This is a genomic window from Nitrosopumilus sp. (assembly GCF_025699125.1).
GTDB lineage: Archaea > Thermoproteota > Nitrososphaeria > Nitrososphaerales > Nitrosopumilaceae > Nitrosopumilus.
This window is the reverse complement of record NZ_JAILWC010000004.1, coordinates 1-55,299: the sequence shown is the minus strand read 5'-3', so window position 1 is coordinate 55,299 and position 55,299 is coordinate 1. Positions and strand designations below refer to the sequence as shown.

Below are 55,299 nucleotides of genomic sequence, written 5' to 3'. Positions count from 1 at the left end.
TGTCTATATGGGATATCGATTAACTCTATATCCACATCTGTTCTTTGGTACATTGGTTTTTTCTCCATTGCTGCTTTTTGTAACGCAAAAATACTTTCAACTTTCATTCTGTAAATCAACGATGATGATAATGCTGCCATTCCTGCTACTTTTAGATCCTTTTTGCCTGTTTTTTCAAGAATTTTTATTAATAAATTTAAAATTTGAATAAGATCAATTTCCCATACATCTTTTTTTGCAACAGATGATGGACTAAATAAGATGTTTACAGGTTCTTGAGAAATGCTGTTTGGAGTTTGCGCTTCGCTCACGTAGTAGTTTTCTTACTTATTCAATAATATCTTAGGGCTCTATTTTTTTCTCACTTCCAGTCAACTCTTATATTGTTCAGAAAAAAAACCCCTTTGTGAAATCAGCTAGAATTACAGGCCCAAACGAGCCTCTTGCAGTATCTGAATCTGATACTCCAAAGCCTCACGGAAGTCAAGTTCTTCTAAAGGTAAAATCTGTAGGTGTATGTCACAGTGATTTGCACTTGTGGGAAGGTGGGTATGATCTAGGTGATGGACAATTTATGAAAGTTACAGATAGAGGTGTAAAATATCCTGTAACTCCTGGGCATGAAATTGTTGGAACTGTTGAAGATCTAGGAGACGATGTGTCTGGGATTTCCAAAGGAGATGACGTTCTAGTTTTTCCATGGATTGGATGTGGGGAATGCCCTGCATGTAAAGTTGGAAATGAAAACCTATGTGATGCTCCACGATCAATGGGTGTTTTTCAAGATGGTGGTTATTCTGATTATGCTTTGATTCCAAATTTTAAATATTTAGCTAAGCTTGATGGCGTTGATCCTGATTCTGCAACTTCACTTGCATGTTCTGGACTTACTGCATACAATGCTGTTAAAAAAGCAAATGAAAATTCCCCTGAATTTCTACTAATTATCGGTGCTGGTGGTCTAGGGTTAATGGCAATACAAATTGCAAAAGCCATAACAAAAGCAAAAATTATCTGCATTGATAATGATGATAAAAAATTTGATACTGCAAAAAAGATGGGAGCTGACTTTGTTGTTAATACTAACGTATCAGGTTCTCTTTCTAGCGGAACCGGAAGTCCAGTTGATAAAATAATTTCAATTTGTAATGGAAAGGGAGCTGACAGTGTTATTGATTTTGTTAATGCTCCACAAACTGTTAGAACCGCATTAGGTGTTATTAGAAAAAGAGGAAATATAGTTTTAGTTGGCTTGTTTGGTGGTTCCCTTGAGGTATCTCTTGTCACAATCCCTCTCAAATCTATTGTTATTCAGGGAGCTTATACTGGAAATTACACTGATATGGTAGAACTGCTTGATCTTGCAAGAAAGGGAATAATCAATCCCATGATTTCAAAAAGATACAAACTTGATGAAGCGAATACTGCTTTAGAGGATCTAAAGGCAAGGAAAATTGTTGGTCGTGCTGTAATTAACCCCTAGTTTGAAAGAATACTACAAAATCTTATAAAATAAAAAAATTGGATATGGATATTGAATACTAAAATAAATTGTGAAATTGCCCTTACTCATCTAAAGAATAAACAGTTCATAACAGCGCATAACCTGTTCCTTGATCAAGCAGAATCCTTAAAAAAATCCGAGTATTTGAAATCCGCTTTATTGTTTATGTTAGCAGCTGAATGCAAAAAAAGGCAGGGGAAAGAATCTGAAAATGAAATCCAAGAAGCTGGAAATTTGTTTGTAAAATATTCAAAATTAGAAAATTCTCCAAATATGCGAGGCGCGTTACTTTGTGCTTCAAAATGTTTTTTGTTACAGGGGGAATTTGACAAAGCAAAGGATGCATATCAAAAAGCAAAAGTTATGATTCCAACAAAAATTCATGTTACGAGACCTATTGTTATCATCGATGATAGTAAAGCAATTTCAATGAAATTACAAAACTATGTTGAAAAATTAGGTTACAATGAAATTCATATTTTTGAAAATGGAAAAGATGCAATCAAAGGATGCAAAAAACTTTATTCTGAAAATAAATCTCCTATAGTTCTTCTTGATATGGGATTGCCTGATCTTGAAGGTGATGTTGTTGCATCAAAATTACTCAAGGAAAATCTACATTTGCAAATTATAGTCATTACTGCAGATGAAAAAAACACATCTAGAGTAAACAAGACAATTAGTTCAGGAGTATCTGCATTTATTCAAAAACCATTCACTCTCGATGAACTCAAAAAATCTATAGATATTACAGAATCAGAATACTCTCTACTACAATAACAACAATGACATATTTAGAATATTTACGTCCTTGATATCTACTTCATTAATTCTATAATCAATTAATTCGTCTGAAAACTTTTCAACAATTTTTTGCGCTGGATTTGATTTTTCTGAATTCAATTGCATGATGACTAACATATTCCATTCGCCATTCATATTGGCAACAAGGAGATAATTATCTAATTTTGTGATAAAATCTTTGATGGAGTCCTTTACTGCTTCAAGGGATTTTGAAGGTTTGATTTTCATTAAAACTACTTGATATTCATTAATTCCTGATACGTCTGTTAGAACCGCTTTGTATCCCTTAATTATTCCACTTTTTTCGAGTCTCTCTATTCTTTTTCGAATTGTTCTATCTGAAACATCATGACCCGACTTTTTTAATTCTGATGCAATTTCTTTTGACGGTGTTCTTGCATTACTGTTTAAAATCTCTATAATTTTTTGATCAACTTTATCTAGATTTGACCATGCATCTTCACTCATACCGAGCAAAAGTTCTAATGCCTTTTGAATTTTTGGTTGATTCTTTATTACACATCTTATTTTTAGGAATAGTTTAGCCTTCCAAAATCCAACCTGCTTTTAATATCTCTTGATCTTCATCTTCCCCAACTTTTGTTGCAAATCTCCAAATGATGGGGGAATCTACATCCATACCATCTTTAATTTTTACAAGTGCTTCCATTTCTGAATTTAGATTTTTATCTGCATTTCCATGTTCTTTGCAAAACTTGCATTTTTGATCAAGTGTGATTGGTTCTGATTCAATTAATGGATATGCTCTGCAGGCAAGTGGTCTATTCTCATAAATTTTGCATGGGAATCCTCCATGCGGTGATTTATTTCCACTTGCAGTATCTAGGAATGGGCAAGTATTTCCATTTTTTTCAACTCCCATAAGTTGATATGCTAAAATTTTTGTAGGTGAAGAATTTCTTTCTTCTGAAATTCCAATTCTTGGCAAAATTTTGATATCTACTTTATTAATTTCTGATATTTTTTCAATCTTTTCTTTTTCCTCGGGAAGTATTAACACTCCAATTTTTCCAAATTCTTTACTTGGATAATATTCTCTCTCAATACAACACTGCGAGCATTCTTCAACACATTTGAATTCCACATATTTTCTTCATCACATTGGATAAAATCTCTTGCGTATTGTCCCCCTGTCATTGTAACCAAAAACCCTACCAGTTATATGCTCAAATTGTTAATGTATGGCATGGGTAAGCGACAAGTAAAAAACGAAAGTGCATTAAAAGAAATTCGCCTTCCTGAAGAAGGTGAGCAATTTGGCCGTGTGATGAAAATGCTTGGCGGTGAAAACGTCATGGTAAAGTGTGCTGATAATTTGATTCGAAGAGGACGCATTAGAGGAAAATTAAAGAGAAGAGTTTGGATTCGTGACAATGATATTGTGATAATCGCACCTTGGGATTTTAAAGATGCTGAGCGCGGTGACATTGTTTGGAGATTTACCCTGCCACAAGTTGAGTGGTTAAAAGATAATAATCATATCCCAAAAGATTTCTAATTTTGTTATATTGTTTTAGTTTGTTTAGTTAATATAGCGAATACTTTACTTCAGTATCAAATGGAACAAGGCACCGTAAAGTGGTTTAACCGTACTAAGGGCTTTGGTTTTATCGAAAGAGAAGGTGGAGACGATCTGTTTGTTCACAAATCAGATGTTGACGGATTCATCAACGAAGGCGATAAAGTCGAGTTTGAAGTAGGCGAAGGTCAAAAAGGACCAGCAGCCCAAAAAGTTAAAAAAACAGCATAGGCAACAACTTTTTCAATTTAAGAGTTCAACAATGTTTTCTTAAATCAGTCTATCTTTTTATTATTTTTAATTTCATATTTTTTTAGAAAAATTTGTGGTCCCAAGCGAAGGAATTGAACCTTCGACAACCCGGTTTCTGTATGCCTGATATGCTGTTATTCGGTCAGCCATCTAAAGCCAACAACTACAGCCGGAAGCTCTACCAGGCTGAGCTAGCTTGGGACAAGAAAAACGAGGATCTCTCGTATTAAAAAACTATCGTAGGTTATTTCATTTATGATCGTTGAGTTGATTATAAGGATAAATAGTCTGAAATATCCTTGATTACTGAATGTCTAAACTAGAACTATCTTATTCTGGTTATGTCTGTGCTCCTTATTTGCATACTCATGAATCTGTAGAACTTAAAGAAACATGGATAAAATCAAAAAATATTGAAAAATTGTTTTTTGTTACAGGGACATTCTCTACTGAAAGTAAACCCTATTTTTCAGATTCTACTAATCATTATCTTCTTGCTAAATTCAAAGATAGTTCACATATCTCAAAAGATCTTCTTCAACACAATCAAGACAAGACCTCATTTGTATTCAATATACACGATGATTTATTCCAAAGAGAAGTACAAGGAGAAACAAATTTTGTAACTATCTATTATTTAGAATATGGAGAGGATGGTGAAGACTTCCAGGAAATTGCAAACCTTCTACTAAAAAGAGAGAAAATTGAGAAAGCAGGATTTGGAAACATGAATCTATTTTGCTTAACGCCATCAAAATTCACTTTTCCGTATTCTGAACATGTTGTAGTAATTGAAGTTGCAAGTGAAAAGAGCCATCAGAGTGTTAAGAAATACTGTGAACAGACAAGACGGGATGTAAACCGAAAAGGCATGACAATGACTAATTTACTGAGCTTATCTCTTCTTGATCAATTGAAGTAGAAAAGTTAAATATTCGACCAAAAACTGTTTTTCATGAGTAAACCATCCGATCTTGGTTCATTGAAAATAGGATCTTATATTCTATTACCGCATACTGACCAACCAAGTGGTGAACCATGTAGAATTGTTGAATATGATACATCAAAACCAGGAAAACACGGTGCAGCTAAAGCCCGAATTGTAGGTGAAGGAATTTTTGATGGCCAAAAAAGACCTCTTGTAGGTCCAGTCAGCATGCAAATTCATGTTCCCATGATTAACAAAAAAGTTGGACAAATAATTTCAATTAACGGTGACACCGTTCAAGTAATGGATTCTGAAACATTTGAGACCATTGATATTTCGTTAATTGATGATGAAGTCAAAGGCAAATTAGAAAATGGACAAAATGTTGAATATTGGGTTGTTATGGATAAAACTAAAATCATGCGCATCAAATCTTAGTGTGGATGCTGATGATGAGCGGAAAAGCCGTCTGAATGTTGATGAGGATTATGAGTAATGAAGCATCCTTTTTCAACAAATCTCAAAAATTTGTTGAATGAATTATTTTTTAGATTATGAAATTAGCTTCTCTTTTTTCAGGTGGAAAAGACAGTACTTTTGCAATTCATCTTGCTCAAAAACAAGGACATACAGTTTCATGTCTTTTGAGTATTTTTACAAAATCTGACGAAAGTCATTTGTTACATCATCCAACTCTACAATGGACAAAATTACAATCAGAAACCATGAAAATTCCACAATTAACTATGGCATCTGATTCTGATGATACTGATAACGAATTACTTTTGCTAGAAAAACTATTGCAAAAAGCAATAGACGAATACAAAATTGAAGGTTTAGTTCACGGTGGAATTAAAAGTAATTTTCAAAAAGAAAAATTTGAAACTCTTTGCACGAAATTAAATCTGATTTCATTTACTCCTTTATGGGATACAGAACCGGAAAATTATATGAATGATTTAGTTGATTCAAATTTTGAATTCATTATCACTTCTGTATCATCTGATGGATTAGATGACGCATGGCTTGGTAAATCTATTTCAAAATCTGATGTTGATACTTTGAGAAATCTATCTGAGAAATTCGGATTCAACTTGAACTTTGAAGGGGGAGAAGCAGAAACATTTGTTGTTAATTGCCCTCTTTTTTCAAATCCGATCATTATTTATGAATCAAAAAAAGAATGGGATGGTTATAGAGGAAGGTTTGAAATAGTGGCTGCAGGATTGAATTACAATGCTTGATGGACTAAAGAATAGTTTAAGCGATGCAATAAAAAAAATTGTAAAATCTTCAGGAATTGATGAAGAACTAATCAAAGAACTCTCAAAAGATGTTCAAAGAGCATTATTACAATCTGATGTAAATGTGCGATTAGTTTTAGAAATTACAAAACATCTAGAAGAGAGGGCACTAAATGAGACTCCTCCCCCTGGTCTTTCTCGAAAGGATCATATTATAAAAATTCTCTACGATGAACTCTCAAAATTACTTGGTAAAGAATCTGAATTTGATTTTAAGGCCGGTAGGCAAAACAAGATAATCCTGCTTGGAATTCAAGGAAGTGGAAAAACTACCGTCGCATCAAAACTAGCAAAATTTTTGACAAGACAAGGGTACAAAGTAGGTGTAATAGGTGCTGATACCTACAGACCAGGTGCGTTGGTTCAACTTAGAACAATGTGTGAGAAATCTAATGTGGAAGTTTATGGTGAAGAAAACAATAAAGATTCTCCAAGTATTGTTAAAAATGGATTAAAACATTTTGAGGGACAACCATTAGATGTTGTTCTGATTGATACTGCTGGTCGTCACAAAGAAGAGCAAGATTTACTTGAAGAGATGGCACGAATAAACAAAGCCGCAGAACCTGATTTGGCATTACTTGTGATTGATGGTACCATAGGGCAACAATGCTTTAACCAGGCAGAAGCATTTCACAAAACTGTTCCAGTAGGTGGCGTAATCATTACAAAATTGGACAGTTCTGCTAAAGGCGGAGGTGCACTTGCTGCATCTGCAGCTACTGGTGCACAAATAATGTACATTGGTACTGGTGAAAGAATAGATGATTTAGAAAAATTCTCTCCAACAAGATTTGTTGGCAGGTTACTTGGAATGGGTGACATTCAAGCTGTTTTGGATTTAGCTAAACGATTAGAAAATGAGGGAGATGATGTTAGGATGAAAAGAATCTCCAGTGGAAAAATGAATATGGAGGATTTCTTTTATCAATTAGAAGAAGTCACAAAAGTCGGTTCACTAAAAGGACTACTTGATAGCATGCCTGGTTTTTCTGGGATGGTAAAAAATGATCAATTAGATCAAATGGAAGATAGGGTATCAAAATGGAGATACATTATTCAAAGTATGACTAAAGACGAAAAAGCAGATCCTGATTTAATTAATTCATCTCGAATCAAAAGAATTGCACGTGGCTCAGGATGGCCAGAAGGTGAAGTTAAAGAACTACTAAAAAATTACAAAAATTCTAAAAGTATGATGAAAGCATCCAAAGGACGCCAAATGCAGGGTACTCTTAGAAAAATGGGATTAGGGTAGCCTTTCAAATAAATTTTCTAGAATGTCTGAATATCAAAAAATTATTCCTATCGCAAATAAAATCTTAAAAAAATACTCTTTATGTGATAATTGTTTGGGAAGATTATTCTCAAAACAATTACATCTATCATCTAACAAACTTCTTGGTAAAAAACTATCAAGCAATCAAAATCTTTCAAAGTGTTATATTTGTAAAAATCTATTTGAAAATTTAAATTATTTTCTAAGATTGATGCTTGATGCATCAGTAAATTATTCTTATCATACTTTTAGTGTGGGAGTCATGATAAAACCCTCGATTGTGGATAGAGATGATTCAATTCGTTCACAATACAAACTAAAAGGAATTGATAGTATAAAGACTGACATTACGCGAGAACTTGGAAAATCTTTTTCGAGAAAAACAAAAAAAACTTTTGACACCCAGAATCCTGAGATTATTTTTACAGTAAATCTAAAAGATAATTCCATTCAATTACGTTCTAAATCCATTACTTTTTCAGGAAGATATGTAAAAACTATGAGGGACATTTCTCAGAAACAAAGATCATGCGAAAATTGTTCTGGAAAAGGGTGTAGAATGTGTGATTTTCATGGAATTTCTGAATTTCAAAGCGTTGAGGGTTTTATCTCAAAACTTCTCTTTGAAAAAATTGGTTGCACTACTGCAAAATTTACTTGGATTGGAGGTGAAGACAAATCTAGTTTAGTTTTAGGAACTGGACGACCATTTTTTGTTAAACTTAAAAATCCTATCAAAAGAAATTTACGATTAACATCATTCGGTACTGATGGGTTGAGAATATCTAAAATCAAACTTGTAAACGAGTCTCCTAAAAACCCTCTAAAGTTTAATTCATTAATACAACTAAAAATTTCTACGGCATCTTATCTTGACCCAAAAAATCTTCGAAAATTAAAGGATCTTGGAAAACATCCTGTGGTAGTTTATGATAAATCTGGAAAACGTTCAGAAAAACAAATATTCTCTGTAAAATATAAGAAAAATTCTAAAAATACTTTTACTCTTATTATGAAGACTGAGGGTGGTTTACCCGTTAGGAGATTTATCGATGGTGATGATGTATCTCCTGGAATTTCTCAAATTCTAAATACGACGTGTAAGTGTCATGAATTTGATTTTATTGATATTGAAGTACAATGATAACTGTTAACTATTACAAAAACAGCCATTTTTAATTAACCTATCACATCTATTGTATGGTAAGTAGTCTAAAACAGCTAGATAGTACAAATTCTCATCTCATGATCTTACATCATTGCATGACTAGTTAAACCAATTCCATACTTTCATCTGTAAAATTCAGATTCGTTTGCTTTTGATTAATTATGTTTGAATTAGAGAAATTATGCTTTGTAAAAACTAAAAATAGTCTGCCCAACCTCTCTGCATTAAAATTATTGCAGAAGATTCAGTCAAACAAACTGCTTTACCATCAGAACTCTTCATGAAGAGTTCCAATCCAACATTACATATGACATCACTTGGATCAGTACCTATGTTCATCTGTTTAAGTGGGGATTTGAATTCTTTTGGAGCAATTCCATAATCAAATGGTAAAAACAAACTCTTTGCACTAGGTCCAGTAATTTTCACACGGTATTCACCAAAGTCTCGAAATATTCCGCTTGTTGGAACTGTCTCCGTGAATTTGGTAGAGTCTACAAGAGGTATCACTTTATGATAAACAGTATTCCCCTTTGGTGCAATGACATCTAATGTGATTTCATATAATTGAACGGGATTTTTTATTTCTCCTGAAATCACAATTTTCTCATCTATACTATAGAATTTTTTATCGGTCACTCCGAACATTTGATTTATCAACACATGCTTCTTAGGATCAGATGTGCCAATCACGTCGACTCCGACAACCTTTACCTCTTCAGCAGATCCATGCAACACCACAGTAAGCGTTGTAATGCCATTATTTTTTATCAATTCATAATTTGTTATCTGTTTGTCATCTACAAATACTGCTTGAGGATTTTTGATTAGATTCTCCTGTAAATACACCACAAACTTATCATTCTCGATTTTTCCTACAAAACTAAAAGTAATGCTTTTCCTTGTTGGCTCTACTTTTACATCCACTAAATTTCTCTGAACTTTATACACTACATCTACTGGGGACTCTGAAACATCTGAGCCTACATTATGAAATACTTGGTAATCTGAAGCAAGTTCAACGACATTTACTATCCCCGTCATCCATGGATGGATCGTACAAAAATACTTGATTTCTCCAACATCTTGTTTACTGAAAAGAACGCTAAACTTACTTCCAGGTTCCATATGCCTGCTATCAAACATTGTAGTTATCCCCGACTCTAATGTACCTGAAGTTACAGTATGTATTGTAGAATCTGCATTCCTCCATTCCACTCTGTCTCCAGGCCTGATTGAAATTTCCAAAGGCGTAAAATGAACTGGAGATTCAGGTTCTGCAGCTCCTGCAGGAATCTGCACTTTCCATGTTTCCGCATATACAATAGGGGTAATTGTGAATGTAAATACTAGAAGAATTAAGAGCATTAGAATTTGTGAATGCACGATGTAACGAATTGTTTTTTGTATATTATTAGATATGCCGATTGTCATATTTGATATTAAAGAATTGGCTTTAAAATTTAAATTTTCTAATAATTTTTAATGAAAAATATTCTTGTGCCCTATGATTTTACTAATTTTGCAGATGCTGCATTAAAAAAAGCAATAGAGATTGCAAAAAAATTTGATTCAAAAATAACATTATTTAATGTAATTGGAAGTAACACGGATACTACTGGAATGTCTTGGTCAAGAGCTCAAGAAGTACATGATGAAGTAGAAAAACAAGTCACTAATGATCTGAATAAAATAAAAGAATCAATAAAAGACACAGATATTTCTGTGGAAATTCGTCACAATCCTTCTACTATTGATGGTATTCTCTCTTTTGCAGATACTGACAAAATAGATCTTATAGTTATGGGATCTCATGGCAGATCAGGATTTAAAAAATTGGTACTTGGCAGTGTTGCATCAGGTGTAATAGCAAAAGCTAATTGTTCTGTCTTTATAGCTAAATCTCCCAAATAATAAAATGGTATTTTTATCTCTCTATGATTATTCTAATTTTCAAATTTGAAAACGAGTTGAGTTATTGTAAAATTTAAAAATCTGTTTCGATAGAAATTTTCTCAATATACTTTTTACATTATACTTTTGAAAACAATTCAAGAATATCTCTAAACGTAATTATTCCCTCAAGAGTTTCCTCTGTCTTTACTAAACAACAAGAAGTGTCCGTTTTTAGCATAGAACTTAGAATCACTCCAAGATCATCATCAGGGCTGCATTGAGGAATTCGTGTACTGCCTATATTTCCGATTTCAAATTCTAATTTATGTGCAGTTTTGATTCCTACAGACCTGTTACCTTGACGTTCTTGGGGTGCGAGATATTCTATAATGTGTGCAGGTGTGAGAACCTGATTTATCCTTCCATTTTTAATGACGGGAAGATGATCTAATCTTTTTGATGTCATTATTTTCTTTGCATTGCTAAGTGGTTTTTCTGCAGATATTGTTATGGGATTTTTAGTGTAAATCATCTTGGCTTTAATCGATTTGTTGCCTTTTTTTGAAAGCAATCCTAAGATTTTTTTTGCAGTGATTGATCCTATGATTTTATTATTTTCTACAACTGGCGCTTCTCGAGTTCTATAATCTGAAATAATCTTTGCTGCTTTTTGAATCGTATCGTTTGGACCTACATGTGGAATAGAATAGAGGAGGGATTCTATACTCGTTTTAGAGATATTTTTGGCATCAAGTAATAATCTAGTATTAGTTGAAAGTGTAGATTTCCCATTAAAATGAAAAACATCGTATGAATCATTTTTTGAAATTTTATCTATTACGCCTGAAATAATGTCTGAAGGCTTAACTGTAATTGCTTTAGTGATTAATGGTTTTATTTTGGCACTTTGTATGTCTGCTAAATACCCGTAAATTTTATCTGTAGATCCCATTCATTAGAATATCTCTGGATTTGATTAAAAGAAGAATGTAGATTCTCACAAATGAATTTTAAAAAATTGTTTATTACAAATGTAAATTTTCAATTAACATGGTTTTAAGTAAATCCCGTAAAATGGCTTCTGATAAATTAGGAAATTATAAAAAAATGAAAAGATAAGAATTGATGCTAGACGTAAAGGACAACAGAAATGTGTGATCATATTTACAGATAAACCAAAACTAAAAAATGGAAAACCTGATAGGCCTGCACGAAAGGTTACCAAAAAACGAGTTGCAATTAGATAACCTATATTTTTTTAAGTTTGATAACTTTGGACTAGTTTAACTAACGAAATCGATACAGATTATAAGATTTTACACGACTACCAAATTTGAGATTTATGGGAAGAAAAGTATGAATTGGTACACGTTTTGAGAGTTGACACGACTATGGGCTGAGTTTATTCTAGATCGATAGAAATATGATCAGTTAATGAGTTTTTATTGTTTAATGATACTATGATAACAATTAACTAGCTCCCATATTGTAAAACATCATGCCATTAAGAAAAAAGGGTAAACATCAAAGACATGCTGATCAAAGAGCTGAAACCCGTAAAAAGAAGAAAGCAAAATCTGGAAAGCCAAGATCCTAAACAAATTAACCCTTTTACATTCAAAATTGTCAAGGAGTAATATTGGATCCACTAATACGTTTCAAAGATGCACATTCTAAAGGAATTATCCCAGATGATGTGTATGATCTTGTAATCGAACGTTTTCCAATTGTTGTTTCAGGTATAAATAGAATAGAAAAAGCGTCGGGAATAAAATATCCTGTTGCATATGTAGAGCCATCTCTTGTCTTGTCTTCTCCTAATCCTAATTCATATGAATTTGGAATATTATTTGCCAGAACAATTCCTATAATGTTTGATGAGAAATTCCAAGTGGTAATTCAGATTTCTGCTCCTCTCATTGCTTATGGGCTTAAAGGTACTATCCATGCTATTCTGGCCCATGAGTTTTTACATTTTTTAGACTTGATGAGAAAAATTTCAAAGATGGAATTACTCTCTGATGAAATATCTGGGAATTTATTTGAAAATATTTATAGTGATGAAACTCGTTTGTTTGAACCTAGAGTTGTCTTTAAAGATCGTACTTTATTAAATCATATCACAAAAAAATTCCCATCCGGGTTTCGTGATTATAAGTTGGAAGATAAAGTGATGAAATTTTGGGCTGACAAAAGTCTTCCAAAATCTAACATCTCGTTGGATGCAAATAATGTGAAATTATCTGCCGAATCACTTTCTAGAATAAAACTTGCACCTGAATTTATTTCAAAAATTGAACAACTGGAAGAAAAAAGTTCTAAAATTACAAAAAAGCGATTATACTAATTGAATAATTGATAAAAATAATTCCTTTTACTGATTGAATTCTGTCAATCCGCACTTTCCACAAGTATGCCTGTTTTTATGCTCTGACATGAAAACACCTTTTCCACATCTTGAACAGATTTTTCTGATTCTTGTTACCTTGTCTCCATCCACTTTAAAATATTTGTAAACATTTGGACTGGAACCTTTCTTGCCTTTTTGTTCTACTGGCATTATTCCTCTTTCTCCTCTTTTACTTCTTCAGTTGGCGCCTCTTCTGCAGGAGTTTCTGCTGCTTGAGCCTCTGCCAATTTAGCTTTAATTTTTTCTAGTCTTGAGAAAATTGTTGGATTAACATGCTTCTTTGCCAATCCTTCATCATCATAAACATAGAATGTTCCTGTAACATGAGATTTTCCTACATGAGTTTTTAACCTCATTGGAATTACAACCTTGCCATCTAACTTGAATTCTTTTGAAATCATGTCTACTGCTTCTAGACTTTTGAGTTTTCCACCCAATCCTGCAAAATTACAGGTAAGCTCCCTTCTTGATAGGAAGGTATTATCTACATCTGTGATTGTCTCGATGATGGACATGTATCAAAAATCCTTCAGATATTTCATATAAACCTTGATTGGAATTCCAGAAGAAATTTAAGAAATTCCTTCAAAAGTCTCTTGTGGAACGTTATCTACTTCATTTTAAAAATGAGAAATATTTGCCTCAAGATTGTAGAGAACTTGCTCATAAAGCAAGAGATCTTGTGTCTGACATGAAAAATGTCTCAGTGCGACTAGCTAGAGTTGCCACTAAATTTATTGAATTTGACGTAGCTGCTGAAAAAGAAGATCTGGATGTACTGGTTGATAAATTATCTCTAATTGGGGAGATTGATAATGTAAGACATGTTTTTGAAGAACACATTGAAAAAGAGAAGGGTATTGAGGATGGGATATTTTTCTTTAATAATGAAAGATTTTGGGAATGCCATGAAGCATTTGAAGGAGTTTGGAATCAATGTTACGGACGAGAAAAGGAACTAGTACAAGGAATTATCTTGGTTGCAGTTGCATTTGCTCATGAGCAAGAAAATGAAGAAAGCATTGGAATTGGCATGTTAAGCAGAGCATTAGAAAAACTAGGTTCTTCACCCTCAATGTATCATTCCATTGATGTTGATAGAATAAGAAAGAAAGCAGTTGAAATGCAACAAGCAAAAAAATTAACTAGGTTTGAGATTTAATTAATTCCAGAGATTTTGTAACTACTTCTGCACCTTGAAGCAGACCTATACTGCCTTTTTTTGCTTGGTCTTCAGTCATTCTAGTGGTTCCGTCATTTTGAATAAAGTCGGCTGAAACTAAAACTGGTACAGGATCATCACTGTGGCCTTTGTTAATACAAGGTGTGGAATGATCAGCAGATATAATGATTGCAACTTTGTTTGAATCAATATTTTCAACAAGCGTTTTGAAAAATCTCTGATCAATCTCTTCAATATTTTTCATCTTGCCTATTGCATCTCCGTCATGACCAAATTCATCTGGTCCTTTGAGATGAACATAAATTGAATTTTGTGTCTCCATGGCTTTTGCTGCAACTCTAGCTTTTTCTTCATAATCTGTTAATCCTCCAGCTTCAAATGCTTTCATCTTTAAAACATCTGATATTCCAAGCTCCACTGGCATATCTACAATACATGAAAATTGCATAGAATATTTTTCGTTAATTGGAGTAACATCTGGATATTTGTTTCCTGCATCTCTTAGTAAAATACAACTAAGCTGTTTCTTTCCCAGTTCTTTCCTTTTTTTATTAATCTGACTCTCTTTCATAATTCTAATTGATTGCTCTGAAAATTCATTAACAATATTTGCTGTGAATTTTGAATCTTCATCATCTTCTAATGGCAAACATTTTTCAATTTTTAGAAAATCTCCTACAGCCTTTGCAACACCCATTCCTCCAATATTGCTATACGCTGGGTCTGTATTAGTAATTTTAGAAGAAAGTTTTCGAGAGTTTGCTCTGATTCTAACTGTAACTCTATGACCGATTGTAGGTGATACTACGACAGATATGCCTGGACTTGAAAATTTTATTTTTTCTTCAATCTCTTTTGCAATTCCTTCTGCATCTTCTTTTTCAATATTCCTTCCTGCCCTTCTATCTATGATTACTTGTTCATCATTTAGCGTTGAATAATTTCCTCTTAATGCTAAATCTCCGTTTTTGAAATCAATTCCAATTCCAATTGCTTCAATTACTCCTCTACCTGCATATTCTGCATGATTGAATTTGTATCCTAACATATTGAAAACGGCAATATCTGATTCTGGCGCAATTCCTTTTCCAACTGAAATCACTTCTCCTATGCATCCGTTTCTTGCAATTTTATCCAAGATTGGGGTATTTGCAGCCTCCAATGGTGTTTTTCCTTGCAAATCTGGATGTGGAAGGTCTCCAACACCATCTAATAAAACGTAAATCATGTGAATATCTGAATTATCCATAATATTCCCTGTTTTAGCAACATCAGGTGCTCTCCTTTAAAGCTTGCAACAAAAAATGCGATCAAAAATTTAAAATAAAATTATTTTCCATTTTTGATTTTTCAATTTAATATTTTTATTATTTTTTAATTTTTATCACAAATGATACAACACGACTTTTTAATTTGATAATGTCTTCTCTTAGCAAACGTTTTAACAGACATTTACTTTCAGTTACACATATGGGGGATATGCGTAAAGATTACGTTTCTGAGCGTTTCATGATTGTAACAAAAAAAGATGATAAAATTGTTGATCCAAAAAAGTCTCCATTTGCTCCAGGCAATGAATCTATGACCAACCCTTCGGTATTGTCACTTGTTGCAAAAGATGGAATGCTGCAGCGTCTTCAAGATAATGAAGATGAATATGTTGAGGGTTGGGCTATTAGAGTATTTGAAAGCAAAAACCCAATTGTTTCAATTGATACTGAAAATTCTTACAGTGACAGACCTTTCTATAGCGAACCTGCTTATGGGTATCACTATATTGTTGTGGCGTCTCCAAAAGAAAAAGACACATTTGCAACAATTGATCCTGAACAGTGGTCAAATGTCTTAGTTGTAGTTCAGGATAGATTGCGATGGCTTTATACTCAAAAAGGTGTAACCTATGTTTCAATTTATGCTGATCATGGTGACTTGGCTGGAAGTACAAACCCTCATCCTCATCTTAACCTTATTACATTTTCTACAATACCTCCAGTAATTGAGAGCGAAGCTGAAGCGTCACACAAAATTCTAAATGAAAAAGGTGTATGTCCAGTGTGTCAGACAGTAAATGAGGAAATCAGTGGTCCAAGACAGGTTCTTCAAACAGAAGGTTTTATTGCATTTTGTCCTTGGTCTCCTTCATATCCTTATGAATTTTGGATTTCGCCAAAAAAACATACTACTAGTTTTTCAAAAATTACTCAAAAAGAAATTAACGATTTATCTTTGATTTTACGTGCAACATTAGGTGGATTGTCAAAAACTGTAAAAAATGTCTCGTATAATCTTGTTTTTCATCTTTCCCCTGAAAAGAAAAACAGTAGACAAATTCATTGGCATATTGAAGTTTATCCAATCACAAAATCTTGGTCTGGATTAGAACGTGGCTATGGGATCTTCTTAAATGATGTGTCTCCAGAACAAGCTGCTGAAAAACTCGGAGCATCTTGCAGAAAAGAATTGGCTAACTTAGTTGGTATTGTATAATTTTCTGAATGGTTTATTATTAACAAAAAATGATCTAGAACTATGGGATTGGAAAAATGGTTGGCAATAACTAGTGTTGCATTGTTTGCAATGTTTGCAGGTGAAATGATTTCTGTTTACCATTTTATGACTAATGTTCCAGAAGAAATAGAATTTTCAATAACATTTCAACCTGATCCCAAAATCATTCAATTTGTCTCAATTGGAGTTGCCCCAGCTGGTGTCTTGGCTGCAGTTGCATTTATCATGTCAAAGCATTATGGATCAAAAACTGTGGGTGGATTGATCATTGCAGGTGGAATAATTCTATTTGCCGGAATGACTGTATCTTATTCTATGTTGGATTCGATTGATGAAAAATATCTCACAGATGCTGTAAAACTGATTCCATTATTGTTTATGGTGTTATCTGCACCTGTAATCATATTTGGTGCATACTTGATCAAGCATAAAAAATTACGTCCCAAAAAAGAATATTTCTAAACATGATCAAATCTTAATTCATTTGCAATCTTTTTGAAGCCCAGTTTTTCATAAAATGGTTTTACTTCATCAGTGCAGTCCAAAATTGTTTTGTAGCAACCTCTATTTTTTGCAATTTCTAGAATGTATTTCATAATTTTCTCTCCTATTTTTTGTCCGTGATAGTCTTTATTCACTACAACATCTTCAATATGCCCTACAACTCCCCCATCATGAATAAATTTTTGTTCTATTAGAAGTGTTGTGGTTCCAACAATTTTTCCATCTAATTCTGCAACTGCAATAATGTGATCTGGGTTGGAATTTATTTTCTCAAAAATTTTCATTGCTTTATCTGTTCTAATATCACTTGTCTTTCTCAAGGCATCTAGTGTTGTTAGAAATCCATTTAGAATGTCTTCTTTTCGTAATTCTCTGATAATTGGTTGACTCATTTTTATTTTCAGATCTTACCTAATTTTTGAATATACTCTTGATATGCTTTTTTGTATGATGTTTTGTTTCCAATATCTGTAAAACCGTTCTTTGTAAGAAAACTATTTACTAATTTTTTTCTATCTATGGCTTTTTTTATTACATCATCCATTCCAAATGGTTTGTTTTTTGGTATACACTTTAAAATTTCCGGTTCCATGACGTAGCATCCCATATTTACATTGGCCTTGATCTCGGGTTTTTCATTCCAGCTCAGTACCTTTCCACTCTTTGTAGTCTCAATTACTCCATATGGCAAGTTAGTCTTGTATTCGTTGAGACTCATTGTAACAAATGATTTTTTCTTTTGGTGCTGTTTTATCATATTTCTAAGACTGAAATTAAAAATTGAATCTCCATATATGCAAACAAATGTGTCATCAATGAATTCTTCTGCAGTTTTCAATTGACCTGCTGTAGCAAGTGGTTTATCTGAAATGGCATATTCTATATTCACCCCAAATCTTTTACCATCTTCAAAATAATCTTCAATTGTTTTTCTCAGATAGCTTACACATAGCACAACTGATTTCACGCCATTTTTTCTTGTCCAATCAACCAGGTGCTCTAAGATTGGTTTTTCCCCTAAAGGCAGCATTGGCTTTGGAAGGAATGTTGTATATGGTTGGAGTCTTGTACCTAACCCTCCTGCAAGAATCACTGCTTTCACAAATTCTATTTGAGAATTGACTATTTATGTTCAAGGATGAACTTTGTCCGTACTCAAATTATTTTTAAAATTTTTTTCAAAACATTTTCTGGGGTTTCTCCAAATACTATAATCATTGGTTCCTTTCCAAAATCCCCTTTATGATAAATCACATCTGGCATTTTAGTTGAATCTTTGACTGCTTTTTTTATTCCCCATTCAATTGTAGAGCCCCTATTTTTCACATTCTTTGGTTCTTCTGTTCTATCATAACTTGAAACAAATAGTTTTGATTTTTTTATTTTTAAAATTGTTTTATCTTGATATTTTAGATTAATTGCCGAGTGAATTTTTGGATATTTTTTATTCATAATTAACAATGCTGTTGCTACATGCTTTGAACCACCGTAAGTCAATTCGCCTGCAACAACTGCTTCTTTTCCTGATTTGACTATTCTCCCTGAAATACCTAGTACATCTTTTGGCGATTTTGGTTTTTGTTTGGAATATACAAAATTTATTTGACATTCAGGAATATTTTTGTAAATATTTTTAATATGAACAAATTTTTCTATTGCATCTGATAAATCCTTACTGATATAATCTTGAACGTCTGTTACGGCTATTCCTTTTCCTATTTTCCTTGCATTTTTAATTGAATTCTGAGTAAATTGTTGTGCAAATCTTAATGATTCTTTAATTGTCTTGTTTTTTGCTAGAGCAAAAATAACTGCTGCTGAATAATTGCAACCGCTACCGTGATTTGGCAAGTTAATTTTATCTCCTGAAATAAAACACTCTTTATTTTTCTCAAAAATAAAATCTGATATTCCTTTACTCCCAATTTCTATTCCTGTGATGACCACATTTTTTGCTCCCATTTTTTGAATTTTTTTTGCTGCCAATCTAAGTGATTTTTTTGAATTTATTTTTATTTTTGATAAAATTTCAGCTTCGAATCTGTTTGGCGTAATTACTGTTGCAAGAGGAATGATATATTTTTGAAAATCTATCATTGCTGATTTTTCTATCAATGCTCCGCCTGTTGTTGATTTGATTACAGGGTCTACTACAATTGGAATTTTTAATTTCTGTAATTGATTGCTTAGAATTTCAATAATCTGTGAATTATATACCATCCCAATTTTTATCCCATCAATTTTAAAATCTGACATTATTGACTCTATTTGATTTTTTAAAATTTTTTGTGATACTGGTTCTACGCTACCAAAACTTGAAGTGTTCTGGCTCGTAATAGCTGTAATAACTGTCAACCCATGAACATCAAGTGTAGAAAATGTTTTAATATCACTTTGAATTCCGGCCCCTGATGAAGGATCAGAACCTCCAATTGAAAGTAAATTCATAATAATCTATTCTTCTATACACTAATTTGTTTTTACTTGTGTTTTTTCAAATCTTTTAATTTGTAATATCGATTTTATAGTAGAATAACTTTCAAACAATTGATGATTAAAATTCCCATAATTACTGATTCACTAACAGAGGAATTGCAATGCACCACTTGTTTACTACCAATACAATATCAAACAAAAAAAGATGGACAATTTCTATGGCAATGTTTCAAATGTGGAAAGCGATATCTTGTATCAGTAAACACTGGTGATGTTGAAGAGAATTGGAGTCCTCCCAGATGAATAAAATATCTGAAATTGAATCTCTAAACTCTGAAAATCAAAACTAAGAAATTCCACTTTTTTCATCTCCTTTGAAATTGAATTAATTTAAAGGGTAAGTAAAATCAAAGAAATTTTTCCAATTTTGATGGTTCTGAATGTCTAATCAAGCCTATTTTAAATATGATACAGATAATTAAATTTGAAAGACTATCTCTTCAAAAAGAATTATCTTGGATTAATTTCAAAAATTATTCCGATGACTGTTTGACACACTCAAAAGAACAAAATTCATCCTTCATACTATTAAATTCTCTTCCACAATGGATGCATTCCTTTATTGTTCTCATATGATCTCATACTACATTATCGCATTTAAGATCGATCTATTTTCTTAATATAGTGCTAAGAAATCATGTACCAATCAGAAATTATGCCAATTCTCACGATTGTTTAAATCAGGCGAAAACATAGAATGTGTTATGGCAACTCAGATGACTTCAGCTCGACGTGGCGTCGCAACCGATGAGATGAAACAAGTTGCAAAAGATGAAAGTGTTTCATTGGATTGGTTAATTCCTAAGATTGCTAGTGGCTCAATAATAATTCCAAGTAATAATGTCAGGCCACAAAAAATTCACAATGTTGGAATTGGCAAAGGTCTTAAAACTAAAGTTAATGTTAATATTGGAACCTCCACTCTAAATGTAAATCTGGATGAGGAAATCGAAAAAGCCAAAGTTGCCATAAAATATCATGCAGATACAATCATGGACCTAAGTGATGGTGGAGATGTTAAAAAAATAAGACAAACTTTGATGGAGCATGCACCAATTACATTTGGAACTGTTCCGATTTACGAGGCTTACAATTTTGGTGTTGAAATACACAAAAATCCTTTGAACTTAACAGAAGATGATTATCTAAACGCATTTGAAAATAATGCCAAAGATGGAGTGGATTACACAACAATCCATTGTGGGATTACTAAAGATATTGCAAAAAGAATTCTAAAAGTTCAGAGATATGGTGGTGTTGTAAGTAAAGGTGGAACAATTACTGCTGCATGGATGTTAAAACATGATAAAGAAAATCCTTACTTGACTCATTATGATTATTTGATTGAAATTGCTAAAAAATACGATGTAACATTTAGCCTTGGTGATGCACTTAGACCAGGCTCCATTCTGGACTCTCATGATGAATTACAAGTTCAAGAGATGATCAATATTTCACAATTAACAAAACGAGCACATGAACAAGATATTCAAGTAATGGTTGAAGGTCCGGGACATGTTCCATTAAATGAGGTTGCTGCAAATGTTAGATTGGCAAAATCTTTGATTGGAGATGTCCCATATTATGTTCTTGGTCCTTTGGTAACTGACATTGCATCTGGCCATGATCATATTGCAAGTGCAATAGGAGCTGCTGTTTCAGCAAGTGAAGGCGTGGATCTTTTGTGTTATCTTACCCCTTCTGAACACTTGGCATTGCCAAATGCTGAAGAAGTAAAGGCTGGATTAATTGCATATAGAATTGCAGCTCATGCAGGAGATATTGTAAAAATTCGTGATAAAGTAATCAAATGGGATATGGAAATGACTGAAGCCAGACGTACTTTGGATTGGGAGAAACAACTTGCATTGTCTATAGATCCTGAAGAAGCAGCTAAAATTCATAGTAGAACAGGACAACATCCTGGAAATAATGTTCCTTGTACAATGTGTGGTGGTGCATGTGTTTACATGATGTTGCCACAACAAAAAAAATATGAAAAAGAAAATAAAAATTTACAACAAATTGAGTAAAACTTGTTGAAGGCTAGGAACTGTCTCATAATTTTCTAACTCTTTTATGTCTATCCATTCAAATTCTGAATTTTCCCAGTTAAGCTCTATCTCTGGATTTTCTACTTCGAACAAAAATGGGTAGATCTCCCATTCATGATTTTCATATTGTGGCGAATTTACTCGCATACCTTCAGCAGATTTTACAAGTGTGATTTTGTCTTCTGTAATTCCAACTTCTTCAAAAATTTCGATCTTTGCTCTTTTCAATGGTTCTTCATTATTTTCTATGATTCCGCTAATTCCTGCCCATAATCCTTTCATTGATTTGACTTTGTCACTTCTTTTGAGAATCAATAATTTTTCATTATTTCTAATGAATGATGTTACAATTTTTGTTGAACGCATGCCTGCTATTTTTCAACGGATTTTACCATTTTTGTTAGTTTTTTGTAGGATTCATTGATGTCTGTGTGCTTGGCAAGTCTTTCTTGACATTCTCTAATGTATGTGATTACTTCTTCAGTTTTTGATTCCTGAACAGCAGTAAGTAATCTGCCTATGTCTTTCCATAGTTCTTCAGCAACTCTTCTAATTTCTGGATTAGCGATAATTGTTTCAATTAATTCTGGAGATTCTGTCATTATGCTTTCGGCTAATGTTTTTTGAACTCTGAAAGTTGTTCCTGACATTTTTTCTGTGAGATTCATTTTTTCATCCTTTGAAATAATATTTGCAAAAACCAAATTCATTAAATGTGTTAATCCTAAAATTACCGCAATCTTTTTGTCGTGCTCTGCAGCATCAATTGTTACGAAGTTTGCTCCATCGAATAATGCTTTTGCAACCGTTAATTCTTTTTTAGCATCTTTAATTGGAACTGAAATTATGTTTTGACCTTTTATTACTTTTGTTCCGGGCCCAAACATTGGATGAATGCAAATTGGATTGATCTTGTCTGGCATTTTTGACAATGATGAAACCACTTTTGATTTCTCTGATGATATCTCAATTAGATATGTTCCTCTTTTCATTTCTTTTGCAATGAGTCTGATAATTTCTGGTGTTCTTCTTGTTGGAGTACATAACACTACATAATCAGCTTTTAGGATTGAGCCAACCAATGAATCTGATGCTATGATATTTTTTCCTATGATTTTATTTTCTGAATCATAACCTGTAACTTCAAAACCTTTGTCTGCAAAATATCTGGCAAACCATTGTCCCATTTGCCCACCTGCACCAACAACTGTCATCTTTTTCATTGTGTTTCACTCATAATGTTACTCAGTATATTCATTCCCTCAATTAGTGTTTTTTCGTCTTGACATGCAGAAATTCTGATGAAATTCTTATAATTTCCAAATCCCTCTCCTGGGGCTATGGCAAGTCCTTTCTCAAGAGTATCATTTGCGAACTGGACTCCATCAAATCCCTCTTGATTAATTCTAGCAAAAATATACATTGCACCATCTGGGACTACAAAATCCAATCCCATTTTAGATGCTTTTTCTGTCAACATATCTAGTCTGTTTTGCACTGTATTAGAATTGTTGGATATGTCTGCCTCAAGGGCTTTCATGGCAACGTATTGGATAGGTTCAGACACATTTGTTAGGCACATGGCCTCCAATTTTGCCATTTTTTCAATGATTTCTTTGTCTGCTATAGAATATCCTATTCTAAACCCTGTCATGGCATGAGATTTTGAAAATGATTGGGTGACAATACTTTTCTTATAATTGTAAGACAGAATACTTTTCCAGTTGGTTTTTGCATATTGTGAATAGATCTCATCACTTAGAATGTAGAGATTATTTTTTCTTGCAATATCTATGATATCGTCTTGTAGTTTTTCGGAAAGAATTTTCCCTGTTGGGTTATTTGGATAATTTAAAATAATCATCTTTGTGTTTGAATTAATTGTATTTTTAATCTGCTCTAATGATGGCTCCCATTTGTCTTCTAGAGTTGTATTGATAGTTCTAACTTTGATTCCTGCATTTAACGCACAATCTTTGTATGCAGGCCATGCAGGTTCAATCACGATTATCTCATCACCTGGATTGAGTAATGTTGTGATTGCAGTAAATATTGAAAATCTTGCACCTGGACTTACAAGAATATTATTTTCTGTAATATTTGTACCAAATTTCTTTGAAACATATTTTGCAAGCGCGTCTCTAAATATTGGCATTCCTCTTGCTTGACCATATTTTAAAAATCCTTTCTCATATACTTCTTCTAATGCCTTTTTAACAATTATTGGTGGTAAAAAGTCTGGCTCTCCTACTTCCATATGAATAATTTTTTTCCCTTGCTGCTCTAATGATTTTGCTTTGAGGAAAATTGAAAAATGTGTTTGCTTGTTGGTTGACTGAACTTTTACTGATTCATTTAGTAAGAAATTAAAAAATTTTGTAGCTATGGTTTCATCTAACCCTATTTCTTTACATAGTGAAATTACTTTCCCACGTAAATTATCTTCTCGAACTTCATCAGTTACACCTTTCCCAATATTTTTTTTAACTTCCCCAATCTCTTTTGCAATATCTATCCTGATTTTTAATAGCTTTATCATTTCAAGAGTTACTTCGTCCATATGATTTCGAAGATCATTGATGTCTGACATTTTCTTATAAAACAGGTTTGATTGCTCCTGCAATAAGCGCATGATCTGCTATTGTTAAGGCTACAAGTGAATCAACTACTGGTGGTGCTCTGGGAACTACACATGGATCATGTCTACCTTTTACTTGAAGTATTGCTTCTTTTTTGGTTTTAATATCTACTGTACTTTGTTTTTGTGCAATAGATGATGCAGGTTTGAATGCAATTCTAATTGTTATTGGCATTCCATTTGAAATTCCTCCAAGAATGCCTCCTGAATTATTTGTCTTTGTTACTATTTTGCCTTTCTTTATTGTGTACAAGTCATTATTTTCAGAACCATACATCTCTGAACCTCTAAACCCTGAACCAAATTCAACTCCCTTAACTGATGGAATCGAAAAAATTGCCTTACTCAAATCTGATTCTAACGAACTGAAAATTGGTTCTCCTAAACCTACTGGAACATTTGTTGTAATTGATTCAATAATTCCTCCAAGTGAATCTCCCTTTTTTTTTGCAATCAAAATACTATCACGCATTATTTTTGCAGTTTTGTTTTCAGGACATCTTACATCATTTTTATAAATTGATGAAATCATTTTTTCGTTAAATTCTTCTTCCATTCTTATTTTTCCAATCTGTGATGTAAATGAATTAGTTTCAATTCCTAATGCTACTTTGAGTAATTTTCTTGCAATTGCACCTCCCATTACATGTGTAGCAGTGAGTCTTCCTGAAAATCTTCCTCCTCCTCTATGATCATTATAGTGATTATATTTTACCATGGCAGGATAATCTGAATGGCCTGGTCTAAGTTTAGTTTTTAAATTTTCATAATCTTTTGATTTTTGATCACTATTCCAAATTAACATTGTAATTGGGGCTCCTGTAGTATGTCCTCTAAAAACTCCTGATACAATTTCTACAACATCTCTTTCTTTTCTTTGTGTTGAGATAACATTTTGACCTGGTTTTCTTAGGTCAAGCATTTTTTGAATTTCTTTTTCTTCAATTTCTAAACCTGCAGGACATCCATCTAGTACTGCGCCAATAACTTTTCCATGACTTTCACCAAAACTTGTTAAAACAAGTCGTTGACCAATTGAACTTCCTGGCAATAATCTATCAAAGTTAAATGATGCTTATAATTCCTCATTCTGAAATTTTTGAAATTTTTAGTTTATTTGGAATATCTTTTCCGCTAACCTACATGACTGATTATAAATTATAAAAAAATGGATTATTTTATGAAATATTTATAATATAATCTTAAATATTATGATTACGTATAAAATATATGCAAAAACGTGTAAATTATAAACCATAATTTGCGCGGCCCTGCGAAAGAGACATGTTATCATCGTGAAAGCGATGCGAGTGAGGAGAATGCTTTTCACTCTATACAGGGTCGCGCCATTTTACTCACTTGATTTTTTTTGAAAGCAATTTCAGTTTAGTTGAATTTTTGCACCTAGTCGATTCATCTCATCAATAAAATTAGGATATGAGACATTTACTGATTCTGGATCTGTAACAATACAATTTCCTACATACATTCCAGCTATACAAAAAGACATGAATAATCTATGATCATTTTCAGAATTCAAATCAGCACCTCTTAAATTATCTGTTTTTTCTAAAATTAAACCATCTTCTTTTTCTTGAATTTTAATTCCAATTTTGACTAATTCTCTTGAAATGATTGCAATTCTGTCTGTCTCTTTTAATCTTGCATGCTTTACATTTACAATTTCAATTGGTGCTGATGAATTCAATGATAAAATAGCTAGTGGGGGAAGAAGATCTGGAGAATTACTTAAATCAAATTTGCCTCCTGTTAGTTTTTCAGGTGTTTTAATTTTAATCTCTTCCTCACTAATGGATACAGAAACTCCTAACTGTTCTAAAATATCTATGAATGCTTCATCCCCTTGAGGTAAATTTCCAATGTTTCCCTTGATTGTAATATCCTTTCCAATAAGTACAGTTGCTGAAAGAAGTAATGCAAGACTGGAAAAATCAATCGGAACTGTAAATGTTGTCTCTTTGTATATTTGTGGTACTATATTGTATCTTTTATATGGAATTAGTGTTTGAACAGTTATTCCAAATTTTCTCATTGTTGCAATTGTCGCATCAAGATATGGTTTTGATACTAAATTCCCTTCTATTGTAAGATTAATTCCTTTTTCTGTAAGCGGTGCACTAATTAATAATGCTGAAATAAACTGACTAGAAAAATTTCCTGGAATTTTAACATCTCCGCCCAAAATCCTTCCTTTAATTTTGATTGGTGGTTTTCCATCAGTTGAACTACACTGTGCGCCAATGCTTGATAATGCATCAAGGAGTGGCTGCATTGGTCTTTTTTGTAAACTGTCATCGCCCGTTAGTGTGATTTCTTCAGAAAATAGACTTGCAATACCTGATGCTATTCTAATTGTAGTGCCAGAGTTTTCTGTATTAATTTCAGGCACGTTTTTATCAAATTTTATGGATTTTTTCACAATAATTGATGAATTCTGAATTTCCAAATCTGCTCCAAATTTTTTGCATGCTTCTATAGTGGCAATCGTATCAGCTGAACGTAAAATATTTTCAACTTTACTATTGTTTCCTGCCAGTGATGCAAGAAAAATTGCTCTATGAGTATAACTTTTGTTTGGAGGACAAACTATTTTTCCTGAAATCCTTGATTTCTCAACTTTACACTTCATAAACTTCTGCCTTTTTGTTATTAATTTTAGAAACTAACACATTTCCTTCTAATGTTGCAAATATCTTTTTGATGTTTGCCTCATTTTCTTTTTTTACTATGGCTGCTATTGACGGACCATTTCCGGAAACTGAGGCTGCAAGTGCGCCTTTTTCAATTAAATTAGTAATAATTTTGGGATCTGAATTTAGAATAGATGCTGTAGCTAACCCATTAATTATCATCGCTTCCCAATAATTTGATTTTTTTGCTAATTTCCAGGCATTATCAAATACGGCGGATAATACTTTTAGATTTTTAACCTTTCCACGTTTTCTGTTTTTTGGAATAAAAATTACTGCTATCAAATTAGATGGTCCTTTTTCAAAGTGAATTCGTCTCTTCTTTGCATTGTCTGTTACATTAAATCCTCCATAGTAACATGAACATGCGTCATCATATGCACCTGTAATACTTACTTTGGATTCAATAGATGCATCAACACCTGCAAGTAAAATTTGTTGATCAGTGATTTTTGGTCTGAATATTTTTGCACACGCAAGTGCCACTGCAGATGAAATAGCACTTGAACTTTTTAATCCATACCCTGTAGGAATTTCAGAATCTAATCTAATTGATATTTTATTTTGTTCCAAATCTTTTTTTGATACGATCTTTTCAACAGTTTTGTTGATTAACCTGGAACTAAGCATTTTGTTGTCTGATTCAATGATAATTCCCCTTCCTGAGCTTGTTTCCACTAATGCTTCTACTTTCAGTTCAATTCCTAACGTTGCTCCCTTTTGAGTTGCAATGGCATTAACTAATGAAACTGCGCCATGGACTGTAGCCTTTACCTTTGCCATCAAAATCCTCCTAACAATGCTTTTTTCATGGCATTATAAGGTGCTTTCATACCATGCCATATTTCAAAGGCTCTTGCTGCTTGACCTAATAACATTTCATAACCAAAAATTATGACTGCATTTTTCTCTTTTGCCTTTTTTATAAAATCTGTATTCATTGGCATGTATACAATATCATAAACAATTGTCTTTTCGTTGATGTTGTCTAATGAAATGATGGTTGGTTCATTGTTTAGTCCAACTGATGTGGCGTTAACAATAATGTCATAATTTTTTGCAGAATCTTTTACATCCTCAATCCTAATTACATTTACGTCCAACCCCATTTTTTTTGCAAATTCTAAGAGATTTCTTGCATTTTCTAAGGTTCTGTTTGCTATGGTTATACTCTTTGCTTTTTCTTTTGCAAAAGCTGCAACTATTGCTCTTGCAGCACCACCTGCGCCAAGGAGAAGTACCTTAGTGTTTTCAATGTTTAATTTCTTTTTTTTGAATGGTTCTAAAAATCCATCCATATCTGTATTATATCCTTTTAAAATTCCATCTTTGTTTGTTACAGTATTTACTGCACCAATCAAACTACAAGATTCATCCATTTTGTTCAAATACTTCATCATCTCTACTTTGTGTGGAATTGTAACATTGAATCCATCAATCTTTATTTTTTTGAGCCCTTCTATTCCATCTTCTAATTCTCCTTTTGGGATCCTATATGCAATGTATGAACAATCTAAATTCAATTCTCTGAATGCTGCATTGTGTATGTTTGGAGATAATGAATGATCAATAGGATCTCCAATCACTGCAAATGATTTTGCCATCTTATTTTTCTCAGCATGATGATTGATTTAAACTCTCAATTGATTAGATGGTTATTTTAGACTTGCAATCTTCTTTACTTCATCTACACTAAATTGTCCTGGCGCAACTGCCTTTCCTAAAGAAACGTATGTGTATGGACTACCCAAATACAGGCACAAAATCCTTGAAATTCTTCCTATATCCCCCATTGCAAATGATATCAAATTGTTTTTTCCTTTCTTACTATACAGTTCTAACATCCTTATTGCATCATCTGTTGTTTTTGCAGTACTTACAATTTTTATATTGTTTGAAAACTTGCTCATTTGAGTAATCTTCTTTTTTAATTCTGTGGCCTTAGGAGTCTTCTTAAAGTCATGCCATGAAACAAGTAATTCTGTTTTTGTTGATTTTAGATATTCTGTTAACTGTGGATTTTTCTTTAGCATGTTGAATTCAACATCTAACAAAAATGGGTTGTATTCCGCAATCAATTTTATGATTGACATTCTTTCTTTTTCGTTACCTGAAAATTTTCCGCCCTCAGTTTTTGGTCTTAATGTGCATACAATTCTGTTTAGATCTTTTTTGATTAATTCTAGTGTTTGTGGAATTTGCTCCCTTTTTAAAAAATCAAATCTTACTTCAACAAAATCTGATTTTTTTAATGCATTTTTTAATACTTGCTTGACTTTGTTTGGTGTTGTCTCTGCAATTGATACACAAGTTTTATGCTTCATTTTATTTTTCTAAAATATATTCATCTGAAACTTCCATTCCGAAATGTCTTCCTGTTGCAGGTTTTGAATGCACCATGACCATATCTCCTTTTTTTAAATGCGTAACTGATACTAGTTGTCCATTAGGTTTTACAAATCTAATCGTTTCTGCATCTTGTGCAATAATCCCTCCAATCTCGCCTTCTATAGAAGCTTTGATCATTAGCATTGGTCTTCTCTCTATTTTTGATCTTCCTACAGTTGCTCTTCTTGCATTCCCTTTTGAATTTAGGATCAAAACTTCAGAACCTGTTTCAATTTCTGAGAGATAGTTAGTTGTTCCATCAGGTGATAAAGTGTAACAGTGAACTGCACCTGCATTAACTCTGAATGGTCTAGGTGATGTAAATGATGAACCCACAGATTCATTATGAACAAGAAACAAAAAGTTTGATCTACTTCCAATTAACATACCCTCTCCTTTATGGAGCATTGATGCTGTGTCTACACATACACGCTCTCCGTCACCTACTTCTTTAATCTCAATAATCTTTGCAGGCTTCATCTCAAAACTTCTGGTTCCTAGGTATAGCATTGCCTCTCTCACCTCATTAATTGAATCTGTGTTGAAAATTACGCCATCTACACCTACTTCTAAAATTGAGAACATCTTTCTTACCTCTTCAGGGGTTTTTGCTATTGCAAAAATTTTTGTGTGTATTTTATGGAGTTTTGCAATGATGTTTTCAAGTGGGATTATCTTCCAATCCTTTACCTCTACAATCACAAAGTCTAATCCTTTTTTTGCAACAGTAAGGATGTGCTCGATATCTGAATTAGATAATACTTGAAATTTCATTCCAATTTTTTTTCCTTTTGGTTTTACAACTCCTTCTTTTTCAAGGACTACATAGTTTGATGTGGGTGATGGATAGACTGTTTGAATTTTTGTTTTTTTATTTCCTATTTTTTTAGGATCAATGTATAACATCTTAATCCCTTCAGATTCTAACTGTGGGAGAAATTTAGCTAACTGTGTTTGTGAAACTTTAGGTGAAATAATTAATTCTCTATTCTTGCTCAATTTTCTTCATTGCTTCCTTTGCAGTTACTTTTCTAAAAATTATGTCTGCTAATGCTTCAACTATTTTTTCAGGTGTTTTATGTGCAAAGATATTTCTGCCATATGTGATGCCTTTAGCTCCTGCTGTCATTGCATCTTCAGTCATTTGCAGAATATCTAAATCTGTTTTTGTTTTAGGACCACCTGCAATTACTATTGGAACTGGTGTACTCTTTACAATTTTTGCAAATGATTCAATATCTCCTGTGTATAATGTCTTAACAATATCTGCTCCACACTCTGCTCCAATTCTTGCAACATGTGCAACAATTTCAGGATCATGTGGATCTTTGATGTTTTCTCCTCTTGGATACATCATAGCTAAAAGTGGCATTCCCCATTTGTGACATTGATCAGCAGTCATTCCTAATTGTTCAAGCATCTCTGGTTCTTCCTTGCCTCCAATGTTGATGTGCAATGAAACTCCATCTGCGCCCATTGCTACTGCTTCTTTTACTGTACCCGTTAGCATTTTTCGATTAGGTGATAGTGATAATGATGTACTACTTGAAAAATGTACTAAAACTCCTACTTTGGTTGGTTTTGGTAGTGTTTTGAGAATTCCCTTGTTGATAATTACGCTAGTAAGTCCATGCCCTTCACATTTGTAAATTGTAGATGCTGGATCTTCAAGACCTTCAATCGGCCCATTTGAAATTCCATGATCCATTGGAATACATAACATTCTTCCTTTTCGAAGAATTCGATTTAGTCTAATTTGATTACCTGATACCATGCGTTGATCTGCTTTTTGTGCCCTACTTAAAAATAACGTGATACATTAGTCTACTATTTTTCAAAAAACGAGCACAAATCACTCACTGGGCATATTCGTTATTTCTATCAAGGATTAAATAGAAAACGTAAAGGATGTAGAACAATTGAGTCAGACTACTGAACAAATACAAAAAAGTGATATTAAAGATATTTTGGAAAATTCTCTTAACGGTCAAAGACCTGGATCTAAGGATTGTTTGAGACTCTTGGAGTCTGATGATGTTCATTTGATGGGTCTTGTTTCAGGCCATTTAACTAAAAAGAAATTTGGCAAAAAAGCCTCATTCGTAAATAATATTATTTTGAATTATACTAATGTGTGTATCACTGATTGTAAATTTTGTGCATTTTATAGATCTCCTGGAGCAGAGGATTCTTACACATTAACCCTTGATCAAATAGAATCAAGAGTAAAAACTGCATGGGATATGTTTAAGATTCGTCAAGTTTTGATACAAGGTGGACACAATCCCAGTTTAAAGATAGAATATTATGAAGATGCGTTTAGAATGATTAGAGAAAAATTCCCAAAAGTTGGCGTTCATGGGTTATCTACATCTGAAATTGATATGATTGCAAAGGTGGAAAAATCCTCAACTAAAGAAATTTTATCTAGATTAAAGAATGCAGGACTACAGTCTATCCCTGGTGCAGGTGCTGAAATTTTAACTGATTCTGTTAAGAATATTATCAGTCCGAAGAAGATCTCTAGTGATGCTTGGATTCGAATAATGGATGAGGCACATTCCCTTGGAATTCCCTCTTCTGCAACCATGATGTATGGTCATGTAGAAAACAACAATGATGTTGTTGAACACTTTTTTAAAATTGTAAAACTCCAAGAAAAAACCAAAGGCTTCATGGCATTTATTCCATGGAATTTTGAACCAAATAATACGTTGATGCACGAAGAAGGTTTGGTAGAATATGGAACTGGCGGAATTCAACTTTTGAAGATGATTGCAATCTCTAGATTGGTCTTTGATGGATTAATTTCACACATTCAATCTTCATGGCTTACAAATGGTGTTGGTATGGCACAACTTGCTTTACAGTATGGTGCTGATGATTTTGGTGGAACTCTAATTGGTGAAGAGGTAGTCTCATGTACCGGTGCACGCTCAACTGAACTAACTGATAAAATAATCATTGATGCAATTCATCAGATTGGGTATGATGTCGAAGAACGAGATAATTTCTATAATCCTGTTACTTTATAGTCCATACTCGGACCATTTGGTATCTACTAGACTCTTTGTTTTATCATCAACTTTTACTAGTTGCTGAATCTCTCTTTCATATCCTTCATCTCTTGTTTTTTGAGTTGCATCAATTCCCATCTTTGAACCTAGATTGATTAGAGGTGATGCGGGATCTAGTGTATCCGTTGGTGTATTATTGATAATCATAGTATCTCTTGCAGCATCGGCCCTTGTAGTAATTGCCCAAATCACATCATTGATGTCATGAACATTGATGTCTTCATCTACTACTACAAACATTTTCGTTAATGATAACTGTCCCATGCCCCATAATCCCATCATCACTTTCTTTGCTTGACCTGGATATCTCTTTTTTATTGAAATTATTGCAAATCCTTGGAACCATCCTGCAGCTGGCATGCTAAAATCAATCACTTCCGGATGGAACATTTGTATTAATGGCAAAAATGATCTTTCAATTACTTTTCCAATGTATGCATCCTCTAGAATTGGTTTTCCAACTACTGTTGTTACATAAATTGGATCTTTTCTTCTCATAATTCCAGTCAGTGTAAATGTTGGATATGGTTCAACTGGAGTATAATATCCAGTATGATCCCCAAATGGTCCTTCATCTCTAATATCTGCAGGATCGACGTATCCTTCTAAAACAATCTCTGCATTCGCTGGAACATCTAAATCAATTGTTTTGCATTTTACAGTTTTGATTCCTTCTTTCCTTGTAATTCCTGCAAACAAATATTTGTCAAGTCCTTCTGGAACTGGGGCAATAGATGAAAATATTGTTGCAGGCTCTCCACCAATAATTATCGCAGTTGGGATTTTCTCTCCTCTGTCTTTTGAAATATCCCCATGATGAGCTCCTCTCTTATGTTTTTGCCAATGCATGGATGCATGTGTTTTGTCAATTATTTGCATTCTGTATACTCCAAGATTTCTCACACCTGTTTCAGGATGTTTGGTTGCAATCAATCCTAAAGTGATAAATCTTCCCGCATCATTTGGCCATGATTTTAGAATTGGTAAATCATCAAAAGATGCATTACTCGATGTAATTTCTGTTACTGGTCCATTTGTTTCTAATTTAGGAAATGATGCTGTCATCTTTGAGAGTTCTGGAAGTTTTTTAATTTTGTTTAGTATCCCTGATGGTATGTCCATCTTTGTCATATCTGCAATACGTTGACCAATTTCAGTAAAATCTGTCATTTCCAATCCTATCTCTAACCTTTTCATTGAACCAAATGCATTTCCTAAAACTGGTATGTCAAATCCTTTTACATTTTCAAAAAGAATTGCAGAGCCATTGGAATACATTTCTCTTCTTAGAATTTCTGCAATTTCTAAATCCGTGTCAACTTGAACTTTAACTCTCTTTAACTCTCCATGTTTTTCTAGTTCTGAAATGAACTCCCGAATATCTTTTATTACCACAATAACTTTGAAGTTAGTTCAAGTATAAGCTTAACTGGATTTATACAAATCAGAATTTTCTTGAAATTCTTTTAACACACGTATTTGAATTCATATTGGCAGGAAAATCAATATTGGCTGATGAGAAATGTGCTGTTTGCAAAGGTGATGGAATCATAGAATTACTTGGAACTGACTGTCCATTTTGTAACGGAACTGGTGAACCAAACACCCCTGCAAAATCATACCTTGTTTCTCATATTTGTCAATGTATTTTTCTTGACAGAAAAAAATGTCCTTTATGTGGAAAACTATGCCATCATGACACGCCAAACAAACCAAAAATTCTTCTGAGTCTTGAATGATTACATTGGTGGAAGTTCGTTCTTTCTATCATGACCTCCGGATCCAAATTTACAGTAAAAGCATAATTCTGACTCCATATACTTTAACTGCTCCACCTGAATTGCCCCCAGTTTTAGAGCAATTTTTGTCAAAATTTTGTATTTTAATGGCATTGCAGGAATTACCTCGTTCATGTATACTCTATAATGATCTGGACAGAACTTTAGTGTCACTTTGGATGGTTCTTTACCTTTCTCATTTACTTGCTTTGTAAAATTGATCTGCTCTCGAATATATTCATGCTTTGGGCATGGGCAATCTTTTCCTCCTGGATGCTTGTATGCTGGAATATTTTTCCAATCAAATTCCGGAAATTCTTTTTCAAAGTCATCCATTACCTCAATTACTCTCTTAGTGCATATAAAACTTGATCAACTTCGGTTGAGGTAATCAACCCAAATGTACATAAACCCCAGATAGTTCATCCCAACTATGGCAGCTGCTAAGAAGCAAACAAAGCAAGATCTTGAAAACAAGATTGCCGAATTAGAAGCAAAACTAAATCAACTTTCTACACAACTTGAAGCCAAACCAGCACCAAAACCAGCTGAAACTAAGCCTGCTGAAGCAAAACCAGCAGAAGCTAAACCCGCTGAAACAAAACCAGCTGAAAAACCTGCTGCAACAACTAAACCTAAAGGTACTCTACCAAAAGGATTTGAAAAACCAGCAGAAGCTCCTAAACCACAGGACGCCCCAAAACCAGCTGAAACAACATCTCAACCTCCTGCAACAGTACAAGATGCTTTAGAGAATGCATACTATACTGCTCCAATGACTGATTTCCATCAGTACCGAGCTAAAGTAACAGGTTATTCTCCAGCACCTAACAGATACTATGTTAGACTAACTGCTCCTGTAGGAAAAGTTCCAACAAGAAACTGGAATGATCAAAAAGCAACCGTTACTGGTTATACAGCCCCATCAAACCAATACTTTGCAACAAGACAAAGATTAGCGTATCATCCAGCTGACAAAAGATTTGGATCATTTAGTGGCATCAATATGAGTGTTGAAGGTGTTACTGCACAAGTACAATCTCCACCACCAGAACCTCCAAAGTCTAAAAGAGGTACACTTCCAAAAGGTTTCTAATTCAATCATTCCTTTATTTTCTATTTTTAATAGTAATGTTCATTTTTGATTATTTTCTATATTGAACATGCCTCCAAAAATTGTATGTCCTAACTGTCAACAAAATGAATGGCTTGAAAATGAAGAATTGAATTATTTGCCAAGGGTTACCAAGATGGAAGACGGAAAATATGTTGCTGATACCAAAAATGGAATTCATGTACATCTGTGGAGATGCAACAATTGTATGTATATAATGCATTTTTGGGAGCCTGATTAATTTGCCTAACGATCATAACAAAACTATATTTCAAAACATTTGAAATTTTTACAAATTATTGTTTGATTTTACAAATTTATTTGACCAAAAATATGAGACTGATCAAAATGTAAATAAACAATGCTCTATTTAGTGTAAGGAATGGCAGCAAAACGTAAAGCAAGTACGAAAAAAGATCTAGAAGACAAAATAGCAGAACTTGAAGCAAAATTAACAAAATTATCTACACAACTTGAAGCCAAACCAGCACCAAAACCAGCTGAAACTAAGCCTGCTGAAGCAAAACCAGCAGAAGCTAAACCCGCTGAAACAAAACCAGCTGAAAAACCTGCTGCAACAACTAAACCTAAAGGTACTCTACCAAAAGGATTTGAAAAACCAGCAGAAGCTCCTAAACCACAGGACGCCCCAAAACCAGCTGAAACAACATCTCAACCTCCTGCAACAGTACAAGATGCTTTAGAGAATGCATACTATACTGCTCCAATGACTGATTTCCATCAGTACCGAGCTAAAGTAACAGGTTATTCTCCAGCACCTAACAGATACTATGTTAGACTAACTGCTCCTGTAGGAAAAGTTCCAACAAGAAACTGGAATGATCAAAAAGCAACCGTTACTGGTTATACAGCCCCATCAAACCAATACTTTGCAACAAGACAAAGATTAGCGTATCATCCAGCTGACAAAAGATTTGGATCATTTAGTGGCATCAATATGAGTGTTGAAGGTGTTACTGCACAAGTACAATCTCCACCACCAGAACCTCCAAAGCCAGCAAAAGGCACTTTGCCAAAAGGAATGGGGCAACCCCAACAAACTCCTCAGCAACAAACCAATTCTGGTGGAAATGAAGGCAAATCCAGAAAAGAGCTGTTAGAAGAATATGAAAACGAATACTTGCAAAGAATAGAACAAGAAAGAGTCGAACAAGAACAAGCATACCTTGAATCCGTTGCGGCTGAAGCTAAGGCACAATCAGCTTCTCAAACAAAACGTGGTGCATTACCAAAAGGATTTGAACCACAACCCGAACCTGAAGCACCAAAATCTTCTAAAGGTACACTTCCAAAAGGTTTTTGATCTTTCTAAAACCTTTTCTTTTACTTTATTTTTAATTTAGGAAATCATCTAGTACTTCTTTTGAATGTCCAGCTGGTTTTACTTTGGGATAAATTTTGAAAATTTTTCCTTTTTCATCAACAAGAAACGTACTTCGTATAACTCCCATGTATTCTCTACCCATAAATTTTTTCTTGTCCCATACGCCAAACATTTTTGATACTTCTTTGTCTACATCTGCTAAAAGCGGATATTTGATTCCCATTTTATCACAGAATTTTTTATGAGATTCTACATCATCCGGACTAATCCCTATGATCTCAATACCTGCCTTTTGGAATTTTTTATAGTCTCTTGAAAATTCATCAGCTTCTGTAGTACACCCTGGAGTGAAATCTTTTGGATAAAAGTATATGACGTGTTTTTTACCTTTAAAATCTGACGATTTGATTTTTTTGCCATTGGCATCGCTTATCTCAAATTTTGGAATAGTGTCCCCTTCAGAAATCATATAATTCTGCTGGATTAATCCATAATTAATTACTTTTTGACAAAATTAGATCAAAAATCATGTCCGAATGTTTTATATGGTTACTCAAGTGGCTTTTGCTTAATGGTTAATCTAAGAGCATATCTTGCTGAGGCAATAGCAACTTATGGTCTAGTGTTCTTTGGCCCCCTTTCAGTAATTTTGGCTATCGCATCTTTTGGTGAGGAACTGACAACTACATCTGTTTTGTTTATCTCTCTAGGTCACGGTGGCGCAATAGCATTGATGGTCTATACATTCGGTCATGTTTCTGGTGCTCACATCAATCCTGCGGTTACAATTCCTATGATAATTACAAGAAAAATTGGAATCACAGATGGAATTGGATATATCATTTCACAATTAATCGGCGCAATAGCTGCTGCTGCAACATTAAAGGTAATCTTGCCTGAACTTGGTGCCAAAGTAAACTTTGCAACCCAAGGAGGTCCAAGTGATTTGATTAATAACAGCATTAGTTCTGGATTTTTAATTGAAGCAATCCTGACATTCTTCTTAGTAACAGTAATTTTCATGGTTGCGGTTCACAAGAAAGCATCTCCTGGATGGCACGGATTTACAATTGGTGGTATGGTTTTCCTAATTCACCTAATTGCAGTACCCTTAACTGGTGCATCAGTAAATCCTGCGCGAACATTTGGTCCTGCATTAATTTCTGGATTCTGGGAATTCCATTGGTTGTATTGGGCAGCTCCAATCTTGGGGGGAATCATTGCAGGTTTAATCATGAACTATGTATTTGTCAAACCTGCTGAGAAAGAAGTATAATCCCAACATTTTTAAAAATTTAAAATTTATTTTTTTATCATGACATCTTTTGATGAAATTTCTCAAATGTTTGATACAGAATCAAAAAAACTCTATACTCTAATTAACAATGCCACAAAAATCAATTTGTCTATAAATGAAATAATTGAAACATACTACCAAATAATTAATGTCTCTTCTATGATTACAATGCTTAAAGATAAAACTCATTCTGGAAATACATCATTATTGGATAAAATTCATGAAACTGAAAAACTAATCTCTGAAAAATTCAATTCTGATATTCATCCAAAAATCATGAACTATCTTAAAACTTGTATTCAAAAAAATACACGAAGTCTTCAATTAGGAAATAGAGAAAAATCAAAAGAAGAAACAGAATCAGAAGCAAAATTATTTGAAGAATTACGCCAAAAAATGAGTACAAAAGAATTTGTTGAACAATATGACCAAGGACTTTTAAATGATTGAAAATCTTGCAAAGAACCTAGTTGAATTAAAAAAAGAATTTTCAAAAATGTATGATGGCAGAAGTCAAATTCAAGAGATAATCCCTAAATCAAAATCAGAATTATTCCCAATTGAAATTCATGATTTAAAATTATTGCACGAGTTTGCAACAAAAAATCCTATTTACTATGATTCCTTTGAGAAAACAATTGGTCAAACTGATTGTATTGTGTATGAAGGAGACATTAACAAATACTGGCTAAATAGCATTCAGCATTCCTCAAGTCGAGCTCCATTTTCCCCTACTTGGATAATGTCTGGCTATATTGGTGCATTATTTGCAAAGAAATTTGGGTATTCTGAAGTGATTGATATTGGATCTGGTGATGGAAGGATTGCATTCTGTGCTAAAGTCTTGGGTTTAGAATCATATAGCATAGAAATTGATGACGTGCTAGTTGAATTACAAAAACAATTGACTACAATACTTGATTTTCGTCCTTTTTGTGCTGATGCTATCCAGTTTGATTACCTTTCTTTGAATTTAACACATCCTATATTCTTCATTGGTGGTCTTGCACAGATGGGTGGGATTGCTTTGTCCTCTGGGGTTTTAGAAAAAATTTATTCCATCTCTAACTTGAGAAAAAATTCTGGTTGGGTTTTTGCTGGAACACATTCTAAAAAATATACTCCAGATCCAAAAAATAAGGCTGGTTGGGGTACTCTGATTGAGAAAAATAATCTAAAGTATGTCCAAACAATTTCTTTGCCAACCGTCTGGACTTTTCATGAACCAGATGAAACTCCATACATTTTTGCAGTATCTAGATAATCGCAATCCAAATTAAGCGTAAATTTACAAAACTCTTTGGACTCGTTGCATAGCTTGGATAGTGCGATTGCTTGCGGAGCAATAGGTCGTCGGTTCGAATCCGATCGGGTCCGTTCAACATCCATCTTTTAATATTGGTTTAAAAATAAAATTTCAGAAATAGTTTGACAGATGCCGAAGAATCAAAATCAATTAAATTTGAAATTTTAGATAAAATTGCTGCCCTTATTGCAGCTGCATTTGGATTGGTGGCAGCACTTGCATGGAATGATGCTATCAAAGCACTCTTCAAAGAAATCTTTGGAACTACTGATCAACTAGGTCCAATGATTGGATATGCTGTGGTTGTTACAGTAATTGCAGTTATTTTAACAATCTTTATTGCTCGTGCAGCTTCTAAAGCAAAATCAATCATTACTAGAACTTACAGTTGTTCTTTGTGTGATTTTAAGTCAGAAGTTCAATCCGAATTTATGGAGCATGTTACAAAAAAACATGCTGCCAATGACGATAAATTTCTGTCAAAATGATTGTTCATCTATTTTTAAAAAATATCTCATACATAGTTTAAGCTTATTTCAAATACATATGATGCTTCAGCAAATCAATTTCATCAGTAATGTGAAAAAGTCTGCTACATTGAATACAATTCTGACCCGAAGTTAGGGAAAAATGTAGAAAATATAGATGTGAAATGATTATTGAATCTTCTTAAAAATTACCTTCTAGTTGATTTTAATGGTATTTCCAACAACTTTTTTTGAAATTTTTATTTCCAGTCTGCCTTTTTGAAATTTTGCAATTGTTTTCTTGGAATCGATTCTTCCTGGTAACAAAATTGATTTTTTAAAATATTCAAACTTTGTAATTCTGCCTAATTTTTCTTCAGAATATTTTTCCTTGAGTTTGGCCTCAACATTGATGTAATTTCCATCAAAAGTAACTTTGATATCTTTTTTATTTACAAGTGGTAAATCAAACTCTAGCATCCAGTGATTGTCAAACTCTCTGAGGCATGAAAGTGGTGAGAGAATTTTATGTTCAATATCATCAAATATTGAATTTACTGTTGAAAGTGTCATTTTAAACTCATCATCATTTCTTTTCATTTTATTACCTGTAGATTTGTGGTGCTCTTGTCTGTTTTTCTTGCTGTTCCTGTAATGCACGAATTGTTTGTTCCATTAGATTTCTGTGTTGTATACGTAATTTGTCTATTCTAGATTGAATCTCTTTTGTATCTATTTGAATATCTAGAATCTTTGCAAGTGTAACTATTGCCATAATTGATGCTTCAGGATCTGGAAAGAATGGATGACATTCTGCATACAAAACAAGTACTGGAATCTTTGTTTTTCTAAACACTGAGATTATCGCGGCATCTGTTCCAAATATTGAACCGTCTAAAAATTTCATAATCTTATTGTTGTAAAGTACATTCTCTAATGATGGATGGGATACTAGGCCATAAATTTTGGATGTATCCTTTTGTTGATTTATAGTTTCCATGCCACTGATCATTACAATTTTTTTAATTACGTATTTCTTACAAAATTCATGAACTGCAAGTGCAAACCTCTCTGCTAAATATTGATTAAATGGAACATCCGAAATGATCACAAAAATATTTTTCTTACTATATGCTCTGATTGGACCAAGTATTTCTCCCCCTTCTACAAATAATGTTGATGGCAGTTCTGGTACTTCGATCTCTTCAATTTGGTTCATCTTTAGATAATGAATAAGATATGATATTGAAAAAGTGCCTACAAGTCCATTGCTAGGAAATCCTACAACCAATGTGTTTTCATTAGTATCTGGTTTTGTAATTTTCAAGTTGTTGATTTTTACAAATCTTCTGATTAAAAGTCACGTCTAAATTTTCAAATGTGAGAATAGAGGAAACTATGAATTAAAATTTTTAAAAGTTCTTTTTGTTATAATATGTCTATAATCTTCCTTGCAGTCTTATCAATGTCTACATTAGCCTCTGCTGCAATGAACAATATTTTTTTTTCAAGAGGGATAGTCATTGTAACTACATTCTTCCTTCTAGCTGCGGCATATTCTACCTGACCTAAATTCTCGTCAAATTCTTGTCTAGTCCTAATTCTGAGAACTGCCTCAATAAACATTTTTTTTCGCTCATTTTCATTTTTGAGCGGAATTACTCCTGATTTGAAATCTCCTACTATTAGATTTCCCATATAGTCTAAGAACCCTGCAAATCTTATTTCAGGTAATTCCAATATTTTATGGCATCTTTGTTGATCTAAATTCTCTTCTGAATTCATATCTTCACCAAATCTAATTCATAATTAAATAGCATTCCTATTCTCATCTTTGATATTTTATTGCTAATTGATATAACAAAAATAAATGTTCATTTTTGATGAAGAGACAACCAAAAGTTCTTGTAAGTATTCCTATACCCTTGGTATCTATCATTAAACAACCAATTTCAATTTCTCCTGATACTAGCATTCTTGGTGCACGAGATATTTTACTTCGATATAAAATTGGAAGGCTTGTGGTTGAATTTAATAAAAAACCAGTTGGAATCGTTACTGAGAAAGACATTTCAAGAAGTGTTTCTGTTTTCAATCAAAAACCAATTTCAAAAATTCTAATTCGTGATATAATGACAAAAAATTTGATTACCCTACAACCTGAAGCATCAATTTATGATTGCGCAAAACTTATGCAAAAACATGGAATAAGTTCAATTATAATTAAAACTTCTAAAGGTAAACTAGTTGGAGTGGTAACAAAAACTGATCTTGTATCTACATTTTTAATTCAAAGCACTGCATCACTACCAATATCAAAAATCATGACCAAAAAAGTAATCACCGTATCACCTAATGATTCCATTTTTGAAGTTGAAAGCATTCTGTTAAACAACCAAATTCATAGGGTAATAGTAACAAAAAACAAAACTCCTGTGGGAATTATAACATATCGTGATTTTGTACCTGCAAAGACCTTTGATTTGCCCAACGAGTTTACAGATCCTGAGGAAAGATCTGAAATATTCTGGAATGCACATCTCAATGAACTTAACGTAAACAAACTTAGTTACTTACTAACATTTTCTGCAAAAGACATTATGACCAAAAACCCTTTCTTTGTTTCTACCGACGATGTAGTGTATACTGCAGCTATTATCATGATAAGACATGGAATTAGCGGTCTACCAGTAATTCGTGGTAAAAAGATGGTTGGCATAATTACAAAAACCGATATTGTAAACATCATAGCGTCAAAAGGAAAACCCAACTTTTAGAGTTTGATTTTCATATATGGTAATTAACTAGAGTTATTTATAACTCGAATATTTTTTCTAATTATTGAAATACGCAAAAGATTTCATGAATACGCCTAGAACTATAAAGTATGAATCTAATTTGGCAGATGTTCTAAAAAAAATAATTGATGAAAAGAAAAGTAGATTATTAGTAACTCAAAATGGTAAAATCAATGGTTTGGTATCTGAAAAGGATTTAGGGATTTTTCTTTTAACTGATACTACTGAACGAAAACTTGATGAGATCCCCTTATCAGAAATTATCAAAAAAATAATCAGTGTTGATGAAAAAACAGGAATGGATAAGTGTGCCCAATTAATGATGACAAATGAAATTGGTTCTTTGGTTGTCACTAGTAATGATGAGGTTGTTGGAATTTTGACAAAGACTGATCTTGTTAGGTATTTTACTAAATTAGATTCACAAAAAATTGTCGGTGAGTACATGTCTCCTTACTATGCATGGCAATACTCTGATACTCCATTGTACAAAGTAGTGCTGAAAATGGTTGATGAAAAAATCTCCCGAGTGATCCTTCGTGATCATGAAGAAACTCCTGTAGGAATTGTGACATTTAGAGATTTATTCAATTTGGCATTGACTTTAGGCGATAAAGAAGATGTGCTTGATAATACTGATCCTCTAATATCTGTAATATTTCCCAGAAAAGGTTTCATTTCTGAATCTGGATTTGGGGGCAGCACACAAATTAATGAAATTATGACCAAAAATATTGTTTCTGTAAATTATGATGATGATTTGATAAAAGCAGCAAAGTTGATTTTAGAGAAAAATATCAATGGCGTGGCAGTCTTATCTGTACACGGAAATATTATTGGGATCATCAGCAAAACAGACATTGTTAGGGCTTTAGCCTTTTTGTTATGATGAATAATTTTTCCCCAAAATCAAAATGTATTTCCCAAACGCTTAATTTTGTATCTATTGAAGGAATTCTATGATAAATTCAGAATTATTGAAACTACTTGAAACAAGTGATGTTCTAAATATGTTGGATGATTCTGTTTCCTACCAACTACAAAAAATTCAAAATGTTCAGAGAACAAACGAAGGTAGAGATTGGTATGATGAACTTCCTAAAATTGTTAGGGGAAAATTTGATAGTTATAAAGAAGACTATGAACACCTTTCTCAAATTCTAAAACTTGAATCAGAACAAATGAGGGTTGAAATGAATAAGGGTTACTACTTTTGGCGATTACTGCGTTCTGCATGTCATACATACAGAAATGATCTCATAGAGTATGATCAACAACTGAGTCAGGAATTCTATCTACCAGAGACTGAGGCAATATCTGATAATGCTGTTCTAAATGATTGTATTGGGGTTTTAGACCAGCACGCCATTGAAAAATAACCTTTAATCCTTTTATGATGATATGTTGATATAATGCCATGGAAATAAAATCAGAAAAATCCATCAAAGAATTTCTAAAGACACTACCTGATGATGATATAATCAAATATTATCTAGATGTGGAGTATAGTCCTTTTCCTGTCTTAGTCATTGAAGAATATACAAGACGTTTTAAGCGTAAAACTAAAGATGAAATTATCAAAGATCTAAAAACACAAGCACGTTTTGCTCATAAAAAAACAAGAGAATTTGGAAAGATAGCAAAAAAACACAAATTTGTCGATGATGTTACTAAACAAAAATCTGAAGAAATTTTCAAACAGGCAAAGAAAAAAGGATTTGAAATTAGTGAAAAATTGTCACACAAAGGTGGTATTTTAGGTTCAAAATTAAAAAAAGGTACAACATCTGGAATCAAGAGCGGAATAAATGCAGGAAAGAATCTAAAATCATCCTCTGCTGATGAACTGGAATTATTGGAAAAACTAGGAGATTTACAAAAAGCAGGCATCATCACCAAGAAAGAATTTCAGGAAAAAAAGAAAAAAATACTTTCTAAAATATAGAATTATAATTAGTTTGTAAATTATTTTTTTCTCAGTTTTGATATTAACTGCCTTGTTTGTGATATGCCTGTTTTGGACCGTCTTGTTACTGATACTGAGGAATTCTCTTCAATTCATTGGCTTGGTATCTTTGCAGACAGACAAAGGGATCACAATTGAGATATGCATTTGAGTCTTCATTAAATAAGTTGGGAATTGAGAGTAAAATTATCCTTTATCTGAGCATCATCATGCCTTTGTAAATCCTTCTGGTGAACTGTGTACTCCTATTGAATCCGGAAATGTCTGAGTAAAACTATTGCATTTTTTGAATAAATTTGAAATAAATCTGCTCTCTTTATGAATTTCTTAAATATTATTACGTTGTAATTCGGTAATGAGCAGACAAGATTTCAATTCTGATTCCATCCTGGTTCAAGATATTATGACTAGAACAATGATTACAGTAAATTCTGCAACCACTGCACAACAAATTGCAAAAATGATGCAACAAGGAGGAATTGGTGCAATATTTGTAAAAGAAAATGACAATCCTGTAGGAATTGTAACTGATAGAGATTTTGCAACAAAAATTGCAGCAAATGGTCTGTCCCTTGACACTCCAGCTAAAAATATAATGTCTTCTCCACTGATTACAATTAATCACAACGAACCATTATCTGCAGCTGCAGAAAGAATGACTAGTAAAAAAATTAGAAAACTTGCAGTTACCGATAATGGCAAAATAGTTGGTATAGTTACATCAACTGATTTAGTTACACAACTAGCAAAATAACTAAAACGTCTTAGTCTTTCTAAGAAATACTGTGATTGATGTCATATAACAGGCAGTTGCAATTATTTCCGAAATGACAGATGCTATATACGGTTCAATCCCTAGTTCAAGGAAATAATATAGTGTTGGCCATCTTATTCCGAGATATATTATCTCGCCTAATCCAAATGATGTGATTAATGCAAATAATTCTTTTTTAATTAAATTCGATTCCATTCCTCTATATCTTTCAATATTGTTCCAGTAAAACAAACTAGAAAAAATTCCAAAGTATATGATATATCCTATGACTATGGTGATTGTAGTGTTTAGATAATTGTCGTAATCTGATAATAACTGAGATACAACTGCTGAAAGTGATGCAGAAACAACAAAACAAATTATGAAACTCCTATTAATTTGGAGTAATTGCTGATTTAGTTTCACAAAATTTTATGTGATAACTAATATTTTGTGTTAACTCTTACTCAAATTATGAATAGATGCGAATGGGCACAAGATGAGCCCAACATTACTTATCATGATAAGGAATGGGGAAAACCGCAACATGATGATCAGAAATTATTTGAGTTTCTAATATTGGAAGGAGCACAAGCTGGTCTATCTTGGACTACTATTCTCAAGCGTAGAGATGGCTATAGAAAGGCGTTTTCAGATTTTAATGCTCTCAAAGTTTCCAGATATGACAAAAAACACATCGAGAAACTACTCAAAGATGAGTCCATAATACGAAATAAACTCAAAATTAATTCTGCCATTAATAATGCAAAACAGTTTCTCAAGATTCAGATAGAATTTGGTTCCTTTGACAATTATCTGTGGGATTTTGTAAATCACACCCCAATTAAAAATAGATTTAAAAAATCATCTGAATTACCCTCATCAACCTCTCTTTCTAAGAAAATAAGTTTGGATATGAAAAAGCATGGATTTACATTTGTTGGACCCACAATTTGTTATGCTTTGATGCAGGCTGTAGGAATGATTAATGATCATACAATGGATTGTTATTTATTTGAAAAATAATTTTCTAAATTTAATTTTTATTATTGCATTTTTTTAATTGCGTCTGAATATGTATTTATTGGAACTATCTTTACAGTACTAACTGATGAAATGCCAACTTCAATACATAACTTTTCAATATCATGTGAATTGTCTGCATCTAAAATAATTATCCATTCATGTTCCAAAACTGACATGTAAAATCCAATAATTTTTGATATTTTAAACTTCTCAGAGTTTTCTTCTATTTTTTTCTGAACTTGGATGAACATTTTTCTGCTTGAATCGTTATTCATGGGACATGATTCAGGACTGTGAATTGCGAAAACTCCAAATAACATGGCTAAACTAATTATTTCTTATATTTAATTCTAATTTTTTGTTGCTCATTTTTTAGATTCTCAATTATATTCATCTTTTTAAATCACTTATTATGTTGGGTGGAAAATTTTCATCTTTTTCAAAGACTGCAGGTCCTGGAATTTTGTTTGCATGTACTGCAATTGGTGTGTCTCATTTGGTGCAATCTACAAGGGCTGGCGCTGATTTTGGCTTAATGATGTTGGGATTTGTTGTATTGGTGATGTTGATGAAGTATCCTTTCTTTGAATATGGTTCTCGTTATGCAAATTCTACTCAAACTAGTATAATTGATGGCTACAAGAAACTTGGCAAACCTGCTTTGCTGTTATATTTTCTACTAACTATATCGTCAATGTTTTTTGTTACTGGTGCTGTAGGGTTTGTAACTGCTGGATTTTTTGAGAATCTGTTTGATGTTGATTTTATTGGAGAATGGACTGTAGTAATTTTATTTGCAGTGTGTGTTGGAATATTGGCCATTGGAAAATACCATGTTCTTGATAGTTTGATTAAAATGATTGCAATTGTTTTGCTCATATCTACTCTTTCTGCATTCTTATTTGCATTGTATAATGGTCCAACAGAACAAATATCTGGATTTGAACCAAAAGAACTATGGGATATTGCTGGGATCTTCTTCTTACTTGCATTGATGGGATGGATGCCTACGGCAGTAGATCTTTCAAGCTGGAATAGTTTATGGACATTGGAAAGAATGAAACAAACAAACTATAAACCAAAATTAAAAGAAACTTTACTCGAATTTCGATTAGCATATCTGATTACTGGAATTCTTGCAGTGATGTTTATTGTTCTTGGAACTTTTATTTTCTACGGATCTGGTGAGGAACTGCCAAACAACAATTCTGATTTTGCAAACAAAGTTGTAACACTATATACTGAAACTATTGGTGATTGGAGTTATATCATAATTGCATCTTCTGCATTTACTGTAATGTTTGGGACGATCATTGCAGTGTTTGATGGATATTCAAGGTCGTTGCAGAGAACGGTGGAGTTAATTTTTACAAAAAAAGAGAACACAATACGTACAAAATTTCGTACATTTTATGTGATTTTCTTAGTTGTGATATCTGTTGGTTCACTTGTAGTGATATTTCAATTTGGGAATAATCTCAAAGAATTAGTTGATTTTGCAACTGTACTGTCTTTTGTAATTGCCCCAATAATTGCAATTTTTAATTTTAGATTAGTTACAGGAAAATATCTTGAGAAAGAACAACAACCATCGATTTTATTAAAAATTCTAAGTTTTACAGGGATTATTTTCCTGAGTGGGTTTGCAGTATTCTTTGTATTGATGAAATTCTTACAATGATTATAAAAAAACTTCTCACAATTTCTATATTCTATGATCCTGTGTGTCCCACTCTCCATTGTTCCCTTATTATTCAATTCCAGAATGGGTTAAAAACAATACAAATTAGTGATCTGAAGGAACCATTTTACACATTTATTTCTCCTAATTCTCTTAGTTTTAGTAAGTTTTTTTAACACAAACAAATAATCTATAATTGTACATCATGAAACTTTCTCCTAAAATGAAAAAAGCACTTGATGATCAAGTCACCCTTGAGGCTTCTGCATCAAACAGCTATCTTGCAATGGCCTCTTGGTGTGAAGTAACAGGATATCAAGGAGCGGCAAATTATTTTTACGCACAATCTGATGAGGAGAGAACTCATATGCTCAAATTAGTTCATTTTCTTAATGCTTTAGGTGCTGTTGCAACAATTCCTGCAATCAAAGCTCCAGTTAGTTCTTACAAATCCCTTGAAGGATTAATCAAAAGCGCACTTAAAAATGAGCAAATAGTTACTGCTGCAATTCATAAAATGGTTGAGATTGCACAAAAGGAAAAAGATCACTCTACATATGCATTTCTAGAATGGTTTGTAAATGAACAAGTTCAAGAAGAAACAAAGTTTGAAACAATTCTGCAAAAGTTTGATCTTTTAGGAAGAGACAAGTTAGGAATTAATGAAATTGACAAATATCTTGCAACACAAGCAGCACAACCACAAACTGATCCTGCGGCATAAATTTTCTAAAATAATTAATATCTCTTCATTTCAAATCAATTTATGAGCGTTATAGTTACTAGAAAACCAGGTGGAATCACACAACTATTCAATACTGAAACTGGCAGAGTTACTTACAAATGTAAAGCAGAATGTGCGTACATGCTAATTGAGGCGTTTGGCGGAATAGTGCAATTTAATCAAAAAGGTGCAATGGCAACAGTTACCGGCCATATAACATCTCTAGAATCATGTGATGTTCTTAAAAAAGGACACCCAAATTATCATAATGCATTAAACTCGATCATTTCCGCACACAAAGAGTTTGTACAAAATATCTCCGATTCATATCAAAAAGAAATCAAAGAACTTGAAAACAAATTAGTAAATCTTTAATCTTGAAATTTTCCACACTTGCATCCTCTAACTAGACATTTACCATTTCCATCTTCATGTATGGCATTGTCATGATAACATCCTGATTTCTTGTTATTACAATTCATGTTGATTTTTAATGTTTTAATGGATTAACTTGTATTATCTAACCGTAAATCATACAATGCTCGCATTCACAAATTTCCTGTTCTTTTGATTTTTTTAGACATTTTTTGTGCTGTCCTGCTTGACATTGAACACAAACCTCTTCAATATTTTCAACTGTTGTGTATTTTTTAGATTGGTCAAATCCAAATCCTCCGTCTTGTGGTCCTACCATGCTATTGTATGAGCGATGGCCTATTTCTACTTCACTAATTGATTGCAGATTTTATTACATCATGTAATTCCATTTTATGTGTTTCAATAATCCCTCTGATCTCAAAAGTATCCACATACCCTCCAACTGATGCCCGAGTTGCCTTTAATAAATAACGTAACGCTCCTTCCTCAATTTTTCCAATATAATATCCGTAAAGAAAATTAAATTCATCACTACATTTCCAAATTTGTTTGATATTTGGAAATGTTTGTTTGACTTCAGTTGGTATTTCTAAAATTCTTCTTTTAATATATTCGTCTAATGATTTTCTAATTGATGATTCATGAAACAATTCTAAAATAATTTGATAATGCTTGCTTTTTAGTCCTTTTCCTCATTTTTTGATTTTTCCTTATCTGGATTATCCCACATATGCATAGTTCCTCTAATCATAAAAGAACCAACAATAATTGCTACTAATCCCCCAACAATGAATAGAAAAAATTTCCCAATGTCTTTGATGCTTGCCAATGTTGTTATTTTGCTTGCAGTTTAATTAAATTGTCTCAATAAAATTCAATTAGATTCAATAGTGAGTTTGAAAATTTCTATAATGTGTCTAAAATTAAGCAGATAGTTGCTTGGGTTGCAATTATTGGAGGAGGGATTTCATTTTTCTTCTTTTCCCAGTATATGGCAGAAGTAATGAGATAATCGCCAAAATACATTATAGTAATCTACTTAAATTATTTCTATGATTACTCAGGAAATCAAGGAATTTTTAGATCTGCAAAAGCTTGGGTATGTTGCAACTGTCAATTCTGATGGTTCTCCAAATCTTTCGCCAAAGGGCACCATAATTGGATGGACTAAGGATACATTGGCATTTGCTAACATTCGCTCGCCTGATACTATAAAAAATTTACAATCCAATCCTAATATTGAGATTAATGTAATTGATCCTCTTTTACGAAAGGGGTACTTGTTTAGGGGTAAGGCTAAAATCCTCCAAGAAAAGCTTGAATTTGAGAAAATTTTCAATCATTATAGAAAAAATGGTGTCAAGAGTCCAATTAATTCAATTGTGCTAGTTGATGTTACATCTGTCTCTGAAGTGACATCTCCTCTTTATGATATGGGTATATCTGAGCAAGAAATTAAATCAAAATGGAAAAAACATTTTGAGAGTCTATGACTCTTCTAGTTTTTTAGATGATGTCTTGATTTCATCAAGCTCTTTTTTTGTCACTTGGTGTTCTTCTCTTTCTTTTTCCAAAAGCAATTGGACTGTTTCTAACTCTTTTTCAGTCATACTTAGTTTTGATTTTAATGAACCGACTACTGCGCTTGCAGCTTCGATAATTCCTGCAGAACTTTTCTCATTTGATTTTTCACCTGCAATGAATTCTTTTTCTTTAGGAGTGAGTACATCTATATCTTGAAACTGATCTTTTTTGTTTAACTCTTCTTTTGCATTATAAAGTCTTGAATTTGCTTCATCAAGCTCTTTTTGAGTATCTATTTGCTGTTTTCTAATGTTATGTAAATCTGATTTGCTCTGCTCAATTTCTTCTTTTAACTCCTTTTGTTTTTCTGTAAATTCTTCTAGTTCTCGCTTTAATTTTGCTAAATTCTCTTCTGTTTGCTTGAACTCTTCAATTGATTTTGAATCTTTAATTTTTTCCGCATTTTTGATTCTCGCTTCCATCTCTTTGCATTCCCTTTGAATAATGTCGTGCTCCATCTTTTTTTGATTGAGCTCTTTTTTGACTAGCATTAAATTGCCAACTGTGGCGTCGTATTCTTCTTTTACTGATTTAATTTTTTGAGTAATTTCGTCTAGTTGACCTTGTTTTGCTCTAAATTCTTCTTGCAGTTTTTCAACTTCTGCTTCGAGTTCTTCTTTTAGCACATACTCTTCACTATTTTGAGATACTGTCTCTGCTTCTTCTTTTTTCTTACCAAAAAGCCCCATTGTTATTATGTCGTTTTTTCCAAAAGATGAACGTTTCTTTATCCTTTAGTACGATTTCTGAAAAATTTCAAGTAAAATCCAATCCCTCCAATAATCATTCCCACAAACAAGGAAGTTGTGCCTAATTCCGGCATTTCTGGATAGATATTTGGTGCAAGAAATAACAGTAATGCCCCAAAAATTATCATGGCAAACCCACCGTTGTTTCGTGTTTTGTTATGTTCTCCGTGTACCATAATTATACATACTCTGAAAGTGTTTTTGCAACTTGCTTTCTTCCAATGTCTGAGATGAATGGTCCTATTTTTGGTCCTCTAGATGTTCCGAGAATTATTTGATATAGTATTTTAAAAAAATCTTTTGGTTGCACATCATTTGATTTTGCAATTTGGTATATTGTATTTTGAATGTCTTCGGGTTCATCTTCGTCACCGAGTCTATCTACTAGCATCTTTAGTGCTTTTTTTGCAGAATCATCTAGATCAACTTGTGTTTTTTCTTGTTTATCAAATTCATTTGAATAATTTCCTGCAAGTTCGATTAGTTCTTCCACATCTGATTCTGGATTTTTAATTACTCCGTAATCTAGTAATTTTTTCATTACTCGCTCACCTCTATTTTCTTTGAATATTTTTGCTAGTTCAACTAATAATCTATAGTTAACATGAGTGCTTGATTGTTTGGGGGGATTGAGTAAATTTACATATTCATAGAGTCCTTTTGATTTTACTAGTTTTGCTTGATTGTCTACTTTGATTCGTCCAAAGTAAATGTCTTCTAATTCGTTATACTCTGCCATTAAAGATGGAATATCTTCAAATCCCAATTCACGTGCACCTGTAATTCTTTTGTATAGTAATAACAGAATTGATTTTGGACTACCGAACTCTAACCATTTTTGTGCAGTAATGACATTTCCAAGTGATTTTGAAATTTTCTTTCCGCCCTTATCTAAGAACATTTCATATTTTACATGATGTGGATGTGGGAATCCTAGAATCTCATCAGCCACCCAATCATTTACCTTCACTGAATCCATAATGTCTTTTCCATATGCTTCAAATCTGATGTCAAATGCTGCCCATCTTGCTGCAAACTCTACTTTCCAAGCTAATTTGCCAAGATCTTTTGTGATGTCTGCCTCTCCATGATGATCACAACCTTTGATCATCTTTGATCCAATTTCTGCGTCATGACAATGATACTTTACTTTTTTTTCATCTGTAATGTACTCTGTGGCCTCAGCTGTATAGAGGCAATTGCAATTTGCACAAACTGGAAAGTATGGGAGATATTTTTGATATTTTTCTTGTCCTACAAGTTCTGAAATTTTCTCTCCAATTTTTACACTGTTTTGCAGAATAGTATGAATTTGTTCTTGAAGCAATCCTTTCTTGTATGTGTCTATTGCTCTTCTAAATTCATATTTTATTCCAACTTTATCTAACCCGTCTAAAAGAATACTGCTCATGTGCATTCCATACGAATCATGACATCCATAAGGATCAGGGATCAATGAAACTGGTTTTGCTAAATGCTCTTCAAGAGAGTCAGGAAACCCCTCTGGTATTTTTCGTAAACCATCTAGATCATCCGAATATGCAATCAATTCTGACTTGTAACCAAAATTCTCTAATGCTAGTTTTACACCGTATGCTCTTACCGCATCCCCTAAACTTCCAATATGTGGAACACCTGATGCCCCCAGACCACTTTCTACTCTAATAAGATCTAAATTTCTTCCAAGAGTTTTTTCACGTTCAATAAGTTCCCAAGCTAGCTTGTCAATCCACGTTCCTTTACCGATAATTTCTTGCTCAGACATCTTTTTCACTAATTTAATGTCTTGGACATGTATGGTCCATATAATGAATACTCTAACTTTTGATAATACTCTCGTGTGCCAACTGCACTAATTACTAGAATTTTTTTTGCATCAAACTCTTCTTTAGATATTTTTTCAGCTTCATTCATCAAATTTTTTCCTAGTCCTGAATGTTGTATTTCGTTTTCTTCTTTTTCTCCAAGCTTCAATGATTTTCCATAAACATGAATTTCTCTTACTATGCAACTATCTTTTCCTACTTCATCTCTATGGGCATCATCACTGGGCTTTCTTAATCTCAAAAATCCATAGATTGATTCGTTTTTATCCTCATATGACAAGAAAACTTCTTTTCCCCCGGATGAATCATAGTTGATTCTCTTTAATTTTACATCATTTGGGTCTGATTTCTTATTGGACAGTCCTGCTTCTCTGCATCTGATGCATTTGCATACCAGTCCTTGCTTTGCTAAATTTTGATGAACTATCTGTCTAAGATTTCCTGATTTTGGTCCTGCAATGATTTCATTTGGAGAAATTTCTCTTTGAATTCTCATAATTCTTACCCATTTTGGAACATTCTTTTTGACTTCGGTTAACACTTTGATCATATCTTCATCCGAATATGGGATGTATTTTCCTTGCTTGTATTCTTCATACAGTGGAGTGTTTTCAATAACTAATGATGGATAAATTTTCAACATGTCAGGACGTAGATGTGCATCTGCAAATAATTTTTTAAAATCTGCAATGTCTCCTTCTGGAGTCATTGTGGGTAATCCTGGCATCATATGTGCCACAATTTTATAACCTGCGTCTTTTGAAATTTGAAATGATGTTACAACATCATTGTAATTATGTCCTCTGTTAACCCTTTTGTAAACTCTTTCTTGTAATGATTGTACCCCTATCTCTATTCTAGTGATTCCGTAGTTTAGCATTAAATCAACATGTTCTTTTTTACAATAATCTGGTTTTGTTTCAATTGTGAATCCTACATTTCTTATTGTAGCATGTTCATTATTTGATTTGGCCTCCTGTAAATTTTTCGAATCAATTCCATTTAATGCATCATAACATGATTTAATAAAATTCTCCTGATAGTCTTTTGGCATAAATAGAAATGTTCCTCCTACAATTACTACTTCCATTTTAGAAGGTTCGTGTCCAAATGCAATTAATTTTTTAATTTTTGACGTAATTTGCAATTTTGGATCAAATTGATTTTCTATTGCATTAAGTGATGATGGTTCTTTACCCGTATAACTATTTGGAGAGTTGTATTCTATTCCACCTGGACAATAAGTGCATCTGCCATGTGGGCATGCATATGGTTTTGGCATTAATGCAACTACTGCAACACCTGAGGCAGTCTTTGCGGGTTTTCTTAGTAATACTTTTCGTAATTTGTTAAAATCTGATTCTTTTGCCATTGATAGGATTTCATAATTTCGAGGAATTCTATCCAATGCATATTTTGTACAAATTTTTATGATTTCTTCTTTGACTTGTTTTTTGCTCGGGTCATTAATTGTTAGAATATTTTGAGTAATTTCACTACATGCCTTTGATAAAACAGGGTCTAAATTACTCATGTATGTTCATCTTGATTTGGACATAAATTCGTTAAATAATTTAGCCTCATTGAATCCGAATATCTTGCAGAGAAATTTGTATTAAATGATGATTATTGGATTCTATACTTCTTTTGAGCCTAATTAGTTGATACAATTACTTCGTGATTTTCACTAGTTTGGATTATCTCCGCTTGATTGTTTTTCTTTTGGATTTACTTGTCTTTCTAGCTGGTTTTCTCTTTACCACCTTTTTCTTTGCTATGCTCTTTCTAGCTGGTTTTCTCTTTACCACCTTTTTCTTTGCTATGCTCTTTCTAGCTGGTTTTCTCTTTACCACCTTTTTCTT

The 55,299-nt window shown here is 33.0% G+C and carries 71 protein-coding genes and 2 tRNA genes (1 of these 73 only partly in view); 36 read left to right on the top strand and 37 right to left on the bottom strand.

The window, feature by feature from the left end; all coding sequences use genetic code 11:
- Positions 1 to 311 carry the 5' end (the start) of a chromosome segregation protein ScpA gene (locus tag K5783_RS09825; protein ID WP_297474069.1) on the bottom strand. The gene continues 367 nt to the left of window position 1, outside the view, so the window shows 311 of its 678 coding nt (coding positions 1–311); the start codon lies at positions 309 to 311; the stop codon falls past the left edge of the window.
- Positions 312 to 406: 95 nt separating this feature from the next.
- Here K5783_RS09825 and K5783_RS09820 point away from each other — a divergent pair, with 95 nt between their 5' ends.
- Both K5783_RS09820 and K5783_RS09815 read left to right on the top strand, forming a co-directional pair.
- Positions 407 to 1,483, top strand: a complete 1,077-nt coding sequence (locus K5783_RS09820) for an alcohol dehydrogenase (RefSeq protein ID WP_297474067.1) — start codon at positions 407 to 409, stop codon at positions 1,481 to 1,483.
- A 51-nt stretch (positions 1,484 to 1,534) separates the two neighbouring features.
- Complete coding sequence (locus K5783_RS09815) at positions 1,535 to 2,284, top strand: response regulator (protein WP_297474066.1); 750 nt, start codon at positions 1,535 to 1,537, stop codon at positions 2,282 to 2,284.
- Here the strand turns inward: K5783_RS09815 and K5783_RS09810 are convergent.
- Positions 2,276 to 2,776, bottom strand: a complete 501-nt coding sequence (locus K5783_RS09810) for an AsnC family transcriptional regulator (protein ID WP_109876219.1) — start codon at positions 2,774 to 2,776, stop codon at positions 2,276 to 2,278. The two genes, K5783_RS09815 and K5783_RS09810, sit on opposite strands and share 9 nt — an antisense overlap.
- A 73-nt stretch (positions 2,777 to 2,849) precedes the next feature.
- On the bottom strand, positions 2,850 to 3,413 hold the full coding sequence (locus K5783_RS09805; protein ID WP_297474063.1) for a YkgJ family cysteine cluster protein: 564 nt from the start codon (positions 3,411 to 3,413) through the stop codon (positions 2,850 to 2,852).
- Positions 3,414 to 3,515: 102 nt separating this feature from the next.
- Here K5783_RS09805 and K5783_RS09800 point away from each other — a divergent pair, with 102 nt between their 5' ends.
- Both K5783_RS09800 and K5783_RS09795 read left to right on the top strand, forming a co-directional pair.
- Positions 3,516 to 3,827, top strand: coding sequence for a translation initiation factor eIF-1A (locus tag K5783_RS09800; protein ID WP_297474062.1), 312 nt, complete (start codon positions 3,516 to 3,518; stop codon positions 3,825 to 3,827).
- Positions 3,828 to 3,887: 60 nt separating this feature from the next.
- Positions 3,888 to 4,079: a cold-shock protein gene (locus K5783_RS09795; protein ID WP_109876217.1), complete on the top strand. Its 192-nt coding sequence runs from the start codon at positions 3,888 to 3,890 to the stop codon at positions 4,077 to 4,079.
- Positions 4,080 to 4,174: 95 nt separating this feature from the next.
- Here the strand turns inward: K5783_RS09795 and K5783_RS09790 are convergent.
- Positions 4,175 to 4,301: transfer RNA gene (locus K5783_RS09790), tRNA-Tyr, on the bottom strand.
- Positions 4,302 to 4,410: 109 nt separating this feature from the next.
- Here K5783_RS09790 and K5783_RS09785 point away from each other — a divergent pair.
- From K5783_RS09785 to K5783_RS09765, 5 genes are all read left to right on the top strand, one after another.
- Positions 4,411 to 5,022, top strand: a complete 612-nt coding sequence (locus tag K5783_RS09785; protein ID WP_297474061.1) for a hypothetical protein — start codon at positions 4,411 to 4,413, stop codon at positions 5,020 to 5,022.
- Between the two features lie 33 nt (positions 5,023 to 5,055).
- A complete protein-coding gene (locus K5783_RS09780) occupies positions 5,056 to 5,466 on the top strand; it encodes a translation initiation factor IF-5A (protein ID WP_109876215.1) in 411 nt (136 codons plus the stop codon).
- 116 nt (positions 5,467 to 5,582) lie between these two features.
- On the top strand, positions 5,583 to 6,272 hold the full coding sequence (locus tag K5783_RS09775; RefSeq protein ID WP_297474060.1) for a diphthine--ammonia ligase: 690 nt from the start codon (positions 5,583 to 5,585) through the stop codon (positions 6,270 to 6,272).
- Entirely contained in the window at positions 6,265 to 7,590 is a 1,326-nt protein-coding gene (locus tag K5783_RS09770; protein ID WP_297474058.1) for a signal recognition particle receptor subunit alpha, read from the top strand. Before K5783_RS09775 ends, K5783_RS09770 begins: the two co-directional genes overlap by 8 nt.
- 22 nt (positions 7,591 to 7,612) lie before the next feature.
- Positions 7,613 to 8,755 (top strand): tRNA pseudouridine(54/55) synthase Pus10, encoded by a 1,143-nt coding sequence (locus K5783_RS09765; protein WP_297474055.1) that lies wholly within the window; start codon positions 7,613 to 7,615, stop codon positions 8,753 to 8,755.
- 219 nt (positions 8,756 to 8,974) lie between these two features.
- Here the strand turns inward: K5783_RS09765 and K5783_RS09760 are convergent, their stop codons facing one another.
- On the bottom strand, positions 8,975 to 10,213 hold the full coding sequence (locus K5783_RS09760; protein ID WP_297474053.1) for a plastocyanin/azurin family copper-binding protein: 1,239 nt from the start codon (positions 10,211 to 10,213) through the stop codon (positions 8,975 to 8,977).
- A gap of 51 nt (positions 10,214 to 10,264) precedes the next feature.
- Between K5783_RS09760 and K5783_RS09755 the strand changes: the two genes are divergently transcribed.
- Positions 10,265 to 10,693 (top strand): universal stress protein, encoded by a 429-nt coding sequence (locus K5783_RS09755; RefSeq protein ID WP_297474051.1) that lies wholly within the window; start codon positions 10,265 to 10,267, stop codon positions 10,691 to 10,693.
- 118 nt (positions 10,694 to 10,811) lie between these two features.
- On the opposite strand, the gene K5783_RS09750 is transcribed toward K5783_RS09755, so the two are convergent.
- Positions 10,812 to 11,627, bottom strand: coding sequence for a CBS domain-containing protein (locus K5783_RS09750; protein WP_297474050.1), 816 nt, complete (start codon positions 11,625 to 11,627; stop codon positions 10,812 to 10,814).
- 687 nt (positions 11,628 to 12,314) lie between these two features.
- Between K5783_RS09750 and K5783_RS09745 the strand changes: the two genes are divergently transcribed.
- On the top strand, positions 12,315 to 13,022 hold the full coding sequence (locus K5783_RS09745) for a hypothetical protein (protein ID WP_109876211.1): 708 nt from the start codon (positions 12,315 to 12,317) through the stop codon (positions 13,020 to 13,022).
- A 27-nt stretch (positions 13,023 to 13,049) separates the two neighbouring features.
- Here the strand turns inward: K5783_RS09745 and K5783_RS09740 are convergent, their stop codons facing one another.
- Together K5783_RS09740 and K5783_RS09735 are read right to left on the bottom strand one after the other, a co-directional pair.
- A complete protein-coding gene (locus K5783_RS09740; protein ID WP_297474048.1) occupies positions 13,050 to 13,235 on the bottom strand; it encodes a 30S ribosomal protein S27ae in 186 nt (61 codons plus the stop codon).
- Positions 13,235 to 13,600 carry a hypothetical protein gene (locus tag K5783_RS09735; protein ID WP_297474046.1) on the bottom strand — a complete coding sequence of 122 codons (366 nt, stop codon included), beginning with the start codon at positions 13,598 to 13,600 and terminating at the stop codon, positions 13,235 to 13,237. Before K5783_RS09735 ends, K5783_RS09740 begins: the two co-directional genes overlap by 1 nt.
- 83 nt (positions 13,601 to 13,683) lie before the next feature.
- Here K5783_RS09735 and K5783_RS09730 point away from each other — a divergent pair, with 83 nt between their 5' ends.
- Positions 13,684 to 14,247, top strand: coding sequence for a DUF309 domain-containing protein (locus tag K5783_RS09730; protein ID WP_297474044.1), 564 nt, complete (start codon positions 13,684 to 13,686; stop codon positions 14,245 to 14,247).
- On the opposite strand, the gene K5783_RS09725 is transcribed toward K5783_RS09730, so the two are convergent.
- Positions 14,231 to 15,517 (bottom strand): alkaline phosphatase family protein, encoded by a 1,287-nt coding sequence (locus tag K5783_RS09725; RefSeq protein WP_297474041.1) that lies wholly within the window; start codon positions 15,515 to 15,517, stop codon positions 14,231 to 14,233. The genes K5783_RS09730 and K5783_RS09725 overlap by 17 nt on opposite strands.
- Positions 15,518 to 15,738: 221 nt before the next feature.
- On the opposite strand from K5783_RS09725, the gene K5783_RS09720 reads away from it, so the two are divergent.
- Both K5783_RS09720 and K5783_RS09715 read left to right on the top strand, forming a co-directional pair.
- Positions 15,739 to 16,755, top strand: a complete 1,017-nt coding sequence (locus K5783_RS09720) for an HIT domain-containing protein (protein ID WP_109876208.1) — start codon at positions 15,739 to 15,741, stop codon at positions 16,753 to 16,755.
- Positions 16,756 to 16,797: 42 nt separating this feature from the next.
- Positions 16,798 to 17,238, top strand: coding sequence for a hypothetical protein (locus tag K5783_RS09715; RefSeq protein ID WP_297474039.1), 441 nt, complete (start codon positions 16,798 to 16,800; stop codon positions 17,236 to 17,238).
- Here K5783_RS09715 and K5783_RS09710 read toward each other — a convergent pair.
- The 3 genes from K5783_RS09710 to thiD are packed head-to-tail and all read right to left on the bottom strand — an operon-like array spanning position 17,235 to position 19,728.
- Complete coding sequence (locus tag K5783_RS09710; RefSeq protein ID WP_297474037.1) at positions 17,235 to 17,672, bottom strand: GNAT family N-acetyltransferase; 438 nt, start codon at positions 17,670 to 17,672, stop codon at positions 17,235 to 17,237. The genes K5783_RS09715 and K5783_RS09710 overlap by 4 nt on opposite strands.
- Before the next feature lie 8 nt (positions 17,673 to 17,680).
- The gene (locus K5783_RS09705) at positions 17,681 to 18,382 is read right to left on the bottom strand and encodes a nucleotidyltransferase family protein (protein ID WP_297474036.1); all 702 of its coding nucleotides are present in this window, start codon (positions 18,380 to 18,382) and stop codon (positions 17,681 to 17,683) included.
- A 53-nt stretch (positions 18,383 to 18,435) separates the two neighbouring features.
- Positions 18,436 to 19,728, bottom strand: coding sequence for a bifunctional hydroxymethylpyrimidine kinase/phosphomethylpyrimidine kinase (thiD, locus tag K5783_RS09700; protein WP_297474034.1), 1,293 nt, complete (start codon positions 19,726 to 19,728; stop codon positions 18,436 to 18,438).
- Positions 19,729 to 19,830: 102 nt separating this feature from the next.
- On the opposite strand from thiD, the gene K5783_RS09695 reads away from it, so the two are divergent.
- Together K5783_RS09695 and thiC are read left to right on the top strand one after the other, a co-directional pair.
- The gene (locus K5783_RS09695; RefSeq protein ID WP_297474032.1) at positions 19,831 to 20,019 is read left to right on the top strand and encodes a hypothetical protein; all 189 of its coding nucleotides are present in this window, start codon (positions 19,831 to 19,833) and stop codon (positions 20,017 to 20,019) included.
- A gap of 461 nt (positions 20,020 to 20,480) precedes the next feature.
- Complete coding sequence (gene thiC / locus K5783_RS09690; RefSeq protein ID WP_297474030.1) at positions 20,481 to 21,809, top strand: phosphomethylpyrimidine synthase ThiC; 1,329 nt, start codon at positions 20,481 to 20,483, stop codon at positions 21,807 to 21,809.
- On the opposite strand, the gene K5783_RS09685 is transcribed toward thiC, so the two are convergent.
- The 10 genes from K5783_RS09685 to K5783_RS09640 form a co-directional block, all read right to left on the bottom strand.
- On the bottom strand, positions 21,792 to 22,196 hold the full coding sequence (locus K5783_RS09685) for an NUDIX domain-containing protein (RefSeq protein WP_297474029.1): 405 nt from the start codon (positions 22,194 to 22,196) through the stop codon (positions 21,792 to 21,794). The genes thiC and K5783_RS09685 overlap by 18 nt on opposite strands.
- Before the next feature lie 5 nt (positions 22,197 to 22,201).
- Positions 22,202 to 23,053: a prephenate dehydrogenase/arogenate dehydrogenase family protein gene (locus K5783_RS09680; protein WP_297474027.1), complete on the bottom strand. Its 852-nt coding sequence runs from the start codon at positions 23,051 to 23,053 to the stop codon at positions 22,202 to 22,204.
- Positions 23,050 to 24,420, bottom strand: coding sequence for an aminotransferase class I/II-fold pyridoxal phosphate-dependent enzyme (locus K5783_RS09675; RefSeq protein ID WP_297474026.1), 1,371 nt, complete (start codon positions 24,418 to 24,420; stop codon positions 23,050 to 23,052). Before K5783_RS09675 ends, K5783_RS09680 begins: the two co-directional genes overlap by 4 nt.
- Positions 24,421 to 24,424: 4 nt before the next feature.
- Entirely contained in the window at positions 24,425 to 25,519 is a 1,095-nt protein-coding gene (gene aroC / locus K5783_RS09670) for a chorismate synthase (RefSeq protein WP_297474025.1), read from the bottom strand.
- Positions 25,520 to 25,849: 330 nt separating this feature from the next.
- Positions 25,850 to 27,118, bottom strand: coding sequence for a 3-phosphoshikimate 1-carboxyvinyltransferase (aroA, locus tag K5783_RS09665; protein WP_297474024.1), 1,269 nt, complete (start codon positions 27,116 to 27,118; stop codon positions 25,850 to 25,852).
- Positions 27,108 to 27,962 carry a shikimate kinase gene (locus K5783_RS09660; RefSeq protein WP_297474022.1) on the bottom strand — a complete coding sequence of 285 codons (855 nt, stop codon included), beginning with the start codon at positions 27,960 to 27,962 and terminating at the stop codon, positions 27,108 to 27,110. The genes aroA and K5783_RS09660 overlap by 11 nt, the downstream gene beginning before the upstream one ends.
- Positions 27,962 to 28,783, bottom strand: a complete 822-nt coding sequence (aroE, locus tag K5783_RS09655) for a shikimate dehydrogenase (RefSeq protein WP_297474021.1) — start codon at positions 28,781 to 28,783, stop codon at positions 27,962 to 27,964. The genes K5783_RS09660 and aroE overlap by 1 nt, the downstream gene beginning before the upstream one ends.
- A 51-nt stretch (positions 28,784 to 28,834) precedes the next feature.
- Positions 28,835 to 29,503: a type I 3-dehydroquinate dehydratase gene (aroD, locus tag K5783_RS09650; RefSeq protein ID WP_297474020.1), complete on the bottom strand. Its 669-nt coding sequence runs from the start codon at positions 29,501 to 29,503 to the stop codon at positions 28,835 to 28,837.
- A 1-nt stretch (position 29,504) separates the two neighbouring features.
- Positions 29,505 to 30,566, bottom strand: coding sequence for a 3-dehydroquinate synthase II (locus K5783_RS09645; RefSeq protein ID WP_278975487.1), 1,062 nt, complete (start codon positions 30,564 to 30,566; stop codon positions 29,505 to 29,507).
- Entirely contained in the window at positions 30,553 to 31,341 is a 789-nt protein-coding gene (locus K5783_RS09640; RefSeq protein WP_297474017.1) for a 2-amino-3,7-dideoxy-D-threo-hept-6-ulosonate synthase, read from the bottom strand. Before K5783_RS09640 ends, K5783_RS09645 begins: the two co-directional genes overlap by 14 nt.
- A 145-nt stretch (positions 31,342 to 31,486) precedes the next feature.
- On the opposite strand from K5783_RS09640, the gene mqnC reads away from it, so the two are divergent.
- A complete protein-coding gene (mqnC, locus tag K5783_RS09635; RefSeq protein ID WP_297474016.1) occupies positions 31,487 to 32,602 on the top strand; it encodes a cyclic dehypoxanthinyl futalosine synthase in 1,116 nt (371 codons plus the stop codon).
- Here the strand turns inward: mqnC and K5783_RS09630 are convergent.
- Positions 32,597 to 34,039 carry a menaquinone biosynthesis decarboxylase gene (locus K5783_RS09630; RefSeq protein ID WP_297474014.1) on the bottom strand — a complete coding sequence of 481 codons (1,443 nt, stop codon included), beginning with the start codon at positions 34,037 to 34,039 and terminating at the stop codon, positions 32,597 to 32,599. The genes mqnC and K5783_RS09630 overlap by 6 nt on opposite strands.
- Before the next feature lie 95 nt (positions 34,040 to 34,134).
- On the opposite strand from K5783_RS09630, the gene K5783_RS09625 reads away from it, so the two are divergent.
- Entirely contained in the window at positions 34,135 to 34,383 is a 249-nt protein-coding gene (locus K5783_RS09625) for a hypothetical protein (protein ID WP_297474012.1), read from the top strand.
- On the opposite strand, the gene K5783_RS09620 is transcribed toward K5783_RS09625, so the two are convergent.
- A complete protein-coding gene (locus tag K5783_RS09620) occupies positions 34,384 to 34,758 on the bottom strand; it encodes a hypothetical protein (RefSeq protein WP_109876190.1) in 375 nt (124 codons plus the stop codon). It lies immediately after the preceding gene.
- A 97-nt stretch (positions 34,759 to 34,855) separates the two neighbouring features.
- On the opposite strand from K5783_RS09620, the gene K5783_RS09615 reads away from it, so the two are divergent.
- The 3 genes from K5783_RS09615 (at position 34,856) to K5783_RS09605 (ending at position 36,860) form a co-directional block, all read left to right on the top strand.
- The gene (locus tag K5783_RS09615) at positions 34,856 to 35,518 is read left to right on the top strand and encodes a trans-sialidase (protein WP_297474010.1); all 663 of its coding nucleotides are present in this window, start codon (positions 34,856 to 34,858) and stop codon (positions 35,516 to 35,518) included.
- A 67-nt stretch (positions 35,519 to 35,585) separates the two neighbouring features.
- Positions 35,586 to 35,777, top strand: coding sequence for a hypothetical protein (locus K5783_RS09610; protein WP_297474009.1), 192 nt, complete (start codon positions 35,586 to 35,588; stop codon positions 35,775 to 35,777).
- Positions 35,778 to 35,918: 141 nt separating this feature from the next.
- Positions 35,919 to 36,860 (top strand): trans-sialidase, encoded by a 942-nt coding sequence (locus K5783_RS09605; RefSeq protein WP_297474007.1) that lies wholly within the window; start codon positions 35,919 to 35,921, stop codon positions 36,858 to 36,860.
- A gap of 31 nt (positions 36,861 to 36,891) precedes the next feature.
- Here K5783_RS09605 and bcp read toward each other — a convergent pair whose 3' ends face one another.
- Positions 36,892 to 37,350, bottom strand: a complete 459-nt coding sequence (gene bcp / locus K5783_RS09600) for a thioredoxin-dependent thiol peroxidase (protein WP_297474005.1) — start codon at positions 37,348 to 37,350, stop codon at positions 36,892 to 36,894.
- 102 nt (positions 37,351 to 37,452) lie between these two features.
- Here bcp and K5783_RS09595 point away from each other — a divergent pair, with 102 nt between their 5' ends.
- The 5 genes from K5783_RS09595 (at position 37,453) to K5783_RS09575 (ending at position 39,972) form a co-directional block, all read left to right on the top strand.
- A complete protein-coding gene (locus K5783_RS09595) occupies positions 37,453 to 38,157 on the top strand; it encodes an MIP/aquaporin family protein (protein ID WP_297474004.1) in 705 nt (234 codons plus the stop codon).
- A 39-nt stretch (positions 38,158 to 38,196) separates the two neighbouring features.
- On the top strand, positions 38,197 to 38,628 hold the full coding sequence (locus tag K5783_RS09590; protein ID WP_297474002.1) for a hypothetical protein: 432 nt from the start codon (positions 38,197 to 38,199) through the stop codon (positions 38,626 to 38,628).
- Positions 38,621 to 39,442, top strand: coding sequence for a hypothetical protein (locus tag K5783_RS09585; RefSeq protein ID WP_297474000.1), 822 nt, complete (start codon positions 38,621 to 38,623; stop codon positions 39,440 to 39,442). Before K5783_RS09590 ends, K5783_RS09585 begins: the two co-directional genes overlap by 8 nt.
- Positions 39,443 to 39,480: 38 nt before the next feature.
- Positions 39,481 to 39,555 (top strand) — tRNA-Arg (locus tag K5783_RS09580).
- A gap of 51 nt (positions 39,556 to 39,606) precedes the next feature.
- Entirely contained in the window at positions 39,607 to 39,972 is a 366-nt protein-coding gene (locus K5783_RS09575; protein ID WP_297473999.1) for a DUF5654 family protein, read from the top strand.
- Between the two features lie 195 nt (positions 39,973 to 40,167).
- On the opposite strand, the gene K5783_RS09570 is transcribed toward K5783_RS09575, so the two are convergent.
- The 3 genes from K5783_RS09570 to K5783_RS09560 all read right to left on the bottom strand — a co-directional run bounded on the left by K5783_RS09570 (position 40,168) and on the right by K5783_RS09560 (position 41,736).
- Entirely contained in the window at positions 40,168 to 40,551 is a 384-nt protein-coding gene (locus tag K5783_RS09570; protein WP_297473998.1) for an Hsp20/alpha crystallin family protein, read from the bottom strand.
- A gap of 4 nt (positions 40,552 to 40,555) precedes the next feature.
- On the bottom strand, positions 40,556 to 41,272 hold the full coding sequence (locus tag K5783_RS09565) for a PAC2 family protein (protein ID WP_297474293.1): 717 nt from the start codon (positions 41,270 to 41,272) through the stop codon (positions 40,556 to 40,558).
- A 107-nt stretch (positions 41,273 to 41,379) separates the two neighbouring features.
- Entirely contained in the window at positions 41,380 to 41,736 is a 357-nt protein-coding gene (locus K5783_RS09560; RefSeq protein ID WP_297473997.1) for a DUF6659 family protein, read from the bottom strand.
- A gap of 98 nt (positions 41,737 to 41,834) precedes the next feature.
- Between K5783_RS09560 and K5783_RS09555 the strand changes: the two genes are divergently transcribed.
- From K5783_RS09555 to K5783_RS09535, 5 genes are all read left to right on the top strand, one after another.
- Positions 41,835 to 42,728, top strand: a complete 894-nt coding sequence (locus K5783_RS09555) for a CBS domain-containing protein (protein WP_297473995.1) — start codon at positions 41,835 to 41,837, stop codon at positions 42,726 to 42,728.
- Positions 42,729 to 42,792: 64 nt separating this feature from the next.
- Positions 42,793 to 43,638 (top strand): CBS domain-containing protein, encoded by an 846-nt coding sequence (locus tag K5783_RS09550; protein ID WP_297473993.1) that lies wholly within the window; start codon positions 42,793 to 42,795, stop codon positions 43,636 to 43,638.
- A 70-nt stretch (positions 43,639 to 43,708) separates the two neighbouring features.
- Entirely contained in the window at positions 43,709 to 44,128 is a 420-nt protein-coding gene (locus tag K5783_RS09545) for a hypothetical protein (RefSeq protein ID WP_297473992.1), read from the top strand.
- 38 nt (positions 44,129 to 44,166) lie between these two features.
- The gene (locus tag K5783_RS09540; protein WP_297473991.1) at positions 44,167 to 44,694 is read left to right on the top strand and encodes a hypothetical protein; all 528 of its coding nucleotides are present in this window, start codon (positions 44,167 to 44,169) and stop codon (positions 44,692 to 44,694) included.
- Positions 44,695 to 45,070: 376 nt separating this feature from the next.
- Entirely contained in the window at positions 45,071 to 45,469 is a 399-nt protein-coding gene (locus tag K5783_RS09535) for a CBS domain-containing protein (protein ID WP_297473990.1), read from the top strand.
- Here the strand turns inward: K5783_RS09535 and K5783_RS09530 are convergent, their stop codons facing one another.
- A complete protein-coding gene (locus K5783_RS09530; RefSeq protein ID WP_109876176.1) occupies positions 45,470 to 45,895 on the bottom strand; it encodes a hypothetical protein in 426 nt (141 codons plus the stop codon).
- Positions 45,896 to 45,943: 48 nt separating this feature from the next.
- On the opposite strand from K5783_RS09530, the gene K5783_RS09525 reads away from it, so the two are divergent.
- Positions 45,944 to 46,495 (top strand): DNA-3-methyladenine glycosylase I, encoded by a 552-nt coding sequence (locus K5783_RS09525; protein WP_297473988.1) that lies wholly within the window; start codon positions 45,944 to 45,946, stop codon positions 46,493 to 46,495.
- Positions 46,496 to 46,515: 20 nt separating this feature from the next.
- Here the strand turns inward: K5783_RS09525 and K5783_RS09520 are convergent, their stop codons facing one another.
- Positions 46,516 to 46,815 (bottom strand): hypothetical protein, encoded by a 300-nt coding sequence (locus K5783_RS09520; protein ID WP_297473986.1) that lies wholly within the window; start codon positions 46,813 to 46,815, stop codon positions 46,516 to 46,518.
- 92 nt (positions 46,816 to 46,907) lie between these two features.
- Here K5783_RS09520 and K5783_RS09515 point away from each other — a divergent pair, with 92 nt between their 5' ends.
- The 3 genes from K5783_RS09515 to K5783_RS09505 all read left to right on the top strand — a co-directional run bounded on the left by K5783_RS09515 (position 46,908) and on the right by K5783_RS09505 (position 49,275).
- Positions 46,908 to 48,176 carry a divalent metal cation transporter gene (locus tag K5783_RS09515; protein ID WP_297473984.1) on the top strand — a complete coding sequence of 423 codons (1,269 nt, stop codon included), beginning with the start codon at positions 46,908 to 46,910 and terminating at the stop codon, positions 48,174 to 48,176.
- Between the two features lie 205 nt (positions 48,177 to 48,381).
- The gene (locus K5783_RS09510; protein WP_297473983.1) at positions 48,382 to 48,900 is read left to right on the top strand and encodes a ferritin; all 519 of its coding nucleotides are present in this window, start codon (positions 48,382 to 48,384) and stop codon (positions 48,898 to 48,900) included.
- Positions 48,901 to 48,942: 42 nt separating this feature from the next.
- A complete protein-coding gene (locus K5783_RS09505) occupies positions 48,943 to 49,275 on the top strand; it encodes a hypothetical protein (protein WP_297473981.1) in 333 nt (110 codons plus the stop codon).
- Between the two features lie 145 nt (positions 49,276 to 49,420).
- On the opposite strand, the gene K5783_RS09500 is transcribed toward K5783_RS09505, so the two are convergent.
- From K5783_RS09500 to K5783_RS09490, 3 genes are read right to left on the bottom strand one after another with little or no spacing between them, the layout of a single operon-like run.
- Positions 49,421 to 49,594, bottom strand: a complete 174-nt coding sequence (locus K5783_RS09500) for a hypothetical protein (RefSeq protein WP_200829024.1) — start codon at positions 49,592 to 49,594, stop codon at positions 49,421 to 49,423.
- A gap of 34 nt (positions 49,595 to 49,628) precedes the next feature.
- Positions 49,629 to 49,928, bottom strand: coding sequence for a hypothetical protein (locus K5783_RS09495; RefSeq protein WP_297473979.1), 300 nt, complete (start codon positions 49,926 to 49,928; stop codon positions 49,629 to 49,631).
- Between the two features lie 29 nt (positions 49,929 to 49,957).
- Positions 49,958 to 50,107 carry a hypothetical protein gene (locus tag K5783_RS09490; protein ID WP_297473978.1) on the bottom strand — a complete coding sequence of 50 codons (150 nt, stop codon included), beginning with the start codon at positions 50,105 to 50,107 and terminating at the stop codon, positions 49,958 to 49,960.
- 223 nt (positions 50,108 to 50,330) lie between these two features.
- Here K5783_RS09490 and K5783_RS09485 point away from each other — a divergent pair, with 223 nt between their 5' ends.
- A complete protein-coding gene (locus K5783_RS09485; protein ID WP_297473977.1) occupies positions 50,331 to 50,771 on the top strand; it encodes a pyridoxamine 5'-phosphate oxidase family protein in 441 nt (146 codons plus the stop codon).
- Here K5783_RS09485 and K5783_RS09480 read toward each other — a convergent pair.
- Genes K5783_RS09480 through K5783_RS09465 form a run of 4 tightly spaced genes read right to left on the bottom strand, consistent with a single transcriptional unit; the run spans position 50,766 to position 54,971 of the window.
- Positions 50,766 to 51,551 (bottom strand): DNA repair protein, encoded by a 786-nt coding sequence (locus K5783_RS09480; protein WP_297473975.1) that lies wholly within the window; start codon positions 51,549 to 51,551, stop codon positions 50,766 to 50,768. The genes K5783_RS09485 and K5783_RS09480 overlap by 6 nt on opposite strands.
- A 38-nt stretch (positions 51,552 to 51,589) precedes the next feature.
- Positions 51,590 to 51,787: a hypothetical protein gene (locus tag K5783_RS09475; RefSeq protein ID WP_297473974.1), complete on the bottom strand. Its 198-nt coding sequence runs from the start codon at positions 51,785 to 51,787 to the stop codon at positions 51,590 to 51,592.
- A 2-nt stretch (positions 51,788 to 51,789) separates the two neighbouring features.
- Positions 51,790 to 53,376 (bottom strand): lysine--tRNA ligase, encoded by a 1,587-nt coding sequence (gene lysS / locus K5783_RS09470; protein WP_297473972.1) that lies wholly within the window; start codon positions 53,374 to 53,376, stop codon positions 51,790 to 51,792.
- Between the two features lie 8 nt (positions 53,377 to 53,384).
- Entirely contained in the window at positions 53,385 to 54,971 is a 1,587-nt protein-coding gene (locus K5783_RS09465) for a tRNA uridine(34) 5-carboxymethylaminomethyl modification radical SAM/GNAT enzyme Elp3 (protein ID WP_297473971.1), read from the bottom strand.
- Between the last annotated feature and the right edge of the window lie 328 nt (positions 54,972 to 55,299).

Bases quoted from the DNA above. Each gene is read 5' to 3' on its own strand.
- K5783_RS09520 (WP_297473986.1), bottom strand. From the start codon at position 46,815: ATGTTATTTGGAGTTTTCGCAATTCACAGTCCTGAATCATGTCCCATG.
- thiD (WP_297474034.1), bottom strand. From the start codon at position 19,728: ATGAATTTACTTTCAATTGGAGGTTCTGATCCTTCATCAGGGGCCGGA.
- K5783_RS09555 (WP_297473995.1), top strand. From the start codon at position 41,835: ATGAAGAGACAACCAAAAGTTCTTGTAAGTATTCCTATACCCTTGGTA.
- K5783_RS09475 (WP_297473974.1), bottom strand. From the start codon at position 51,787: ATGGTACACGGAGAACATAACAAAACACGAAACAACGGTGGGTTTGCC.
- K5783_RS09680 (WP_297474027.1), bottom strand. From the start codon at position 23,053: ATGAAAAAGATGACAGTTGTTGGTGCAGGTGGGCAAATGGGACAATGG.
- K5783_RS09480 (WP_297473975.1), bottom strand. From the start codon at position 51,551: ATGGGGCTTTTTGGTAAGAAAAAAGAAGAAGCAGAGACAGTATCTCAA.
- K5783_RS09485 (WP_297473977.1), top strand. From the start codon at position 50,331: ATGATTACTCAGGAAATCAAGGAATTTTTAGATCTGCAAAAGCTTGGG.
- K5783_RS09675 (WP_297474026.1), bottom strand. From the start codon at position 24,420: ATGTCAGACATCAATGATCTTCGAAATCATATGGACGAAGTAACTCTT.
- K5783_RS09760 (WP_297474053.1), bottom strand. From the start codon at position 10,213: ATGACAATCGGCATATCTAATAATATACAAAAAACAATTCGTTACATC.
- K5783_RS09775 (WP_297474060.1), top strand. From the start codon at position 5,583: ATGAAATTAGCTTCTCTTTTTTCAGGTGGAAAAGACAGTACTTTTGCA.
- aroD (WP_297474020.1), bottom strand. From the start codon at position 29,503: ATGAAGCATAAAACTTGTGTATCAATTGCAGAGACAACACCAAACAAA.
- K5783_RS09640 (WP_297474017.1), bottom strand. From the start codon at position 31,341: ATGGTATCAGGTAATCAAATTAGACTAAATCGAATTCTTCGAAAAGGA.
- K5783_RS09535 (WP_297473990.1), top strand. From the start codon at position 45,071: ATGAGCAGACAAGATTTCAATTCTGATTCCATCCTGGTTCAAGATATT.
- K5783_RS09590 (WP_297474002.1), top strand. From the start codon at position 38,197: ATGACATCTTTTGATGAAATTTCTCAAATGTTTGATACAGAATCAAAA.
- K5783_RS09725 (WP_297474041.1), bottom strand. From the start codon at position 15,517: ATGGATAATTCAGATATTCACATGATTTACGTTTTATTAGATGGTGTT.
- K5783_RS09755 (WP_297474051.1), top strand. From the start codon at position 10,265: ATGAAAAATATTCTTGTGCCCTATGATTTTACTAATTTTGCAGATGCT.
- K5783_RS09585 (WP_297474000.1), top strand. From the start codon at position 38,621: ATGATTGAAAATCTTGCAAAGAACCTAGTTGAATTAAAAAAAGAATTT.
- lysS (WP_297473972.1), bottom strand. From the start codon at position 53,376: ATGTCTGAGCAAGAAATTATCGGTAAAGGAACGTGGATTGACAAGCTA.
- K5783_RS09770 (WP_297474058.1), top strand. From the start codon at position 6,265: ATGCTTGATGGACTAAAGAATAGTTTAAGCGATGCAATAAAAAAAATT.
- K5783_RS09740 (WP_297474048.1), bottom strand. From the start codon at position 13,235: ATGCCAGTAGAACAAAAAGGCAAGAAAGGTTCCAGTCCAAATGTTTAC.
- K5783_RS09525 (WP_297473988.1), top strand. From the start codon at position 45,944: ATGAATAGATGCGAATGGGCACAAGATGAGCCCAACATTACTTATCAT.
- K5783_RS09540 (WP_297473991.1), top strand. From the start codon at position 44,167: ATGGAAATAAAATCAGAAAAATCCATCAAAGAATTTCTAAAGACACTA.
- K5783_RS09715 (WP_297474039.1), top strand. From the start codon at position 16,798: ATGGGATTGGAAAAATGGTTGGCAATAACTAGTGTTGCATTGTTTGCA.
- thiC (WP_297474030.1), top strand. From the start codon at position 20,481: ATGGCAACTCAGATGACTTCAGCTCGACGTGGCGTCGCAACCGATGAG.
- bcp (WP_297474005.1), bottom strand. From the start codon at position 37,350: ATGATTTCTGAAGGGGACACTATTCCAAAATTTGAGATAAGCGATGCC.
- K5783_RS09515 (WP_297473984.1), top strand. From the start codon at position 46,908: ATGTTGGGTGGAAAATTTTCATCTTTTTCAAAGACTGCAGGTCCTGGA.
- K5783_RS09595 (WP_297474004.1), top strand. From the start codon at position 37,453: ATGGTTAATCTAAGAGCATATCTTGCTGAGGCAATAGCAACTTATGGT.
- K5783_RS09620 (WP_109876190.1), bottom strand. From the start codon at position 34,758: ATGGATGACTTTGAAAAAGAATTTCCGGAATTTGATTGGAAAAATATT.
- K5783_RS09545 (WP_297473992.1), top strand. From the start codon at position 43,709: ATGATAAATTCAGAATTATTGAAACTACTTGAAACAAGTGATGTTCTA.
- K5783_RS09500 (WP_200829024.1), bottom strand. From the start codon at position 49,594: ATGGTAGGACCACAAGACGGAGGATTTGGATTTGACCAATCTAAAAAA.
- aroA (WP_297474024.1), bottom strand. From the start codon at position 27,118: ATGAAGTGTAAAGTTGAGAAATCAAGGATTTCAGGAAAAATAGTTTGT.
- K5783_RS09780 (WP_109876215.1), top strand. From the start codon at position 5,056: ATGAGTAAACCATCCGATCTTGGTTCATTGAAAATAGGATCTTATATT.
- K5783_RS09570 (WP_297473998.1), bottom strand. From the start codon at position 40,551: ATGAAAAGAAATGATGATGAGTTTAAAATGACACTTTCAACAGTAAAT.
- K5783_RS09710 (WP_297474037.1), bottom strand. From the start codon at position 17,672: ATGAGTCAACCAATTATCAGAGAATTACGAAAAGAAGACATTCTAAAT.
- K5783_RS09610 (WP_297474009.1), top strand. From the start codon at position 35,586: ATGCCTCCAAAAATTGTATGTCCTAACTGTCAACAAAATGAATGGCTT.
- K5783_RS09660 (WP_297474022.1), bottom strand. From the start codon at position 27,962: ATGGCAAAGGTAAAGGCTACAGTCCATGGCGCAGTTTCATTAGTTAAT.
- K5783_RS09765 (WP_297474055.1), top strand. From the start codon at position 7,613: ATGTCTGAATATCAAAAAATTATTCCTATCGCAAATAAAATCTTAAAA.
- K5783_RS09465 (WP_297473971.1), bottom strand. From the start codon at position 54,971: ATGAGTAATTTAGACCCTGTTTTATCAAAGGCATGTAGTGAAATTACT.
- aroE (WP_297474021.1), bottom strand. From the start codon at position 28,783: ATGGCAAAATCATTTGCAGTGATTGGAGATCCTATTGATCATTCATTA.
- K5783_RS09695 (WP_297474032.1), top strand. From the start codon at position 19,831: ATGATTAAAATTCCCATAATTACTGATTCACTAACAGAGGAATTGCAA.
- K5783_RS09505 (WP_297473981.1), top strand. From the start codon at position 48,943: ATGAGCGTTATAGTTACTAGAAAACCAGGTGGAATCACACAACTATTC.
- K5783_RS09720 (WP_109876208.1), top strand. From the start codon at position 15,739: ATGGGGGATATGCGTAAAGATTACGTTTCTGAGCGTTTCATGATTGTA.
- K5783_RS09685 (WP_297474029.1), bottom strand. From the start codon at position 22,196: ATGCGTTCAACAAAAATTGTAACATCATTCATTAGAAATAATGAAAAA.
- K5783_RS09605 (WP_297474007.1), top strand. From the start codon at position 35,919: ATGGCAGCAAAACGTAAAGCAAGTACGAAAAAAGATCTAGAAGACAAA.
- K5783_RS09750 (WP_297474050.1), bottom strand. From the start codon at position 11,627: ATGGGATCTACAGATAAAATTTACGGGTATTTAGCAGACATACAAAGT.
- K5783_RS09800 (WP_297474062.1), top strand. From the start codon at position 3,516: ATGGGTAAGCGACAAGTAAAAAACGAAAGTGCATTAAAAGAAATTCGC.
- K5783_RS09615 (WP_297474010.1), top strand. From the start codon at position 34,856: ATGGCAGCTGCTAAGAAGCAAACAAAGCAAGATCTTGAAAACAAGATT.
- K5783_RS09810 (WP_109876219.1), bottom strand. From the start codon at position 2,776: ATGAGTGAAGATGCATGGTCAAATCTAGATAAAGTTGATCAAAAAATT.
- K5783_RS09560 (WP_297473997.1), bottom strand. From the start codon at position 41,736: ATGAATTCAGAAGAGAATTTAGATCAACAAAGATGCCATAAAATATTG.
- K5783_RS09510 (WP_297473983.1), top strand. From the start codon at position 48,382: ATGAAACTTTCTCCTAAAATGAAAAAAGCACTTGATGATCAAGTCACC.
- K5783_RS09735 (WP_297474046.1), bottom strand. From the start codon at position 13,600: ATGTCCATCATCGAGACAATCACAGATGTAGATAATACCTTCCTATCA.
- K5783_RS09785 (WP_297474061.1), top strand. From the start codon at position 4,411: ATGTCTAAACTAGAACTATCTTATTCTGGTTATGTCTGTGCTCCTTAT.
- K5783_RS09795 (WP_109876217.1), top strand. From the start codon at position 3,888: ATGGAACAAGGCACCGTAAAGTGGTTTAACCGTACTAAGGGCTTTGGT.